This window comes from Lysobacter sp. yr284 (assembly GCF_900107375.1).
Classification (GTDB): Bacteria; Pseudomonadota; Gammaproteobacteria; order Xanthomonadales; family Xanthomonadaceae; genus Lysobacter.
Window position 1 is genome coordinate 1 of sequence record NZ_FNPT01000010.1, and the last position, 54,332, is coordinate 54,332.

Below are 54,332 nucleotides of genomic sequence, written 5' to 3' on the forward strand. Positions count from 1 at the left end.
CGACCTCCCGCCAACGACGCAAGCGCGGTTTCGCGGTCGCGGCTCGCGCCGCTCCTACACTCGCAAACCCGGCATCTTCGCGCGCCGCAGACGCGTCGCCGCAGCTACGGCGCAAGCGCCATGACCGGCTGTAGGAGCGACGCAAGTCGCGACCGCGACCTTCCGCCAACGACGCAAGCGCGGTTCCGCGGTCGCGGCTCGCGCCGCTCCTACAACCGCAAGCCCTGCATCGTCGGAAGCCGCAGCCGCGACGCCGCAGCTCAGCCGCCCTTGGCCTCGCCGCCCTGGCCGTCGGCGTCCTTGAAGCAGGCGCCCAGCAGCGGATTCAAGGTGCCGCCGATCTTCTGCGCCGCCAGCGGATTCGACGATACCGTCGCTGCGCGCAGCTTCTGGTAGGCCGGCGAGGCCATCGCCGCCTGGGCCTGCGTCCACTCCTCGGCGCTGAAGGCCTTGTCGGGGTCGGCGTTGCTGAGCATCGCGGCCTGGTACTTCACGCCCAGCGGGCTGGCGTAGAAGGTTTCGAGATACGCGCGGTCCTGCGCGTCGAGGCTGGCCTCGATCACCTGCTGCGCCGGCGCGGCGACCGCGTCGTAGGCCAGCGCGCGCACGCAGGCGATCTGTGCGGGCTTGGCGTTGCGGTCCTGCTGCGCGCCCTGGCGGATGCCGGCGACGATGCCGGCCGACACGGCGCGGGCGGTGGCGCCAACGCCACCGGCGGACGCGGCGGCGTCGGGCTTGGCGACCGCCGGTTCGAGGGCGGCCGCGGCGAACGGCGCCAGCAGCGCGGACGCGAGCACGGCGAGGATCAGCGACGACGAGGCGGCACGGGGCATGCGGAATCCTGGGCGAAGAGCGGCGGCGATGAGCGCGACGATAACGCAGCCGCCGCGTCCGGTCATGCCCTTCGACGCTACGGCGCCTGCGCCGGCTCGGCCTGGAACGCGCGATGCAGCGCGGCCAGCAACGCCGGCGACGGGGCCAGGGCGGCCTCGCCGATCCGGCTCACCGCCACGCCCGCGGTCCATGAGTTCATCACCGCCGCACCGGCCAGCGCCGGCAGGTCGGCCAGCGACAGCGCGCGCTCGCGCTGCGGCAGGCCCAGGCGATCGAGCTGGCGGCGCACGATCGCCTGGGTGGTGCCGGCCAGCACCTCGGCCTGCGGCCACACCACCGCCTCGCCGTCCCAGAACGCCAGGTTCCAGATCGTGGCTTCGCCGAGCCGGCCGTGGCGGTCGAGGAAGGCCGCATCGTCGTAGCCCTGCACGACTGCGCGGCGCAGGTGGTAGGTCTTGGCGATCTCGCCGACGTGCTTGAGGTGCGGCAGCATCCGTTCGTGCTCCACCGCCGCCAGCGCCAGCGGCCCGGCCGGGCCGTCGGACGGCGGCGCGGTGCGCACCAGCAGCGACGGCAGCGCGCCGTCGTCCGCGGCGGTGAACTCGCCGACCGGCAGGAACGCGGTCGCGGTCAGCGACACATCGGCCGGCGCGCGCCGCAATGCCGCGCGCAGATGCGCCCGCACCGTCTCGTCGGGCAAGGCGCGGCCGTACAACTCCTGCGAGGCCTCGCGCAGGCGGCGCAGGTGCAGGTCCAGTCCGCGCACGCGGCCGTCGCGCACCTGCATCGCGGTGAAGTGGGCGTGGCCGGCGAAGGCCAGCGGCGCCAGCGCCGCGGCCTCGGCGTCGCCGCCGTCGATCTGGGCCGGCGCGCGGCCGCCGAGGTGGGTGGTTTGCAGCGACATGGGCGTACGTCCTGAAGGCGATGCCGGCGACTATCCGAGATTGACCGCGCGCGGGGAAACGAGTAGTTCTCGCCGCAACGTCAAATTCCGTTTGAAGATCGATGCCACGCAACCTGCCGGGCACCCGCGCCCTGCGCACCTTCGAAGCCGCCGCGCGGCATCTGAACTTCACCCGCGCCGCCGAGGAAGTCGGCCTCACCCCGGCGGCGGTGAGCCACCAGATCAAGGACATCGAGCAACAGCTCGGCGTGACCTTGTTCGTGCGCAACAGCCGCAGCATCGCGCTGACCGCGGCCGGCGCCGAACTGCACCGCGCCGCGATCGAAGCGCTGGCGACGCTGCAGCGCGCGCTCGGCCGCGCCCGCCGCCTGGACCGGGACGACCGCAGCCTGCGCCTGTCGCTGAGCGCGCGCGTGGCCAGCAACTGGCTGCTGCCGCGGTTGCCGCGGTTCAAGGCCGCGCACCCGCAGTGGGCGCTGAGCTTCGACATCAGCGACGAGTTGCGCGACTTCGACGCCGACGGCATCGACCTGGCGATCCGCTTCGGCCGCGGCGGCGACGCCGGCCTGCGCAGCGAGCGCCTGTTCGGCCTGAACATCGTCGCGGTCTGCAGCCCGGCCCTGCGCGACGCCGGCGCGCCGCTGCGCGAGCCGCGCGACCTGCTCGCGCGCGGCGCGTGCCTGAGCCACGTGTCCTGGCGCAGCGGATCGATGGTCTGGCCCGACTGGCGCCAGTGGATGGCCGCGGCCGGCCTCGACGATTTCGACGACCGCGCCTGCATGGCCTTCGCCGACGCCAGCCACGTGGTCCAGGCCGCGCTTGACGGCCACGCGGTCGGTCTGGCCGAACTGGAACTGATCGGCGCCGACCTCGCCCAGGGCCGGCTGGTGCGCCTGTTCGACCACATCGTCCTGCCACTGGCGCCGGACTACGCCTACCGCGTGGTGCACCCGCTGTCGCGCGACGACGACGCGCGGGTCGTAGCGCTGCGCGACTGGCTGCTCGAAGAAGCCCGCAATCCGGACCCAACCGCGGGCGCGGCTGCGGCGCGGGACGCAGCGGACTGAACCGCGCGGCTCAGCGCAGGCCGGGATCGGCCGCCGCCGCGCCCGGGCGCGGCACGATCCAGGGCAACGGCACCTGGGCGCGCAGCTTGCGATAGCACGAGCCGACCCTGCCGTTGATGTCGACGCATTCGCCCGAGTCGCGGTAATCCACCTGTTCGGGCCGGATCTCGCCCAGCACGCCCGACAAACGCTGGGCGATCAGGTTCGCCGCCATTTCGATCAATCCGGCGCAGCGCGCCTGGCGCTGCTCGGCGGAGAGATCGTCGGACGTCCAAGGGCACTCGACCTCGATCGCCTCGCCGTTGGCGCGCAGCACGCGCTCGTCGGCCATGGCGAAATCGTAGATCGCGCACTGAGCGCCGCCGGGCAGGCAGGGCGAGGCGGCGGCCTGCTCGCGCACCGCCGGTGCGCTGGCGCAGGCGGTCAGCAACAGGAAGGCTGCAAGGGCGGCGAAGACTTTCATGGGCCGCCTAGGCGCCGGCGACGACGCTGGCCGCGAGTTCTTCGAGCAGAACCCGCTGCAACTGCGGATCGAGCTGGAAGAACCCGCGCGCGCTGAGGATGCGGTGGTTCGGATTGGGACGGTAGCTGTCGGCGACGATGCGGCCTTCGGCGACCTGGAACGCGCCGAGGATGTCCTCCGGCGGCACCGCGTCCTGCGGGGTTTCAGCGCGGCCGTCGACGATCGCGACGATGCCCTCGCCCTGGCGCTGCGCCTCGTCCCGCAAGCCCGGCAGCGACGGTCCGTGGCGCGCGATCACGCCGTGCAGGAACTCCACGAACACGCGGTTGCGGGCGAAGTTGTCCGGCGCGATGCCGGGCTGCTCGGGATCGATGATCTGGCCGACGATCTCCTGCGGCGCGATGCCGCGCGTGGACAGGTCCTGCTGCGGGGTCAAGGTCACGTAGGCCACCGGCCCGTCGGGCTGGTTGACCTTGCATACGAGCATGGGCAGGTCGGATCGCATGGGGTCCTCGAAACCGTCGCACCGCGGGCGCCGCGGCCGCGCCATCGTAGCCGGCCGCGGATCGCGGCGCAGCAATCGCGGCGCCGATGCGCGCCGCCACGCGCGAACGCGGCGGTTGCGCGGCCGCAATGCACCGCGACGCGCACGCGAGGCGAACGGCTGCTTCATGATCGCCGCCGGCGTGGTGGTGCCGGTGTCGTTCGAGTCAGGACGGGACGCGGCCTGACCAAGGCGACACCCAGCGGCCTCGTCGCGCCGCCCTCGACCCGCTTCCGCCGCCGCTGTCCCGACGTGCCGGCAGCCAACGGAAAACTGGGGTCTCGCCCACAAAAAATGCGACCGATCGCACCTAGGATGGGTGGGCTGCGCACGGATCGCCAGCTTGGCGCCCCGGCCGGCCTCGCCACTTTCCAGGAGGTTTTCGATGAAGAAGCAAGGAACGTTCCGTCTGGCCCTCGCCGTGTTCGCCTTCGGCCTGTCTTTCTCATTCAGCAGCATCGCCGCATTCGACTGGTGCGCGGCCTGCGAGAACGATCTCCAGCGTTGCCTGGACGCCAACATCAAGACCGATCAGCAGTGCTACACCACCTACTTCAGCTGCATGCGCCGCGGCGACGGCCAGGGCCATCCCTGCCCGTTGTAATTCCGCCCAGCCCGCCGTCCGCGCGGATCGTCTCCGCGCGGACGGCCGGCGCGCGCCGGTCCGCAATCCCGATCCGCAAGGAGGCTTCGATGAAACCCCATACCCGCATCCGCCTGGCGCTGGCGACGTTCGCCTTCGCCCTGGCCGCCTCGCTCGGCGCCAACGCCGCCACCGACGTGTGCAAGCGTTGCGAGAACAACTACCTGTCCTGCCAGTCCACCGGCACCAGCGAAGCGCAGTGCTACCAGTGGTACCTGGAATGCGCGCGCTACGGCGACGGGCATCGGCCTTGTCCGACGCCACGCTGAGCGGGGTCCCGGCGCGTCACCGCGCGTCGGGACGCGGGCAGCGCTCGCCGACCGGCAGGCCGTCCTTGAGCGCGTAGAGCTCCAGGCATTCGCGCCCGTCGCGTTGTACCGACTGCACAGCGTAATCATCCAGACACAAGCCGAGCGTCGACACCGCCGGCCCGTGCCAGGTCCAATCGACTTCGGCGAAGCGGCAGGCGGACGCCAGCGCCGTCCATGCCCAGAGCCCCAGCATGCACACGCCCGCCGCCGCCAGCAGCTTGGCCGCGGCGATGACGATCCAGTCCAGCGTTGCGGCGTTCGGATTCATGTCGTAGGTAGGTCAGTCGGGTTCCGGCGTGCGGCGGCGGTTTCAATCCGAAGCTTCGAACCAATGCTCGCCGCGCCGCAGTCCGCGCGTCCAGTAACCGCGGCACGCATCGTCTTCGATCTTCTGCGGAATTTCGACGTAACGGCGCGCTGTGTGTTTCACCGGGAACCCGGCGCCCCAGTAGAAATCGACGATCCTGCCGCAGCCGGGCTCGTCGCTGACGCGAACCAGGTAAGCCAGGTCGCGGGCTTCGGGCGGGATCGGGACATCGATCCGCTCGCCCGGCACGGCGCGCGCGAGCGCCCACTTCGCCATCGCCTGATAGCGCGGCAGGTCGCGTTCGAAACGCCAGGTCCGCAGCCCCTGCCCGACTTCCACGCCCAGCGGCAGCGCCGCCAGCAACGCAGCCGGGGCCAGCAAACCGGCGAACCGCAGTCGCTTCCACTGCCGCACCGCGCGGATGAGGCAGGCCAGCAACGCCGCCAGGACCAGCAGCGATACGCCCATGACGAACAACTGCCGCAAGCCGGTCGGGCGCATGGCCATGAGCGCGGCGCCGACCGTTCCGGTCGCGGCCAAGGCGAACGCCGCGATATCCGCCAGCCAGGACCCCAGGCGCTTAACGCTCATCGCCGGGCTCCGCTTCGGCGAGCGCCTGCATGATCTGCGGCAAGGTATGGACTTGCCAGGCGATGGCCCCGGGCTCGTCCCAGGCGCGCGAGTGTTCGCCGGCGTCGAAGGCTGCGTAGATGCGCATCGCGAACTCGGACAGTTCCAGTTCCATCGACAACGACATCAGATCGCCGATAGCGCAATCGGCATCGGCATACGACAACTCGCCGCGCGCGAACTCCTGCGCGATGAAACGCGCGTAGCCATCGCAGAACGCGTCGCGGCTCAAGCCGCCGCGTTCGCAGGCTTGCGCGACGCGTTGCAGCGTCAGGGTATCGCAGCGGGGTTGGCGGACGCTGTCCAGCACCAGCGCGTGGAATTCCTGTTCCAGGACGCCGCCGTGGCCTTGCGAATACAAGGGCGAGGCCGCCGCCAACCGCTGCGCGTTGATGGTTCCGGTGGAATCGTCGCCGCCTTCGGTCCCGGACGGCGCGCGTCGGCGTTCGCGCATCGCCAGCCAGAACGCCAGCGCCCCCACCGCGCCGATCAGTCCCCAAAATGCAAGATCGCCGGCCTGCCAGACCCGCACGCCGCTCAGGACCGCCACGAATCCCGCGCCGCCGACCGCGCCGGCCAGCACGCACGACCACCAGCGCAGCCAACCCAGCCAGCGCAGGGCCAGGAACGTCGGCAATCCGATCGATGCCACCACCAGCCACGTGGCGTAGAACACGAGCAGCGCCACGCCTACATCGTCGGGCGACAACCCGCCTCGGCGCAAAGCGCCACGTGCGACCAGCGAAACCGCCACGGCCGCCGCCGCAGCCATCGTCGCGCCGCCCAGCGCCGCCGCTCCCGTCTTCATTCCCGTGTTCGCGTCGCGCTCCATACGTCCGCCTGCACTGCGTTCCATTCGAACCGACCCCGTACCGCCGTCGCTACGCCTCGTCGTCGGACAGCAGGCGTATCCTCGGCTCGGCGCTGAGTATTTCATGCAGGACCGCGTTCAATCGCGCCAGGGCCGGGGCCGCATCCACGGCCGTGAACCAGCGCTTCCACCAAGGCACCTCCGCCATCGCGACGCACCACCACACGACTTGCTCCGCCGGCGGGGGCGGATCGCCGGGCTGCGCAGTGCCGTAGTCGGCCTCGTTGCCGCAGCCCACCCACAACGCGAAGGGCTCGCGGGCGCACATCAGGCAGCGCCCCCAATCCTCGTCGATGACCGGCTCGACCGGGTAGCCGCGCGACTGCAATTGCGCCTTGAGCCACTGCGCGAGCTGGCGCCCGTACCTGCGCGGGTTAATGTCCTCGTCTTCGCCGGGCTCGATCCGGAACAGGTCGGTGGTGAAGCGGTAGCCGTCCATCCCCTTCCCCGCGACGTTCGCTGTGCGCGGCAGTATGCCCGAGGCCGCGGCGCGAAGCGCCAACGAAAACGGGAAGGGCTTTCGCCCTTCCCGGTATCAACATAGTACTCCGTCCGGGGCTTGCAGCAAGCCCCCGCCGCGAGCGCAGGATCGCCGCCCTCCGCCGCGTTCGGCGCATACGGGAGTAGCGACATGCGAGTTCTGTTGTCCACCTTCGGTTCGCGCGGCGACGCCGAACCGCTGGCCGCCCTGGCCGCCGCGCTGCAGGCGCAAGGCGCGCAGGCGCGGGTCTGCGCCTCGCCCGACTTCGCCCAGCGCCTGGAGCAGGCCGGGGTCGAACTGTTCCCGGTCGGCCCGCCGGTGCGCGACTGGATCCGCGAGGTAATGGCCGATCCCACGCCCGACATCCCCGGCCGCGGCGCGCAGATCATGGCGATGTACCGCGACGCGCTGAGCGTCGCCATCGAAGGCTGCGACGCCGTACTCGCCACCGGCCTGTTCCCGTCCACTACCGCCGCGCAGATGCTGGCCGAACGCCACCGCCTGCCCTACGTCTACGCCGGCTACTGCCCGACCTACCTGCCCTCGGTGCACCACGCGCCGTTCCAGTTCCCGCACAGCCCGCCGCCACCGGCCGGGACCGGCAACCGCGAGCGCTGGGCGATCAACGCGCAGGCGATGCAGGACACCTTCGGCGACACCGCCAACCGCCATCGCGCCGAACTGGGCCTGCCGCCGACGCAGCACCTGCGCGACCGCGTCTTCACCGCCCTGCCCTGGCTCGCCACCGACCCGGTGCTGAGCCCGCGGGCGCCGACCAGCCTGTGCGAGGTCGTGCAGACCGGCAACTGGATCCTGCCCGACGACCGCCCGCTCGCGCCGGACCTGTGCGCGTTTCTCGACGCCGGCGAGCCGCCGGCGTACGTCGGCTTCGGCAGCATGCCGCTGCATGCCTGGGGCGGGAGCGCCGCGCGTATCGCCATCGAGGCCGCGCGCGCGCAGGGCCGCCGCCTCGTCCTCGCCGGCGGCTGGGCCGGCCTGCTCCCGGTGGACGCCGGCGACGACTGCTACGCCGTCGGTGAGGTCAACCAACAAGCGCTGTTCCCGCGCATGGCCGCGATCGTCCACCACGGCGGCGCCGGCACGACCATGGCCGCGACGCGCTCGGGAACGCCGCAGGCGATCGTGCCGCAGATCGCCGATCAGCCGTATTGGGCCGGGCGCGTCGCCGATTTGGGCATCGGCGTGGCGCATGCGGGCGCGGTCGCCAGCGTGGAATCGTTGAGCGCTGCGTTGGCGACAGCGCTGACGCCGCGGACGCGGGTGCGGGCCGAAGTAGTCGCCGGGATGGTGCGGGGGGATGGGGCGGCGGTGGCGGCGAGGCGGCTGATCGATCTGTTCTGCGGCTAAGCGCAAAACACGCAGCGCGCGCCGGAAATCCCGCCGTGCGCTGCGTTTCGATCAGGCAAGTTCGCCGGCTAGATCGACCGACCCGGGCTGTTCTGAACGAACAGCGCCTCGCGCTCTTGATCCCGAGCCATGCGCTGATGATCCAGGGCCTGCGCCTGTTGCACGGTCTCCTGCAACTGCGGCGCCGGCTTCGTGGTGTCGACCATCGCATGAAACCCGGGCGTCGTTCCGCCCACGCACAGACGTTCGCCCGTCACGGCGACGAGGCCGACCTTGTCGGCGCTGTCGATACCGGCCTGCTTGCCCGCCAACATCGCACTCGCGACGACGTCATCGGATACATGCGTGGGCGCTTCGGACCGGATCCTGTCGAACAACAGCCGATCCGCTGGCGAAAGCTCGGCCAGCGGCTGCGACTCTTCCGTCGCCGGAGCCCGCAGCGCGTGTCGATTGACCGGTTCCGGCAGCGGATCGCTCAATCCGGGACGATGATCCGGATGCCCGGGATGTCCCGGCGCCGTGGGCGCCTCGGGACGCGCAGCCGGCATCGGGCGATGCGGCTCAAAATGATCCTGCCGATCGGCCGGCCGCTCGGCCTGCGGCGGCGCCATGCGCAACGTCGCCGGGTCGATGTTGCCGGTCTGCGCGACGCCATGGTCGCGCTGAAAATCGAGCAATGCTCCTTGCATGCCCAAGCGATAAACGCCGTCCTGATCGAGCGGCCGCCCGCCGGACGATCGATAGCCCTCCGCAGCCATCGCCCGCTGCAGGTCGCCAATCCGCTCGCTCGACTGCCCCAGCCGCATCGTGCCGTCGTCCGCGGCGGGCTGGGACTGCACGCCCTGCCGCCACTGCGCCTGTACCGGAAGGCGGCCGCTGGCCAAGTCGTTCACATAGCCTTCGAGCTGCGGCCGATAGCGCGTGTCCATCTCGACATGAACATGTTTGCCGGCGCCCCTTGGCAAGCCCAGCGCGTTCTGGGTTCCCAACGATTGGCCATAGGCGACGAACGAATCCGCATCAACGGCAATCGGACCAAGATGCCGGACCCTGGCAATGACCTCGCCGTCTTTTCGGTCCGATATTTCGACCAGCCCGTTCCTGTCGTCGCGTCTGCTGACATACCCGGCGACCGGAGACGGAACATCCACCGCCCGGGTTGCCGTCGAACTGGAGTCCGGCCTGTCCTCGAGGATGAAGTCCTTGATCAACAACACCTGATCCGGCTTGAGCGAACGGTACTCGTCCGTTCGAAGCATCTCCACCTCTTGAAATGCGCCGTCGATGAACGCATGCGAGCGACGCTCCGGACGCTCGACGCCCCGCAGGCCGCCGTCGACCATGCGCGCGCCGAAGTTCGCCAAGGGGTGATGCGTAACAAGATCGTCGTAAGCCGCTACGGCGGTGTTTCGCTCGCCGGCCTCATCGAAGTTGTACTGCGTGACCTGGTAATGCCTCGGCGCTTCCCTGCCCATGAATCACTCCGTGCGTTCCTTGCACTTGACATAGACCGCCTGGTAGTCGCCATCCTGCTCGACCAGCCTGTCGCCCTCCACGGTAAAGGAGTGTTTCATCATCTCCTTCTGCGTCCCCAAGTGATTCTCTACGGAGACAATGCGCCACGAGTTCTTCTTGGCAGGGTCTGCCTCTACGCTTATCGGCGCGTACGTGGATTCGTAGGATTCGATTGCGTCGGCCTTGACGATGAATCTCCCGTCAGAATCAGGACTCAACGGCAGAAAGCATGGCCGAAACAGGGGATCCAGTCGCCATGTCCCGCGTAGCGCTGCGGGATACGTCACCGCCTTCACCGCTACCGATCGATGTTCGCTCCCGCGAGCGACGGCTGCCGCGCTTCGCTCGGCATCGGCCTTCCCTTCCGACCGAGAAGCGCGCGCCCCCGCCTGCGTCGCAGTACACGACGCCATGCACGCCACAACCAGGAAGGTGGAACAAAACGAAGCAAAACAGTTCATCGCGACATCCGTTGAAACATCGAGCCGCCGGCCGTTCAGAAGACGCGTTCGCACGGCGCCCCGCATGCCCGTCATCGCCGCACTCCAAACCGATGATGCGTTACGGCTCGACGCCGACACACTCGCATCCAACCGTGCCGCAGACGAGCTTATTGCACAAGCCTGTAGCCAGCCAAAGCGCTATGGACTGCACTTTTCAATAAAGAAAATCGAGCGATTGATGTATTTTTGGTGAGTCGACAACGCCATTCGACATCAAGGCATGTCGCACACGAAGAATCCGCCGGGCGGAACATCGCCGCCGCCTGCGGATCAGCGCGATCGCCGAGAACCAGCGACCTCAGGCTTCGCGTCCGCCGCAGCGGACATGGTTCGGTCGATCCATCCCACATACCGGCTCACCCGCACATTGCAGCTCGAATGGCCGTACTGCCCAGGGCGCGTAGTGCGCACATCCCCTTGGACGATCTTCCACGACGCCAACCCGGCCAGACGCCAGCGTCCGAGACCGCGCATCAACACCGGCCCACCGCTGTCGCCATTGCCGGCCATGCCTTCCAACGGCAATGCCGCGGGCGGGCGGTCGAAGGTGTAGCAGAGCCAGCGCGCGTCGGCGCGGTCGATGCGGTTGCGGGCGCGGCGCAGTTCGGTGCGGTGCGATCCGTCGAGATCGTGTCCGCGCGCGCCGGTGCCGGTGGCGCCCTTGCCGAGGATCTCGACCGTCTTGCCGAGTTCGCCCTGCCCTCGGTACAGCGCGACCGGTGCCACATCGACGACCGGCTCGGCCAGCTTCACCAGGGCGACGTCGTCGGACGCGGACAGGAACGCCACGATCTCGTTGCCGTCGCCGTTGGCCAGCGCCCGGTCGACCAACGCTTGCGGCAACCGCTTGAATCCGGGATGCAGCACGACGCGCTCGACCCGCCGGGGCGTGCCGGCGATGACGACCCGATCCACGTGTTCCTGCCACGACACCGCGTGCGCCGCGGTCAGCACCCATTGCGGCGCAATCAGCACGCCGTGGCCTTCGCCGGGCAGATCTGCCAGGGCCGCCAAATGGGTTGCCGCGACGCGATACTCGGCATCGCCGGTGTCGTCGCGGATCGTAATCGCGTCGGCCCTGCAGAACACAACCAGAAGCAACAGGGCGATGGGAACTGAAAGCGACCGCACCATCATGGAGTCTTGGCCCTAGCCTTCGGCGCCTCGCGGCCCAGCAACTCGAATTCGCCCAGATACCCGACCAGGCCAACGCCATCGGCCATCCGCGCTCCGACGAACTTCCGGCCGCCAAGCTCTTCGGCCTGGACAACGATCACCGGTACCCGTTTGTCGCCGTCGCGATGGTAGGCGTACTGGGGAATGAGCAACGGCAGCGGCTTGCTGACCGGCACCGCCCCATGGGCCAGCGCGAATTCCGCCCGGCCCGCCTGGACGTCGGCGGGAGTCGCCGCACGGCCGGTAGTGAAACCGGAGGTGGGCAAGCGAGGCCACATCGCCTGCGCGGATGCGGTCCCGATACCGATGGACAGCGCCAGACCGAGCGCAGCCGCGGCCAATCCCTTAGCTCTCACCGGAATGTTCCTTGCTCTTGGGCAGCCGCGACTGTACTCGAAACCGGGGCTCGATCCGCGCAGCGCTTCCGCTTACTGCCGCAAACGGGTGTCGAATCCGCACAGCGACTCGCTCAAGCATGCGCGCCCACGAGACGCGGGCGAGTGGCGCGGCATCACTTCGCGCACCGATGGCGAAGCAAGATCGGCGACCCCACGCATTCGCGCATCGCCAACCTCCAGTTCCAGACGGCACAAGAATCGCATAGCGCTGGTGACATGGATGCAAGGTCTTCTGGCGAAATGAGATAGAGAACATCCCGAGCCATTGACGGAAAGCGCCGCCTCGCGGACATTGGCGACCGGAGCCTCGGAACTCCCGTACAGCGCACCGCCGTCGACGAAGCGATGGCCGCACCTTCGCCCGCCTGGGAGTTCCGTCTATGTCCCGCAAGTCCTCCGCGTCGTCCGCATTTCGACTGTCCGTCGACGCCTATGAAGCGCTCCACGCGCTTCACGACGAGATGCTGCGCGTCGCCGATACCATCGATTCCGCAGCATCGCTGCCGTTGGGCCCGAGCAAAGCCGAGCAAGCGCGTCGCCGGGCCCTTGCCTCTGTGTTTCGCATCTGGGCCAGTCAAGTGCGAATCGGCCTGGACAACGTCCGGTCTGATTGAGCTACCCGAACGGCGGGCGGGACCGGGTTTTCAGGCCGCAAGCATGTGCGTCGGCGCAAGGCTTTCTGGTTCGCGCGCGAGACAATTTGCACCAGCCGCGAAGCTTTTCGCTTTGCGCGCGAGCTATTACGGTTCGCGCTCCGACCGAATCCGCCCGGCATCGGACTTCACCGGCCCAGCCGCAAGACTCAGCAGCTCGCGCGCAAGCCTTTTTCCTCCAGCCACGCACCAATTTGGTTCAACGCCAACACCGAACGGGTTGCGCACAAGCCGATGAACGTTGCGCGCAAGCCGTCGCGGCTTGCGCGTGGGGCGAAATTCCTCGCCGAATCAGGCCCGGATCGTTTTCGACGAGGCTTTTCGGCCCGAATGCTAGCCATCGCGGCTTGCGCGCAAGCCACATCGCCTTGCGCGCAAGCCTCGCCCGCCTCGGCGTCGCCCCAATTTGGGGCGACGCCGGGACCTTTTGCGTTGCGGTCGGACCTGCCGCGCTTGCGCGCAAGCCCGCATGGGTTGCGCGCGACGCCGTAGCGCTTGCGCGCCGCTCTGCCCGGGCCGGACGCCGGCCTCAATCCGCGTCGCGATCCACCCGCGGCAGCGGCGGCGCGTCGCTCAGGTCCACCGGTGCGGCAGCGCGCACGCCGCGCGAGTTGGGCACGGACTCGGCGACCACCGGCGGCTGGCTGCGCAGGTGCTGGTAGTAGTTGCGGATGCCGCCGGTCACTTGCAACGAATAATCGGTGGTCATGAACCGATCGCCGTCCTGCGTCTCCAGGTGCGCCCCGTCCGCGATCGGCTTGAAGAACTCGTCGAACTTGTCCATCGGGAAGTCGCTGGGCTTGTTCGCGCTGAACACCGCCATCGCCATCGGCCGGCCGCGGTTGACCGGGTCGGCGGCGTTGGCGAAGGTGCCGGCGCGGCCGTGGCAGGACACGCACGAGGAGATCGGGCTGTCGATCGGCCCGTTGACCCGGCCGCCGAGGCCGTGGTGGCGCACGTAGGCGCGGTTGCCGTAGTCCCAGCCGGGTTGTTCGACCAAAAAGCCGTTGATGCGCGACTGGGTCAGCGCGGTGTTGACGAACACGCCGTTGCGCTGGGCGTCGGTGCGCACCGCTTGGTCGTCGCCCCAGATCAGGCCGACCGGGCTCATGCGGTCCCACACGGTCTTGCCCGGCGAGCCGCCGTCGTAGACGAAGGTGCCGAACACCCAGCCGCTGCTGCGCGCCAGGCGCGGGTCCTTCACCGCCACGTCGAGCTGCAGCAGGCGCATTTCCTTGTCCACGCGCGGCTTGTTGTAGTTGGTGTCGGGATAGATGTTGGCGGTCCAGACCTTGCCGTTGGCCAGGTACGGCACTTGTTCGACCGGGGCGTCGGTGAACAGCAATTTGCAGGCCACGGTGTTGGGCGGGAAGGTGGACTTGGCCGGGTCCGGGCGGCCGTCGGCGGTCAGCCAGACCTTGCCCAGGCCGACGCCGCCGCGGTCGTTGTAGAAGCCCACCGCCCAGTTCTGGCCGCGCCCGGTCTGCTTGCTGTGCAGTTCGAACGGGCGCGACATGCGCTCGCGGGTCATGCCGCGGCGGTACTCGCGGCCGCCGCCGAACTGGCTGCCGTCGTCGTGCAGCCACGGCGCGTGGTACCACTTGCGCACCGGGTTGTCCTGGACGCGAAAGTCGACGTCGACATTGCCTTCCAGGCAGTAGTTCAGCACCGCGCGCAGGTATTCGTTGGGGAAGGCCTTGAAGTCGATGGTTTCCCACGGGAACGTCTGTCTGACGTAGTCCTTGGGGAAGTCCTGGCTGAGCTGGAACACCTGCGCCGGCGGCGTGCCCGGCGGCGGCGGGTAGCGCGGGTCGTAGCTGGGGAAGCGCGGCGCGGCGGCGGCGGCGGTGGGTGCCGGCGCGGCGGTGGCGCTGCGTTCCTGCGAGACCGCCGCAGCGGCGACGCAGCCGATCGCGGCCGCAACGGCGGCCGATGTCCATATGGTTTTCATGACTCGCCCCTGTTCGGTTTCCCATCCAAACGCAAAGGACGCGTCTACCGGGACAGCCGACGCCGCGCGTTCGTGCACGCCGGCCCTCAGCCAGGCAGCGGCCGGGGCAGCGTGGCCGGCGCCGGCGCCGTTGCGCGTTGCGGCCTGGGCTCAGCGATTCCCGCGGGCGAGCTCGGCCGACAACTCGCGGGTCATGGCGTCGATTTCCGCCGCGATCTGCTCGGGCGTGCGCCCGTTGTCGTTGCCGACATAGTCGCCCTCGCCGTAGCCCAGTCCGGAGCACAGCGGCAAGCGCCACAGGCGGCACTCGCCGGCCTTGTCGGCGCGCGTGCATTCGGCCATCGCCGCGCGCGCGGCCACGCGCGGGATCGGGTCCAGTCCGCGATAGGTCTTGCGCGCCGCGTCGATCGCGATCGACTGGCACTGGTCCACGAACGAACCGAGCACGACGCAGGTCTGGCCGGTCTGCTCGCGGCAGAAGTTCAGCGCCAGCGTGGCGGCGGCATCGACGTCGAGCGAGTAATTGGACGAATACAGCTGCGTGCGCGCCGGGTCGGTCACGTGCACGCCGTAGTACCGGGGGCGCGGCAACGACGGCATCATGGTGATCTGCGGCATCGGCGTCGGCGCGGCCTGTCGCGGCTGCGCACGCGGCGGCGGGTTGAGCCCATAGCCGGGCGTGGGCACGCAGGTCGGACCGGGCGCCTGGCCGATGGGGCTTAAGCCGTCGGGGCAGCCCTGCTCGGCGGCCGCGTGCGGCGCGGCCAGCGCCGAAGCCAGCAGGAACAGGCCGGCGATGCGGCGTGCGTGCTTCGACATCCGATTGCCCTCGAACGGTCCATGGCGTTGCGCCTGGGCGGATGATAGCGCGCGGCCAGGCCGGCGGACGGCGCGCCGCGGGCCCCGTCCCGGCCGCCGTCGCGCAGCGTCTTCGCAACCGCCCCGCCTTGAGCGAGGATGTCGCCTTCGCGACCGAAGGAACGCCGCCCGCCATGACCCTGCCGCCCGGAACCGTACTGCGCCCGATCCTGCCGCGCGACGACGCGGCGCTGGCGGCGATCGCCCGCCAGGTGCTGGCCGAATTCGGGTCGGGCCTGGCCAGCGATCCGGAGGTCGATGCGATGCAGCGCGCCTACAGCCGGCCGCGCAGCGCCTACTTCGTGGTCGAGCGCGACGGCAGGGTTGGCGGCGGGTGCGGCATCGCGCCGTTGCTCGGCGGCGACGACGGCGTGTGCGAACTGCGCAAGTTCTACCTGCTGCCCGGCGTGCGCGGGATCGGCCTGGGGCAGGCGCTGCTGGACAAGTGCCTGCTGACCGCACGCGGATTCGGCTACGGCCAATGCTATGTCGAGGCGCTGGACCGGATGAGCCAGGCGCATCGCCTGCTCGAAGCCAACAGCTTCCAACTGCTGCAAGCGCCGATGGGGTATGGCGAGTTGCGCGGTAGCCATACCTGGTATTTGCGTTCGCTTTGAATAGGGCGCTGGATTCGACCGGGGGTCTGGGTTCGCCTTGCGTCTGGTCCGCTTCGGGCAGGCCGCTTTTGAGCGGACCGCTTTCGAGCGGGCCGCGGCTTTTGTGGGAGGGCCTTCAGGCCCGACGCTTTGCCGACAGGTTGCGGCGATCCGACCGGAAAACGTCGGGCCTGAAGGCCCTCCCACAAAAGCCGGAAGCTTCGGACTGAAGGCCCTCCCACAAAAGCCCGAAGCTTCGGACTGAAGGCTGTTCCACACAGCCAGGACTTCGGGCTGAAGGCTCTCCCACAGCGCAAGGCTTCAGGGCCGAAGGCCTTCACACAGTAAAGCGGGCTCGGGCCCGCAAAGCCGCACCACCCAGGCCGAGCCAGCGCAAAAATGCTGACGCCGCCCCCGTTCCGGCGGCAGACGCCCGCCCGCCCCGGGCGGCGCCCTCCCCCGCGGTCCTTTAGAATGGCGCCTTTTCCGCCCTCAGGACCGCCCCATGCAACTCGAAAATGCCCGCGCCGCGATCACCGGCGGCGTTTCCGGCCTCGGTTTCGCCGTGGCCCAGCACCTGGTCGCCCGCGGCGGCAAGGTCGCGCTGTTCGACGTCAACGACGACAAGGGCGCGCAGGCGGTGGCCGCGCTCGGCGAGGGCAACGCCCGCTACTTCCGCACCGACGTCACCGACGAGGCCGGGGTGTCGGCCAACCTCAAGGCGGCCCAGGAGTTTCTGGGCGGCCTGAACGCGGCGATCAACTGCGCCGGCATCCTCGGCGCCGGCCGCGTGCTGGGCAAGGACGCGCCGATGGCGCTGTCGCAGTTCCAGACCACGGTCATGGTCAACCTGGTCGGCAGCTTCAACGTGGCCAAGGCCGCCGCCGACCTGATGCAGCACAACGAGGCCGGCGCGGACGGCGAGCGCGGCGTGATCGTCAACACCGCCTCGGTCGCCGCGTACGAAGGCCAGATCGGCCAGGCCGCGTACTCGGCCAGCAAGGGCGGCGTGGTCGGCATGACCCTGCCGATGGCGCGCGAGCTGGCCCGCTTCGGCATCCGCGTGATGACCGTGGCGCCGGGCATCTTCTGGACCCCGATGGTCGACGGCATGCCCGAATCGGTGCAGCAGTCGCTGTCGGCCTCGATCCCGTTCCCCTCGCGCCTGGGCAAGCCGGAGGAGTTCGCCGACCTGGTCGCCTACATCCTCGGCAATACCTATCTCAACGGCGAGACCATCCGCCTGGACGGCGCCACGCGCCTGGCGCCGAAGTAAACCCACACCCCTACCTGTAGGAGCGGCGCGAGCCGCGACCGCGACAACGCAACTACGCCGCAAGCCTCGGCGCGACGGGCCACCCCGCGGTCGCAGCTTGCGCAGCTCCTACAGTCGGAAACGCAACGAACATCTCGACCGGAATCGACGCAATGAAGGCTTACGACGTCAAGAAAGGCAACGTCATCGAACACAACGGCACCGTGTACCAGGTGCGCGACATCGAACGCAGCTCGCCGCAGGGCCGCGGCGGCAACGTGAAGTTCCGCTTCACCATGTATTCGGTCCCGGGCGGCGCCAAGTTCGACCTCAGCGCCGGCGCCGAGGACGAGCTCAAGGAAGTCGAACTGAGCCGCCGCCAGGCGACGTACTCGTACAAGGACGGCGACGCCTTCGTGTTCCTCGACGACGAGGACTACACGCCCTACACCCTGGATGCCGACGTGGTCGGCGACGCCGCCGGCTACATCATCGCCGACCTCGGCGGCTTCTACGTGCAGATCATCGACGACCTGCCGGTCGGCCTGCAGCTGCCGGCGAGCGTGTCGCTGGAAGTGATCGAGACCCCGCCGGAACTCAAGGGCGGCACCGCGACCAAGCGGCCGAAGCCGGCCAAGCTGGAGACCGGGATCGAGATCATGGTGCCGGAGTACATCGGCACCGGCGAGCGCGTGCTGGTCAACACCGCGACCGGCGAGTTCGCCGGACGTGCGGACTGACACCGCGCGCACCGCCGCGGCCGCCCTGCGAGCCGCGGCGTTGCTGAGCGCCGGCGCCGCCATGGCGCTGGCGATGGCGTGCTCGCGCTCCGGCGCGGGCGCTGCGGGCGAGGCCGCGGCCACCGCGGCCGCCGCGCAGTGCGAGATTCCGCAATGGCTGCAGCCGCCGCACCGCGACGGCTTCTGCGCGCTGCCCGCGGACCTGCGCGGATTCGTCCGCGACTACGAAGAATTCAAGGCGTTTTCCGGCGGCGAACCCGCCGATGCCGCGGCGATGGAGTCCCTCGCCCGCGAACACGAGCGGCGCGTGGGCGAGCAGCGCGCGCGCTGGTCGCAGTTGCGCATCCGCTACGCCGGCGACGCCGCCGATCCCGCCGTCTCCCGCTGGATGCAGCGTTACGGCCAAGAGCAGGACCGTTTTTTATGAGCGCCCCCGACTACCATTTCGCCGCCGCCACCGCCGCCGACATCGAGCGGCTGATCCCGGTGCTGCGCGAGTTCTACGAGGTCGAGCACCTGCCGTGGAACGAGCCGGCGCTGCGCCGGGCGCTGGGCGCGCTGGTCGCCGACCCGAACGCCGGGCGCCTGCGCCTGATCGTGCGCGACGATGAGATCGCCGGCTACTTCGTGCTGGGGTTCTGCTTCAGCCTGGAATTCGGCGGGCGCTTCGGCCTGCTCGACGAGTTGTTCGTGCTGCCGGCGCATCGCGGCGGCGGGCTGGCCAAGCGCGCGCTGGGCGAAGTCGAGGCGCTGTGCCGGGCCGAGGGCCTGGACGCGCTGCGGTTGGAGGTCAACGACGACAATGCGCATGCGCGCGGGATCTACGAACGCGCGGGCTATGTGGCGCATCCGCGGCGGCTGATGACCTTGTGGCTGCGCGATTGAGGCGCGGCGATCGGAGCGAAGGGCATCGGGGCTGAAGCCCCTTCCAGCAGAGCGCATCGCGGCGTCTGTGGGAGGGGCTTCAGCCCCGACGCTCTTCGTCCAGGGCGCCATGCCGCATCGGATCGGAAGGCGTCGGGCCTGAAGGCCCTCCCACCGAGCGCATCGCGGCGCCTGTGCCGCCGCCCATGCTCCCGCCGTTCCGGCGAACCCCGGAATCCATTTCTATCTTGCTGTCGCTTTTCCTGAACGCGAAAGGCGAAAACGAAAGCAAAACCGATCGCGGCTTTCGCCGCAACGACGGCGTCGAGGATTTCGCGGCTATCGCCAGCCGCGCAAACTCCGGCCGATATGTCGAGCGCAACGCCAGCCCAGGCAACGCCGTACATCGATAGCAGCGACGGACCTCACACAAAAATCGCGGCAAAACCGCCGCGCCGGCTTGCGATTCCGTGATCGCGCACACCCGCCGTGCGCTGCCACGAACCTGCAATCTGCCGCTTCCAGGCTTTATCGTTTCCCCCGGCGGCGCACCCGCGCCGCGCCCAGCTCTGGAGCAAGGCCTTGGCTTCCCCGACCCGTCGCGATTTCCTCAAGCTCGCCGGCTCCACCGCCGCGCTGGGCCTGCTGCCGCCCAGCATCCGCACCGCCCTGGCCACGCCGGCCGCGCGGGTCACCGGCACCATCCAGGACGTGCAGCACGTGGTGATCCTGATGCAGGAGAACCGTTCCTTCGACCACTACCTGGGCGCGCTGCGCGGCGTGCGCGGCTTCGACGATCCGCGGCCGATCCCGCTGCCGGGCGGCAAGACCGCGTTCGAGCAGCCCAAGTCGGCGGGCGCGCCGAACAACGTGGTGCTGCCGTTCCATCTCGACACCGCCAGCACCGCCGCGCACTGCCTGGCCGACATCGACCCCAGCTGGAAAGGCGCGTACTCGCGCTGGAAGGACTACAACGCCTGGATCTCGGTCAAGGGCCCGATGTGCATGGGCCACTTCACCCGCGAGGACATGCCGTTCTACTACGCGCTGGCCGACGCGTTCACCGTCTGCGACGCGTACTACTGCTCGCACCACGGCCCGACCAATCCCAACCGCATGCACCTGTTCGCCGGCACCAGCGGCATGACCGTCGGCGATTACGGCGCGCAGGCGGTCAACAACGCCGACGACGGCAACTGGACCGGCGACATGGCCCGCGACAAGCCGACCTTCGCCGGGCACAAGTGGAAGACCTATGCCGAGCGCCTGCAGGACAAGGGCATCGCCTGGCGCGTCTACCAGGAGCACGACAACTACGGCGACAACTCGCTCGCCTACTTCGCCGCGTTCCGCAAGCTCGACACCAATTCGCAGCTGTACAAGCGCGGCCGCGCGATCGTGCCCGGCTCCAACGAGGCCAACGCCAAGACCTCGCGCGGCGAGCACCTGATCGCCGAGTTCGCCAAGGACGTGCGCGAAGGCACCCTGCCGGCGGTGTCGTGGATCGTGCCGTCCTACATCATGAGCGAACACCCCGAGGCCACGCCGGCCTACGGCGAGTCGCTGACCGCGCGCCTGCTGGAAGCGCTGGTGGCCAATCCCGAGGTCTGGTCGAAGACCGTGTTCATCATCAACTACGACGAGAACGGCGGCTTCTTCGACCACGCCGCCGCGCCGCTGCCGGCGATCAACGCCGACCTGGGCAAGAGCACGGTCGACACCGCGACCGAGAACTACAACGGCATCCCGGTCGGGCTGGGCGTGCGCGTGCCGATGTTCGTGATCTCGCCGTGGAGCAAGGGCGGCTGGGTCAACTCGCAGGTGTTCGACCACACCTCGGTGCTGCGCTTCCTGGAAGCGCGCTTCGGCGTCGCCGAGCCGAACATCAGCGCGTGGCGCCGCACCGTCGCCGGCGACCTCAGCACCGCGTTCGACTTCGCCACCCCCAACGCGGCCTGGCCGACGCTGCCGGACACCGCGCACAGCATGGACGGCGCCGACGCCAGCTGCCGCCTGGCCACGCCCAAGCCGCCGGCGCAGCAGCGCCTGCCCAAGCAGGAGCGCGGCCAGCGCCCGGCGCGCGCGCTGCCGTACGAGTTGCAGGTCGGCGGCCGCATCGAAGCCTCCAGCGGGCGCTACTGGCTCGACTTCGGCAACAGCGGCGTCGCCGGCGCCTGCTTCAACGTCTATGCCGGCAACCGCAGCGACGGCCCCTGGTACTACACCCTGGATGCCGGCACGGCGCTGTCGGACTACTGGAGCGCCAAGCAAGTCACCAAGGGCGTCTACGACCTGTCGGCGTACGGCCCGAACGGGTTCCTGCGCGCGTTCAAGGGCGATCTCAACAAGGCCCTGGCCGCCGACGGCGCGAACCCGGAAGTAACCGTGCGCCACGACGTCGCCGGCGGACGCCTGCTGATCGAGCTGACCAACACCGGCAAGGCCGCGTGCACGCTGAGCCTGAAGCCCAACCGCTACAGCACCGCCGCCGCGCGCAGCTACGCGCTGGCGCCGGGCGCCAAGCGCAGCGACAGCTGGCCGCTGGCGGGCGCGCGCGGCTGGTACGACTTCAGCCTGACCTCGAACAAGGACGCGGCCTATCTGCGCCGTTTCGCCGGCCATGCGGAGAACGGCGAGGCCAGCGTCAGCGATCCGGCGATCGGCGCCTGATCCGCGCCGGCGCGCGGCCGCCCGCCCGACAGGCCGGCGGCTGCGCGCGCGATGCCTGTCGGCGGTGCGCGCGCCGACGCGGCGCGTGCACCGAGAGCGCATACAGCAAGCGGTGGACGCGCGGCTGCGGACGAGCGGTTGCGACCCGGCGGCACCGCTTTGCTACGGTGTCGCCGAGCCGAAGCCGGAGCCCGCCGATGAGCGATACCGACCATCGCAACAACCGCCGCACCGTCGCCGCCTACGAAGGCTATGCGCGCGGCTACGCCGCCGCGGTGCCGGCGACGCCGTCGGGCCACGCGGCCGAGGACCTGCGGCGGCTGGCCGCCGCGGCCGGGCCGTCCGGCCGCGTGCTGGAGATCGGCTCCGGGCCGGGCTGGGACGCCGATTTCCTGGAGACGCTGGGGCTGCGGGTGCAGCGCACCGATGTCACCGCGGCGTTCGTCGACTTGCAGATCGAGCGCGGCAAAGCCGCCTCGCGCCTGGACGTGCTGCGCGATGAGATCGAAGGCGTCTACGACGGCATCGCGATGCTGTACGTGCTGCAGCACTTCGAACGCGATCAGGTGGATGCGGTCCTGCACAAGCTGGCGCGCGCGCTGGCCGCGAACGGCGCCTTGCTGGTGTCGCACATGCTCGGCGAAGGCGAGGAATGGGAAGGCGACGGCGGCGACTACCGGGTGGTGCGCTGGCCGGCGGCGGCGATGGACCAGCGCCTGGCGCGCGCGGGGTTCGCGGTGGAATTCGAGAGCTTCATCGACAGCGAGCGGCGGCCCTGGCGCAGCGTGCTGGCGCGTCGGCGCGGCTAGGCGCGGATGCGTCGGATGTGCGGTGACGCGGTCGCGGCTTGCGCCCTGCTACAGGGAGCATGCCTTGCGACAGCGGCGACCTGCTGTAACCGGATTCGTTGGATTCGTCGGATGTGCGGTCTCGCGGTCGCGGCTTGCGCCGCTCCCGCCAGGGGCGTGCGCTGCGGCGGCGGCTAGCTGTAGGAGCGGCGCGAGCCGCGACCGCGCTGTATCGCCTGCGGCGCCAGCGCCGATTCCGATGGAACCGTCCGCGCGACGGCCCACGCCACATAGCCGCTGGATGCGTCGCGCGCGACGGCATCGTCCGCCCGCACCCGCACGCGGACGCCGCAGCCCAGGCAGCCCTTGCGCTAGCCGCCGCTCAGCCGCCGCGCGCCAGCCACTTGCGCGCCAGCCGCCGCATCGAGTCGTCGCTGTCCGGATCGGCCAGCACCGCGCCGATCTCGCGCCAGGCCAACGCCAGCGACTCCTCGCCGACCACGAAGTCTTCGCTGTCGCACACGCGCACCACGTAGCGCAGGTCGTAGTGCCAATGGCCGGGCACTTCGCCGCGCTCGGGAATCCAGTGGCGGTCGAGGTCGAACAGATCCGGCTCCACGCTCAGGCCGGCGATGCCGGATTCTTCTTCGGCTTCCTTCAGCGCCACCGCGGCCAGGTCGCGGTCGCCGTCGGCGTGGCCGCCGAGTTGCAGCCAACGGCCGAGCTTGCGGTGGTGGGTCAGCAATACGCGCGCGCCGGCGCGGTCGACCAGCCAGGCGCTGCCGGTGAAGTGGCCGGCCAGGCGCTCGCGCCGGAACGGGTCCGGCCATACGGCAGCGTCGTGCTGCGCCGCACCACGCGGCTCGCCGGCCTCGGCCAGCAATTCCAGGAACGGCGCCGTATGTCCGGCTTCTTCCGGCCAGCGCCGGGCATAGTCGCTGAGTTTGGAACGAAGTTCGGCGATGGCGTCGGGGCGTTGCGCTTGCATGGAGACGGGCTGGCGATTCAGGAATGGGGAGCCGCGATTATCGCCGCCCGGACCATGACCGTGTGCGCTTGCCGCTTATTTACACCCTGAGTTAAGGTGGCCCGCCGCCCCGTACCGGGGCCGGTCACGTCGTCGCCAGAACGACGGGCACAGATCACTTCTTACGAGAGAGAGGGGAGTTCGATGTCGAGAGGCCTGTTCATCACCAAACCGGTGGCACCCGCCGGTCATGTGGACGCCGGTGAGCCCGTAGAGGGCAGCCTCCAAGGCGAGGCGACGCTGAAACGGTCTTTGACCGCGACCCAATTGGTGATGCTGGGCATCGGCGCGGTCATCGGCGCCGGCATCTTCGTCCTCTCCGGCCACGCCGCCGCCGAACACGCCGGCCCGGCGATCGTGCTGAGCTTCGTCGTCGCCGGCTTCGCCTGCGCCCTGGCCGGCCTGTGCTACGCCGAGTTCTCGGCGATGCTGCCGGTGTCGGGCAGCGCCTACTCCTATTCCTATGCCACGCTCGGCGAGTTCGTCGCCTGGTTCATCGGCTGGAACCTCGTGCTGGAGTACCTGTTCGCCGCGTCGACCGTCGCGGTCGGCTGGTCGGGTTACCTCAACAGCCTGCTGACCAGCTTCGGCATGGGCCTGCCGGCCTCGCTGTCGACCGCGCCGCTCAACATGGTCGACGGCGCGTTCGTCTACACCGGCGGCCTGGTCAATCTGCCGGCGGTGGCGATCGTCGCCGCGCTCAGCGGCCTGTGCTACGTCGGCATCACCCAGTCGGCCTTCATCAACACGATCATCGTCGCGATCAAGGTCGTGGTGATCACCTTGTTCGTCGCCTTCGCCGCCAAGTACGTCAACCCGGACAACTGGGTGCCGTTCATTCCGGAAAGCCAGGGCCCCGGCAAGTACGGCATCGACGGCGTGATCCGCGGCGCCTCGGTGGTGTTCTTCGCCTACATCGGCTTCGACGCGGTCTCCACCGCCGCCGGCGAAGCCAAGAACCCGCAGCGCGACATGCCGATCGGCATCCTCGGCTCGCTGGTGATCTGCACCGTCATCTACATCATCGTCTCCGGCGTGCTGACCGGGCTGGTGCCGTACCACATGCTGAGCACGCCCAAGCCGGTCGCGACCGCGCTGGAAGCCTACCCGGCGCTGGGCTGGCTGAAGCTGCTGGTCGAAGTCGGCGCGATCGCCGGCCTCAGCTCGGTGATCCTGGTCATGCTGATGGGCCAGCCGCGCATCTTCTATTCGATGGCCAAGGACGGGCTGCTGCCGCAGTTCTTCGCCAAGGTCCATCCGAAGTTCCAGACCCCGTACGTCGGCACGATCATCGTCGGCGTGTTCGCCTGCATCCTGGCCGGCCTGCTGCCGATCGGCCTGCTCGGCGAGTTGGTGTCGATGGGCACCCTGCTGGCGTTCGCCACGGTCTGCGTCGGCGTGCTGATCCTGCGCAACACCCGCCCCGACCTGCCGCGTCCGTTCCGCGTGCCGCTGGCGGTCGTGGTCTGCCCGCTCGGCGCGGCGGCCTGTCTGTACCTGTTCTGGAAGCCGTTCTCCGAGCATTGGCACCTGATGACCGGCTGGACCGCGATCGGCATGCTGATCTACTTCGGCTACGGCTACCACAACAGCAAGCTGCGCAAGGCGGCGGGCGGCAAGGCCTGAACCCGGCGCATCCATGATTCGAGGCCGGCGGGACATCCCGCCGGCCTTTTTCCTTTTACAGCGGCACGTTTCCATCGCGTCCGGCTCCATCCTCGGATAAGCGTCGCTTGAAGCCGTCATTCCCGCGAACGCGGGGTTGTTTTGCTCCACTTCGGCGGAGCCGAACATCCACAGACTTCAGCGTATTGCCTCGGTGGAGCCTTGGATTCCCGCGTTCGCGGGAACGACGGCCGAAGGATCGCAGCGCGCGGATACACGCAACACCAGGACGAACCACACATGCTGGAACAACTCCGGGCGACCAAACACCCGCACGCCGCCCACACCGAGGCCGAAGGCCTGAGCCTGCACCGCACCCTCGGCCCCTGGGGCCTGACCGCGCTGGGCATCGGCGCGGTGATCGGCGGCGGCATCTTCGTGATCACCGGCAAGGCCGCGGCCGAGCACGCGGGGCCGGCGATCATGCTGTCCTTCGTCCTCGCCGCGATCTGCTGCACCTTCTGCGCCCTGGCCTACGCCGAGTTCGCGGCGATGGTGCCGGTCTCCGGCAGCGCCTACACCTACACCTACGCCACCCTGGGCGAACTGGCGGCGTGGTTCATCGGCTGGATGCTGATCCTGGAGTACGGCGTCTCCGCCTCGGCGGTGGCGGTCAGCTGGACCGGCTATTTCCTCAGTCTGTTGCAACACTTCGACATCACCCTGCCCGCGGCGCTGGTGCAGGCGCCGCTGGACGCCAAGCTGCGCCCGACCGGCGCCATCGCCAACCTGCCGGCGGCGGCGATCGTGCTGCTGCTGACCTGGCTGTGCTACGTCGGCATCCGCAAGTCCTCGGCGATGAACATGGCGATGGTGGTGCTGAAGTCGGGCCTGATCGTGCTGGTGATCGCAGTCGGCTGGAAGTACGTGAACCCCGACCTGTGGCAGCCGTTCATCCCCGAATCGCAGGGCAACGGCAAGTACGGCTGGGAAGGCGTGCTGCGCGGCGCCTCGATGGTGTTCTTCGCCTACATCGGCTTCGAGGCGGTGTCGGTGGCGGCGCAGGAATCGCACAAGCCGCAGAAGGACATGCCGATCGGCATGATGGCCTCGCTGGCGATCTGCACCGTGCTGTACATCGCCATGGCCGCGGTGATGACTGGGCTTGCGCCGTACACCACCCTGGGCACCGACGAGCCGGTGGTGACCGCGATCGCCGCGCACCCGGCGCTGAACTGGCTGCGCATCGTGGTCGAGGTCGGCGCGCTGGTCGGGCTGTCGTCGGTGGTGCTGGTGATGATCATCGGCCAGCCGCGCATCTTCATGATCATGGCCCGCGACGGCCTGCTGCCACCGGTGTTCACCAAGATCCATCCCAAATACCGCACCCCGCACATCAACACCGTGATCACCGGCATCGGCATCGCCCTGCTGGCGGCGCTGTTCCCGCTCGACATCCTCGGCGACATGACCTCGATGGGCACCCTGATCGCGTTCGCCTCGGTCTGCCTGGGCGTGCTGATCCTGCGTCGCACCCAGCCCGACCTGCCGCGGCCGTTCCGGATCCCGTTCGCCTGGCCGATCTGCATCAGCGGCATCCTCAGCTGCCTGGTGCTGCTGTCGACGATGAGCGCGCACAACTGGATGCTGATGGCGGTGTGGACCGGGATAGGTTTTGCGATCTATTTCGCCTACGGCTACAAGTACAGCAAGTTGCGCCAGGCGCGCGGCTGAGCGCGCGGCGGGTAGCCGCCCGGCTGCGAGAAAATCGGCGAAGGCCGGCCCCGGGGTTCCGGGGCCGGCCTTTCGCTTTTGGGGGCGCTTGTGGGAGCGCCTTCAGGCCCGACGCTTTTGTCTCAGACCACAGCGATCCGACCGGCAAGCGTCGGGCCTGAAGGCCCTCCCACAAGAGCGGCCCGCCGCAACCGACGCCCCACCCGCTCTGCCGCCATAACGCTGCGTTATGCCAAAAACGAGGCAACCGCCACATCCCGGCGCTAAACTGGCGGGCATGAACAGCCCCCTGCCCTACGATCCGCAGCGCCTGGCGCATTGCGCCGGCGAGATCATCGTCAACGTGCGCGAGCTGGCCCAGCGCGGCTGGACCCCGGCCACCAGCAGCAACTTCTCGCGCCGCATCGACGCCGGGCACGTAGCCATCACCGTCTCCGGCCGCGACAAGGGCCGGCTGACCGAAGACGACATCATGGTCGTCGACCTCGACGGCGCCCCGGTCGCGACCAGCCACCGCCCGTCCGCCGAGACCCTGCTGCACACCCAGCTGTACAAGCGCTACCCCGAGATCGGCTGCGTCCTGCACACCCATTCGCAGACCCAGACCGTGGCCTCGCGCCTGTACGCCGGCCAGGGCCACGTGCACCTGGAAGGCTACGAGCTGCTCAAGGCCTTCGCCGGCACCACCACCCACGACACCGAGCTGGACCTGCCGGTGTATCCGAACACCCAGGACATGCCGACCCTGGCCGCCCAGGTCGACGCCACTCTGGACCGGCAGACCCTGTGGGGCTACCTGATCGACGGCCACGGCCTGTACGCCTGGGGCCGCGACATGGGCGAGGCCCGACGCCACCTGGAGGCGTTCGAATTCCTGCTGGGCTGCGAACTCGAACTGCGGAGGCTGCGCCGATGAGCCGTTTGCGTATTTTTCCCCAAGACCAGCCCGAGGCGCCGACGCTGAGCACCAGCGACCAGGGCGAGATCGCGCGCGAGCTGGCCAAGATCGGCGTCGGCTTCGAACAATGGCAGGCGTCCAAGCCGGTCACGCCGGGCGATACGCCCGAGGCGATCATGGACGCCTATCGCGCCGACATCGACCGCATCAGCGTCGAGCGCGGGTTCAAGACCGTCGACGTGGTCAGCATCGCCCCGGACAACCCGCAGCGCGAGACCATGCGCGGCAAGTTCCTCGACGAGCACTACCACAAGGAAGACGAGGTGCGTTTCTTCGTCGCCGGCTCGGGCCTGTTCACCCTGCACGTCGAACCCAACGTGTACGAGATCAAGTGCGAACAAGGCGACCTGATCTCGGTGCCCGACAGCACCCTGCACTGGTTCGACATGGGCCCGGAACCCAGCTTCGTCGCGATCCGCTTCTTCACCGAGCCCGACGGCTGGGTCGGCTACTTCACCGGTACTGACATCGCCCAGCAGTTCCCGCGCTTCGAGCGCGGCCAGGCGGGGTGACAGGCGCCGGGAGATGGCGACAGCCGTCTCCCGAGCCGTCCGCCGCGGCCTGAGTTCTTCGCTTTTCGCTATCTCCCAACTCCTATCCGCCATCTCCCAGCCTTATGCCCATCCGCGCCATCCTCACCGACATCGAAGGCACCACCAGCAGCATCTCGTTCGTCAAGGACGTGCTGTTCCCGTACGCGCGCCGCGCCCTGCCGGGCTTCGTCGCCGCGCGCGGACGCGAGCCGAACGTGCGCAAGTGGCTGGACACGGTGGCGATGGAGCACGGCGGCGTGTGCCAGGACTCGGTCATCGTCGAAGTGCTGCAGGGCTGGATCGACGAGGACCGCAAGCACACCGCGCTCAAGGCCCTGCAGGGCATGATCTGGGCCGACGGCTACAAGAGCGCGGACTTCACCTCGCACATGTACCCCGACGCCGCGCCGGCGCTGCGCCAGTGGAAGGACGCCGGCCTGCGCCTGTACGTCTACTCCTCCGGCAGCGTGCCCGCGCAGCGCCTGCTGTTCGGCCACAGCGACGCCGGCGACCTGACCGAGCTGTTCTCCGGCTTCTTCGACACCGAAGTCGGCGGCAAGCGCGAGGCGGCCAGCTACGAGCGCATCCGCGAGAGCATCGGCCTGCCGGGCGATGAGATCGTGTTCCTGTCCGACGTGGTCGAAGAACTCGACGCCGCGCGCGACGCCGGCCTGGGCACGGTGCTGCTGGACCGGCTGCAGGACTACCCGCAACCGCGCGAAGGCGAAGCCACCCACGGCCACCCGCGCGCGACCTCGTTCGACCAGATCGACGTCTGACGCGCCGCCGCGCGGGCCGCCTGTAGGAGCGGCGCGAGCCGCGACCGCGAAAATCCAACTGCGCCGCAAGCGCCATCGCGCGAGGCCGGCACGCCGCTTTCGTCGATCCATGCGCGGGGCATCGTCGATTTCGTCGCCGATGCAGTGGCGCGGTCGCGGCTCGCGCCGCTCCTACAGGTAGCCCATGCAGAAGCGGCGCGAGCCGCGACCGCGAAAATCCAACTGCGCCGCAAGCGCCATCGCGTGCGAGGCCGGCAAGCCGCATTCGCCGATCAATCCGCGGGGCGCCGTCGATTTCGTCGCCGATGCGGTGGCGCGGTCGCGGCTCGCGCCGCTCCTACATTCCGGTCATGCGGGTCTACAGCAGGCGGCTCAGGTTGCGGATGCGCACTTCGTCGCGCTCCACGCCGTGCTCGTGCGCGGCCTGGCGACGGATGCGGTCGAGCAGTTCGGCCGGATCGAAGCCGTCGGGCTCGCTCGGCGCATAGTCCAGCGTCGTCTGGCCCCAGACGATGAAACGCCCGCCGACCAGGATCTCGTAGTCGGCGAAATAGCAGTAATGCGTGTCCATGGCCGCGCCGGCTCAGGTGCCGACGTGGATGTCGTTGCCGCTTTCGGCGCAGCCCAGGTGCTCCAGCGCGATCGACAGCGCCAGGGTGTAGCTCTGCGCCGAATAGCCGTGGACCAGGCGCAGGCGACGGCCGCAACCGGGCGCCAGGCTCGGCTCCAGCGCGTTGGTGTCGTCGTCGTGGACTTCGATGTACGGCACCGTCAGCTGTTCCAGCGCGCCGCGCAGTTCCGCGCTGGCCGGCAGGCAGGCGCCCGGGTCGAGCAGCAGCAGCTCGGCGTTGGCCGCGCGCATGTTGCGCAGGCAGTCGACCAGTTCGCGCTCGCTGCGGCAGCTGCGCAGCGCCAGCGCCTTGCCGGCGCCGGCGGCGCGCTCGACCAGCGCCGCGCGCACTTCGCCGGCCAGCGGCGGGACCATCGAATCGACGGCGGCATCGGTGTGGGGGCCGCGCAGGATCAGGATCGACACGTTCGGACTCGCTGCGCACGCGGGACGGTGCGCCGTGGCCATCACTGTAGGAACGCGGGGCGTAAAGGCGCTATGCGGCGCGGCGAGCGCGGGCGTAAAGCGTGCGTCAATTCTTGTCGCGGGGCTGGCGTATGGGGCGGCGGCGGCCAGCGCCGCCGATACCGATGCACGCCGCCTCCGGCAACTCGACTACGACGTTCGCCGCCGTCGTTGCGGCGAAAGCCGGAATCCGTCGCGCCGTCGCGCTGCGCTGTTCTCGAACCATCGCGCCGTCTGCGCGAATCGAGCAAAGGCAGCGGCAAAAGGGATTGCGGCGTTCGCCGCAACGGCGAACCGGGAGCGCGGGCGCATCGGCGACGCAATCGGAAGGTCGGGAATATGCCGCGACGCAATCGGAAGACCGGGCGTGCCGGCGTACACCGCTTTCAGCCGTGGATCTTCTCGCCGCGCGCCAGCATCTCCACCAGCTTGGCGATCCGCGCCGCGCGCGTTTCGGGCTTCTTCGCGGTATGCACCCGCCACAGCACCGCGTAGCGGTTGCCCGCATCCAGGCCGTCGAAGAACGCGCGCGCCTTCGGCGACGTCGCCAACGCCGCGGCCAGGTCCGCCGGCACTTCGATCTTGCTCGACGAGGCGTACGCCGCGGCCCAGCGCCCGTCGGCGCGGGCCGCGTCGATCTCGCGCTGCCCGCCGGGACGCATGCGCCCGCCCGCGATCAGCGCCTCGCACTTGCCGATGTTGATCTGCGACCACAGGCTGCGCGGCCGCCGCGGCACGAAGCGCTGCAGGAAATAGGTTTCGTCCAGGCTGCGCTTCTGTCCGTCGATCCAACCGTGGCACAGCGCCACGTCCAGCGCCTGCGCGTAGTCGAGAGTGACCACGCCCTTGCCCTTCTTGGCGATCTTCAACCATAGCCCGGTCTTGGCCGGCGGCGTCTCCAGCCAGCGCTCGAACGCGGCCGCGTCGTCGAACGCGATCACCGGCAGGTCGTCGGCCGGGCCGGTCGGCTTGACGCTCATGGCGCGGCCTCGATCAGGCGATACGCGGTGCTCAGGCGTTGCTCGCCCTGCCAGGGATCGAACGTGCGCACTTCGACCGCATGCTCGCCGGCGGACAGGTCGGTCGGCAACGGCGCGTTCCACAGGTGCGGGCTCGGCGTAGCGATGGCGGTGCGGTCGTAGGCGCGCAGCTGCGCGGCCGCGTCGTCGCGCGCGTTTTCGGCCAGCAGCGCCGGGTCGGGCTGCTCCACCCGGCGCATCGGCTTCCACGCGCCGCCGTCGATGCGGTACTCCACGCGGCTGTCGTTGCCGCCCATGAACACGTTGGCGTAGACGCCGCGGATCGGATACGAGCCCTGGCGCAGCGCCTTGGGCGCATACAGCCGCAGGTAGTCGTTGGCGACCGCGGCCGCGTCGAGCGCGCGCCCCGCCGACGGCGCCGGATGCCAGCTCAAGGCGTAGCCGGCATCGGCGCGCACGCGCAGGCGCGCGTAGCCGTTGGGCGTGCCGTCGCTCATGGTCGCGTCGGGCAGGCCCTGCGCGTCCGCGATCCCGGCCCAGAACCCGCCGCAGGCCGCGCCGACGTTGTATTCGTGCAGCGGCGCCGCGCCGCGCCAGCCGCTGTCGCCGGTGTGATAGACGTGGCGCTGGGCATGGCTGTGGCCGCTGAGCACCAGCACGTGCGGGAACTCGCGCAGCAGGCCGAACAGGCGCTCGCGGTCGGCGTGGCGGAAGGTTTCGCGGCCCGGCGCGGCGTCGAACAGCGGGATGTGCATCGCCAGCACCAGCAGCCGGCGCTTGTCGGCGCCGGCCAGGTAGGCTTCCAGGAATTCGAACTGGTCCGCGCGCAGGCCGCCGATGTACTCGGGCGTGGAACCGGGCCGGTAGACCACGTCGTCGAGCACGATGAAGTTCGTCTGCGGCTCTTCCCAGGCGTAGGTGTCGGGGCCGTAGACGTGGCGGTAGCTCAGCAGCGAGTCGTCGTCGTTCTTGGCGTCGAAGTCGAGGTCGTGGTTGCCGGGCGCGTGCAGCCACGGCACGCCCAGGCGCGCGGTGACGGCGTTGATCTGCGGGTACAGCGACAGGTCGTCGTGGGTGATGTCGCCCAGGCTCAGGCCGAGGTCGGCCAGCGGCGCCTTGCCCTTGCGCTGCGCCAGCAGCGGCTCGACGATGGCGCGGCGGTAATAGCCGACATCGACCGCGCTCTTGGTCTGCGGATCGGCGAACACCAGCACGTCGAGCTCGCCGCCGCGGCCGCTGCGCCGCTCGGGGATCAACGCGTAGTCGCGGCAGGCCGGCGCGGCCCGCGGCATGCCGCCGTACTTCAGCGCGGGCGATTCGCCCAGCGTCACGTTGAGCCAGTAGTCCGGCAGGCCGCTGTCGGCGCGCGCGGCCAGGCGATAGCCGGCCGGCTTGATCAGGAACTGGCTGCTGCGCTCGCGCAGCGGCAGGACGTAGCGGCCCTGCGCGTCGGTCAGCACGATGCTGCGGCCGTCGGAGACGCGCTGGCCGGCCAGGCCGGGCTCGCCCGGGTCGCGGCGGCCGTTGCCGTTGCGGTCCTCGAACACCGTGCCGCCGTCGCAGGGCAGCGGCTGGGCCAGCGCCGCCGGCATCGCGACGGACAGGGACAGGGCGAGGATGCAGACGCGCAGGCGCATGGAACGGTCTCCGGAACGAAGCCGGCATTATGCGGCGGGCGTGGACGGGCTGCGGGGGCGCGGCTGGCGCAATCGGGTCGGTGGCTGTCCGCGATCGGGCGTGAGGGCGGCGCGGGGTAGCGTGGTTTCGTCGTTACGGTAGTGGCGCGGTCGCGGCTTGCGCCGCTCCTACAGGGCGCCCATGTAGGAGCGGCGCAAGCCGCGACCGCGCCGCGCCGACTACGACGCAACCCGCACTCGCGCGCCCTACTCGGCCGGCGCGAACCCGCGATGCGGCTTGCCGTGGCGCTGTTGCAGCACCGCCACCGCATCGGCCAGCGACAGGCCGCGCGCGCGCAGCAGCACCTGCAGGTGGAACAGCAGGTCGGCGGCTTCGCCGGCCAGCGCGGCCTCGTCCTGGGCCACCGCCGCCAGCGCGGTCTCCACGCCTTCCTCGCCGACCTTCTGCGCGATCACGCGCACGCCGCGCTCGAACAGGCCGGTGGTGTAGCTGCCGGCCGGGCGTTCGCGCTCGCGGGTTTCGACCAGCGCGTCGAGTTCGGCCAGGAACGCCAGGCCGTCGCCCGGCGCGCTGGGGAAACAGCTGTCGCGGCCGAGGTGGCAGGTCGGCCCGTGCGGCACCGCGCGCACCAGCAAGGTGTCGCGGTCGCAGTCGGTCTCGATCGAGACCAGATCGAGGAAGTGGCCCGAGCTTTCGCCCTTGGTCCACAGCCGCAGCTTGCTGCGGCTGAAGAAGGTGACGTGGCCGCTGGCCAGGGTCGCGTCCAGCGCGGCGCGGTCCATGTAGCCGAGCATCAGCACGCGCAGGTTGGCCGCGTCCTGGACCACGGCCGGGAGCAGGCCGTCCTGCTTGTCCCAGTCCAGCGCGTCGATCTGTTGCCGGCTCAGCGTCGCGTCCATCAATGCAGCTCGCGCACCGGCACGCCCTGCCCGCTCAGCGCGCGCTTGAGCTCGGGAATGCGGATGCTGCCGGAGTGGAACACGCTCGCCGCCAGCGCCGCATCGACGTCGGCCTGCAGGAACACCTCGCCGAAGTGCTCGATCGCGCCGGCGCCGCCGGAGGCCACCAGCGGCACCTCGCAGATCGCCCGCACCGCGCGCAGCTGCTCGATGTCGTAGCCGCTGCGCACGCCGTCGCTGCCCATGCAGTTGAGCACGATCTCGCCCGCGCCCAGGCGCTGCGCCTCGACCACCCAGTCCAGCGTGCGCTTGGGCAACGCCTGGGTGCGCGAAGGGTCGCCGGTGTACTGGCGCACCCGCCACTGGCCGTCGGGATCGCGCAGGCTGTCGATGCCGACCACCACGCACTGCACGCCGAATTCGGCGGCGATCTCGGCGATCAGCTGCGGCCGCTCCAGCGCCGGGGTATTGATCGAGATCTTGTCCGCGCCGGCGTTGAGCACGCCGCGCGCGTCGGCGACCGAGCGGATGCCGCCGGCCACGCAGAACGGGATGTCGATCGCGCGCGAGACCCGCTCGACCCAGCCGCGATCCACGCTGCGCCCCTGCGGGCTGGCGGCGATGTCGTAGAACACCAGCTCGTCGGCCCCTTCGTCGCGGTAGCGCAGCGCCAGCTCGACGATGTCGCCCATGTCGACGTGGTCGCGAAAGCGCACGCCCTTGACCACGCGTCCGTCGCGGACGTCGAGGCAGGGCACGATACGGCGGCTCAGGGGCGTGGAGTTCAGCAACGGCGTACCTGCTTCAAGGCGTCGGTGAGTTGGAAGCGGCCTTCGATCAGCGCCTTGCCCAGCACCGCGCCGGAGCAGCCGATGCTGTCGGCGGCGACGATGTCGGCGATGTCGCGGATGCCGCCGGAGGCCTGCAACTGCACGTCCGGCGCGATCTCGCGGATGTGCTTGTACAGGTCCAGGTTCGGCCCGGCCATGGTGCCGTCGCGGGAGACGTCGGTGCACAGCAGGTGGCGCAGCCCGGCCTGGGCGTAGCGCTCCAGCAGCGGCTCCAGACGCACGCCGCTGTCCTGGGTCCAGCCGGCCACCGGCAGTTCCCATTCGCCGCGCTCGTTCTGGCGCACGTCCAGCGCGATGGTGATGCGCTCGGCGCCGAAGCGCTTGAGCCAGGCGATCACCAGGTCCGGGTCCTTGACCGCGAGCGAACCGACCACGACCCGGTCGGCGCCGGCGTCGAGGATGGCCTCCACGTCGGCCTCGCTGCGCACGCCGCCGCCGGTCTGCACGCGCATCCAGCTGGAGGTGGTGATCGCGCGCAGCAGCGGCGCCAGGGTGTAGCCGCCGTAGCGCGCGGCGTCGAGGTCGATCAGGTGCAGCCACTTGGCGCCGGCTTCGGCGTAGCGCGTGGCCAGCGCCAGCGGTTCGGTCTCGTAGCGGGTTTCCTGGGCGTAATCGCCCTGGTGCAGGCGCACGACGCGCCCGTCGCGAACGTCGATCGCGGGGTAGAGGGTGCTGTTGCCCATGTTCATGCCTCCAGCGCCAGGAAGTTGGCGAGCAGGCGCGAGCCGACCGCGGCCGAGCGCTCCGGGTGGAACTGGGCGCCGAAGCAGCGTCCGCGCCCGGCCACCGCGGTGAAGCGGCGGCCGTAACTGGCGCTGGCCAGGGTGTCGGCGGTGACGGGGGCGGCGTAGCTGTGCACGAAATAGGCCTGGTCGCGCTCGCCTATGCCGGCCAGCAAACGCGCGCTGGCGTCGGATTCATGCGTCTGAAGGAGATTCCATCCCATATGAGGCACTCGTACTCCTGGTCCGGGGGGCAGCTTGGTGATACGGCCCGGAAGGAGCCCGAGGCATTCGACCTCGCCCTCCTCCGAGGACTCGTACAACAGCTGCATGCCCAGGCAGATCCCGAGCAGCGGCTGCTGCAAGCGGCGGATCGTGGCGACCAGATCGAGTTCGCGCAGACGCGCCATCGCGGGGGCGGCGGCGCCCACGCCCGGCAGGATCACGCGATCGGCTGAGGCGATCGTTGCAGGGTCCGCGGTCAATACCGACCGCGCACCCAGCCGCTCCAATGCATAACGCACCGAGCCGATGTTCCCCCCACCCGAATCGATGACAGCTACAACCGTCATCACAGAACTCCTTTGGTACTCGGGAGTTCGCGCCCTTGACGGGCGATGGCCTGGCGCAGCGCGCGCGCGACGGCCTTGAAACAAGCCTCTATCTTGTGGTGATCGTTATCACCTTCCACGTTCAGGTTGAGATTCAGGCCGGCGGTTTCGCACAGCGACCGGAAGAAATGCGCCAGCAGCTCGGTCGGGAAATCGCCGACCCGGTCGCGGGCGAAGCGGCCGGCGAAGACGAAGTACGGGCGGCCGGAGAAATCCAGCGCCGCGCGCGCCAGGGTCTCGTCCATCGGCAGCACGAACTCGTGCGGCGGCGCGGCGGAGTCCTCGCCCTGCCCCGCGCGCGGCTCGAAACCGTAGCGGCCGATGCCGCGCTTGTCGCCGAGCGCTTCGCGCAGCGCCTGGCCCAGCGCCAGCGCGCTGTCCTCGATGGTGTGGTGCTCGTCGATGTGCAGGTCGCCCTCGCAGCGCAGCTCCAGGGCGAAGCCGCCGTGCTTGCCGAGCTGTTCGAGCATGTGGTCGAAGAAGCCCAGGCCGGTGGCGACCTTGGGCTCGGCCGCGCGGTCGAGGTCGACGCTGACCTGGATCCGGGTTTCCTTGGTGTTGCGCGTCACCTGCGCGGTGCGCGGGCGGTCGGCCAGGACGTGGGCGATGCCGGCCCAGTCCCACTCGCCGCCGAACTGCGCGGTGCGCAGCTGGAACGCGCGGATGCCGAGGTTGGCGGCGAAGCCGTTGTCGGTCTCGCGGTCGCCGACCATGGCCGAGCGTTCCCAGTCGATGCCGCGGTCCTTCAGCAACGGCAGGGCCAGGCCGATGCCGGGCTTGCGCGTGGGCAGGTTCTCGGCGGCGAAGCTGGTGTCGATCAGCACCTCGCGGAACACGATGCCCTGGCTCTCGAACACCTGCATCATCAGCTCGTGCGGGCCGTCGAAGGCCCAGCGCGGGAACGCCTCGGTGCCCAGGCCGTCCTGGTTGGTGACCATGACGAATTCGTAGCCGGCGTCGCGCAGCTTCAGCAGCGCCGGGATCACCCCGCGCACGAAGCGCAGCTTGGCGTAGCTGTCGATCTGGAAGTCGGCCGGTTCCTCGATCAGGGTGCCGTCGCGGTCGACGAACACGATCGGCTTGAGCGCGCTCATGCCGCCGCTCCGGCCGCGATCGCCGCCGGCGCCGCCGCGCGCAGCGCGCGGCCGAGCACCTCGATCACCGCCGCGTTCTGCTCCGGCGTGCCCAGGCTGATGCGCAGCGCATCGCCCAGCCCCGGCGCGTGGCGGAAGTCGCGCACCACCACGCCGGCGTCGAGCAGAGCCTCGAGCGCGGCCTGGGCGTCGTCGAAACGCACCAGCAGGAAATTGGCCTGCGAGGGATAGACCCGGCGCACGCCGGGCAGGCCCTGCAGCGCCTGCAACAAGGTGTCGCGTTCGCACATGGCGGTGGCCACGCGCGCCTTGGTGGTATTGCCAGGCACTTCGCCGAGCGCGCGCAGGGCCAGGTTCACGCACGGCGTGGGCAGCGGATACGGCGCCTGGCAACGCTGCAGCGCGGCGATCACCTCGGCGTCGGCGATGGTGCTGCCGATGCGCGCGGCGGCCAGGGCATGGGCCTTGGACAGGGTACGCAGCACCGCGACGTTGCGCCGCCGCGCCAGCAGGCCCACCGCCGATTCGCCGTCGGCGAATTCGATGTAGGCCTCGTCGACCACGACGATGGCGCGGCCGCGCAGGCGCTGCGCCAGCGCGTCGATCGAGGCCCGCGGCAGCAAGGTGCCGGAGGGGTTGCCCGGCGAGCACACGAACACCAGCTTGGCCGCCTCGCGCTCGGCGGCCTCGGCGAGCGCGTCGAAATCGCAGGCGAAGCCCTCGGCGCTGTCGCGCAGCGGCACCTCGACCACGCGCGCGCCGTGCAGGCGCGCGCTGACCGCGTACATGCCGAAGGTCGGCGGCGCGACGACGATGGCGTCGGCGCCGGGCCGGCAGAACGCGCGCACCAGCAGGTCGATGCCTTCGTCGCTGCCGCGCCCGGCCAGCAACTGCTCCGGCGCGCAGGCGTACAGCCGCGCCAGCGCCTCGCGCAGCGCCGGCGGCTGCGGATCGGGATAGCGGCGCACCGCGCCGTCGCCGTCGGCGACGCTCGGCCAGGCCGCTTCGTTGGCGTTGAGCCAGACCCGGCCGCTGCGCTTGTCGCTGCGCGCCGACTTGTAGCCGGCGAAATCGCGCAGGTCTTCGCGCAGCAGGTCGAGGGGATTGTCGTCGCGGGTCGGGGACATGGTCGGGCTGATGATCCGTTGTACGTGGTTCTGCAATCGTCCGGCGCGGGGCCGGACGGACTCGCTCAGGCGCGCTGCGCCGCCGGGGCCACGGACAGCGCCGCCAGCCGCAGCGCCACCGCGGCATGGTGCGCGTCCAGGCCTTCGGCCTGCGCCAGCACCAGCGCGCAGGGGCCGATCTCCTGCAGCCCGCGCGGCTGCACTTCCTGCACCGTGATGGCGACCTGGAAGCTGGCGACGTTGAGGCCGCCGGCGTAGCGCGCCGCGCCGCTGGTCGGCAGGACGTGGTTGGTGCCGCTGCAATAGTCGCCCAGCGCTTCGGGCGCCCAGTCGCCGAGGAACACCGAACCGGCCGCCTCGACCTGCGCCAGCCACGCGCGCGCGTCGCGCAGGGCCAGGATCAGGTGCTCGGGCGCGTAGCGGTTGCTGACCTGCATCGCGGTGGCGATGGAGTCGACCTGGATCGAGCGCGACTTGGCCAGCGCCGCGCGCGCGGTGTCGGCGCGCGACAGCCGCGCCAGCTGGCGTTCCAGTTCGACATCGACCGCATCCAGCAGGGCCGCGTCGTCGCTGAGCAGGATCACCTGCGAATCGGCGCCGTGCTCGGCCTGCGACAGCAGGTCGGCGGCGACGAAGTCGGCGCGCGCGCCGGCGTCGGCGATCACCAGCACTTCCGACGGCCCGGCCGGCATGTCGATGGCGGCGCCGCCTTCCAGCAGCGCGACCTGGCGCTTGGCCTCGGTGACGTAGGCGTTGCCCGGCCCGAACAGCTTGTCGCACTTGCCGATGCTGTCGCTGCCGAAGGCCATCGCCGCGATCGCCTGGGCGCCGCCGACCTTGTAGACCTTGCCGATGCCGCAGCGCCGCGCCGCGCACAGCACCGCCGGGTCGGCGCTGCCGTCCTTGCGCGGCGGCGTGCACAGCACCACTTCGCGGCAGCCGGCCAGCCGCGCCGGCACGCCGAGCATCAGCGCGGTCGAGGGCAGCGGCGCGGAACCGGCCGGCACGTACAGGCCGACCCGCGGGATCGGCCGCAGCACGCGCTCGCAGCGCACACCCTCGGCGGTGTCCAGGGCGTAGGCCGGGGTCATGCCGGCGGCGTGGAAGCGTTCGATCCGGCGCGCGGCCTCGTCGATGGCGGCGCGCAGTTGCGGGCTCAGCGCGGCGTCGGCGGCTTCGAATTCGGCCTGGTCCACGGCGAAGGCGTCCAGCGCGACGCCGTCGAAGCGCTCGCCGAAGCGGCGCAGCGCGGCGTCGCCGTCGGCGCGCACCTCGGCCAGGATCGCGGCGACCGCGTCGGCGGTGGCCTGGCGGGTTTCCTGGGCCGGACGGCGCAGCGCCTGCGCGCGCGCGTCGGCGCTCAGCGCCTGCCACTGGTAGCGCTGCATCGCGGCGGCGGTCGCGGGGCGGTTCATGCCAGCATTCCTTCCACCGGCAGCACCATCAGCCCGCGCGCGCCGGCGCGCTTGAGTTCCTCCAGCCGCTGCCAGGTCACCGCGCCGTGGCACAGCGCCTGCAGGGCGACGTCGTCGCCGTCGTCCAGGCGCATCACCGTGGGTTGTTCGGCGTCGGGCAGCAGCGGCAGCAATTCGCCGAGCAGGCCGCGCGGCGCCTGGAACATCAGCAGCTTGCTGTTGCGCACGCGCAGCGCGCCGTCGAGCCGGCGCAGCAGCAGGTCGGCCAGTTCGCCGCGGACGTCGTCGAAGCGCTCGACCGGCCCGGCCAGCACCGCCTCGCTCTCGACCAGGGTCTGCACCGCCTTGAGCTGGTTGGCGGCGAGCGTGGCGCCGCTGGAGACCAAATCGCAGATCGCCTCGGCCTGGCCCAGGCGCGGCGCGATCTCCACCGAACCCGACAGCAGCACCACCTGCGCGTCCACGCCCTGCTGCGCCAGCCACTGGGTCAGCAGCGCCGGATAGCTGGTGGCGATGCGCTTGCCGATCAAATCCTGCGGGCCTTGCCACTGCCACGCATCGGGCACGGCGATGGCCAGGCGGCAACCGCCGAAGCCGAGCGCGCGCCATTCGCGGAACGCCGCCGCGCGGCCGTTGCCGCGGCGGTCGCCGTCCTGTTCCAGCAGCACGTTGCGGCCGACCACGCCGAGGTCGCAGACGCCGTCGGCGATCAGCCCGGGAATGTCGTCGTCGCGCACCAGCAGCAGGTCCACCGGCAGGGTCTCGCCGTAGCAGAACAGGCGGTCGCGGCTCTCGCGCCAGCTCAGGCCGCAGGCGGCGAGCAACTGGCGGGCCGGGTCGGCGAGGCGGCCGGACTTCTGGATCGCGATGCGCAGGCGGTCGCGCACGGCGGCACTGGCGGGAGGGCTCATGGACTCGGTCTCGGGGGAAGGCGTGGGCGGTGCGGGCCGGCGGGCGCCGGCGGCGGCGGACAGAAGCGGCCGTCAGCGATGTCGCAGGCCGCGGCGCTGCAGGGCCGCGGCGTAACCGCCGGCGCCGCGTTCGAGCACGCGCGCGACCCGGCCGATGGTGGTCACGCTGACCTGGGTGCGCTCGTGGATCTCGCGGTACGGCACGCCCTCGTCGAGCAGCGGCACCACCCGCCAGCGGTCGCTCATCGCTTCCAGTTCGGCGGGCGTGCACAGGTCTTCGAGGAAGGCGCGCACCTGCTCCGGGGCGCGCAGCGCGGACAGCGCGGCGGCCAGTTCGCCGAGGGCGTCTTCGGTGGCTTCGACGGTGGCGACGGCGCGGCGCTTCATGGGCGGGTTCGGATCCGGGGTCGCGGTTGCGGTTGCGGGGACGTGGTGCGGGAAGCCAGATGCCGGAGGGCTGCGGCCCGGCCGGCGCGCCGGGCCGCCGCGGAGGCCGACCCAGTGCATTAATGTGATAACGCGTTAATACATTAATCCGACCACCGGGCGCGCGTCAAGCCGTCCGGCCGGTCGCGGTAATTGCGTTAAGACCTCAGGCACGCCTCGCGCGCCGTCCTGCCGGCGCCCGCTTCCCCTCTGCCCGGCGCACCGATCAGTGCCGGCCCCCGGTCAAGGACGCCCCGGCCCAGCACGATGAACACGCCCCCTGCCCGATCCGCGCGCCGTCCGCGGCCATCCCAGGCGCCGCCGCGCCGGCCGTCCGCGTGGCCACCGCTGCCGTGGTTGCTGCTGCTGGCATTGCTGCTGGCGGGCTGGAGCCCGCTCGCCGCCGCGCAGCGCCCGCTCGAACTCGGCCGCCACGACGGCGAGACGGCGCTGGCGCCGTTCACCGCCTACCGCCACGACCCCGACGGCCGCCTCGACCTGGCCGGCGCCGAACGCGCGCTGGCCGCCGGCGGCTTCCGGCCGCTGCCGGGCGGCAACAGCTCGTTCGGCTTCCAGCGCGGCGCCTACTGGTTCCACATCGCCGCGCGCAACGCCGACGCCGACACTCCGCGCTGGCTGCTGGTGCAAGGCTTCGCCCTGAGCGACCGCCTCGACGTCTACACCGTCGCCCGCGCCAGCGACGGCGCCCGCGTCCGCCACCAGGCCGGCGGCGACAGCCTGCCGTTCGCCGCGCGCGCGATCCGCTACCGCCATCCGAACTTCTGGATCGACCTGCCGGCCGGCCAGCGCGTGGACCTGTTCGTGCGCGTGCAAAGCCAAAGCTCGATGCAGGTGCCGCTGACCCTGTACTCGCCCAGCGCCTTCACCGGACTGGCGCGCGACGCGCAACTGGGCATCGGCCTGTACTACGGCATCCTGCTGGCGCTGTTCTTCTACAACCTGGTGCTGTGGCTGAGCCTGCGCGATTCGAGCTACTTCTGGTATCTGTTCCACATCTGCGCGTTCGGCCTGGTGCTGCTGACCCTCAACGGCCTGGGCTTCGAATACCTGTGGCCGCGCTCGCCGTGGCTGGCCGACCACTCGGTGCCGCTGTCGATCTGCCTGGCCCAGGTGGGCATGCAGCAGTTCGCGCGCACCTTCCTCGGCCTGGCGCAACGCTGGCGCTTCGGCGACCGGGTCGGCCTGGGCATGATCGGGTTCTTCGTGCTGCTGGGATTGATCGCGACCCAGGCGCCCTATCGCATCGTCACCCCGATCGCCTCGGCCGCGGTGTTCGTCTCCATCGCCTGGATCGCGGTGGAGACGGTGGTGGTGCTGCGCCGCGGCTACAAGCCGGCGCGGCTGTTCCTGCTGGCGTGGTCGGCGTTCCTGCTCGGCACCGGCATGTTCGCGGCGATCGCCTTCGACCTGCTGCCGAAGGTGTTCATCACCGAGTACGGCGTGCAGATCGGCTCGGCCCTGGAAATGCTGCTGCTGTCGGTGGCGCTGGGCTACCGCTACGCCTCGCTGCGCAACGAGAACGAACGGATCGTGCGCGAGGCCAAGGAGCAGCTCGAACACAAGGTCGAGCAGCGCACCGGCGAGCTGCGCACCGCGCTGGCGCAGCTGGAGAAAGCCCACGACCGCCTGCGCGAGACCGCCCAGCGCGACGGCCTGACCGGCCTGCACAACCGCAGCCACTTCCGCGAAGCGTTCGAATCGTTGCTGCACCGCGCGCGCCGCCAGCGCCGGCCGCTGGCGCTGATGATGATCGACCTGGACCACTTCAAGCAGATCAACGACCACCACGGCCACTTGGTCGGCGACGAATGCCTGCGCTGGGCCGCCGGCCTGATCTCGCAGACCCTGGCCCCGCACCACGCGCTGCTGGCGCGCTTCGGCGGCGAGGAATTCGTCGCCGTGCTGCCCGACCACGACCTCGCCGCCGGCTCGCGCGTGGCCGAGGCGCTGCGCCTGCGCCTGCGCGCGCAGCCCTGCCCCAGCCGCAGCCACGACATCCCGGTCACCGCCAGCATCGGCGTGCACGAGATCGCGCCGGATTCCGACCTCGGCGTCGAGGCGGCGCTGCAGTTCGCCGATCAGGCCTTGTATCTGGCCAAGGCCGGCGGGCGCGATTGCGTGCGAATGTGGGGCGCGGCGGCGTGAGCGCGGCGCGCGACGCTCAGGCCGGCGGCGCGTACATCACGTCGGAGCGCAGCGCGTACTTCACGCCCTGCTCGACCGCCGCGCCTTCGTGCCAGGTGTCGTGCACGAACAGCAGCGCGTCGCCGGCGCGCGGTTCGACCCGGAAGCCGCGGAACGCGGTGTCGCCGCCGGCGAAACCGTCGTTGAGATAGACCAGCAAGGTCAGCTTGCTCAGGCGGCCGTCTTCGCTCCAGGGGCCGTCCTTGTGCATGCGGAAACGCTGGCCCGGGCCGTATTTGTAGAACCGCAGCGCGCGCGGCAGGCCGGCCGCGGCCTCGCCGTCGAGCGCGGGCAGGCCGGCTTCGCGCAGGCGTCGCCACAAGGCGTCGATCCATTGCGGCGACTCGAGCACCACGCGTTCGTTGTTGCGCACGTGGGCCATCGATTTCTGGCCGCCGTCGGCGGTGCGCACGCCGGCGGGTTCGAAGCCGCGTGCTTCGGCCAGGGCGATCAGCTCCGCGCATTCGGCCGGCGTCAGCAGGCCGTTCACGCAGAAGGCGGTTTCGCTGAGGTGGACGAGGCGCATGGCGGCGATCCCTGGCCACGAGAGAGGACGGTGCCGCGATTCTAGCCCCTGCAGGAGCGGCGCGAGCCGCGACCGCGACAACAGGGCTGCGGCGCAAGTTTCGGCGTAGTCGCGTTGCCGCGGTCGCGGCTTGCGCCGCTCCTACAGGGAAGCAATCGGCCCCTCCCGGGATCGGGAGGGGCCGTGGCGGATCAGTCCTGCATTTCCGCGCGCACCGCCGACAGCACGGTGCCGTCGCGCACCAGTTGCACCGCAGTGGCGACTTCGCCGTCGAGCGCGCGGTCGTGGTCGAGGAAGGCGATCGATTCGCGCAGCTTGGCGTGGGCGATCGCCACCGCGCGGCCCGGACGGAACTCCTGCGCCGCGGACAACTCGGCGCGCAGGCCCTCGACTTCGGCCAGGAACTCGGCGTGCTCGGCGGCGCCGGCGACCGGGCCGCCGGCGACCTTGGCCGCGAAGGTCGCAGCGTCGGCGCGGTCGGCCAGATCGCGCGCGGCGTTGATCATGTCGCGGCGCAGGTCCAGCGCCTGGGCGGCGGTGTACAGCTCCAGCGCCAGCACCTTGCCCAGGTCGTCGGCCATCGCCAGCACGTGGCGCGCCTCGTTGGCGCCCATCGAGACATGGTCCTCGGCGTTGGCGCTGGTCGGGATCGAATACACGGAGGCCGGGTGGGCGCGGCTGGCGAGGTCGTTGACGATGGCCGCGGCGGTGTACTGCACGATCATGTGGCCCGATTCGGTCGCGTCCTCGTTGCCGATCAGGAAGCCCGGCAGGCCGTCGTTGGTGGCCGGGTCGACCAGCTTGTTGAGGCGGCGCTCGGAGATGCTCGCCAGCACCGGGATCGCGGCCTTGACGTAGCTCATCGCCAGCGCCAGCGGCATGCCGTGGAAATGGCCGGCGGAGATCACCTGCTGCTCGACGTGCTCGGCCTGGGCGTCGGGGAACACGATCGGGTTGTCGGTCAGCGAGTTGAGCTCGATCTCCAGCACCCGCGCGGCCTGGGCGATGGCGTCGCGGACCGCGCCGTGCACCTGCGGAATGCAGCGCAGCGAATAGCTGTCCTGCGGCTGGTGCTTCTTGCCGCCGCGGAACGGACGGAAGCGGTTATAGAACTTCTCGCGGCCGTGGCGCTGGCCGAACGGCACCCAATCCCAGCCGATGTCGAAGCTCAGCTGCTGCGCGGCCTGCGTATCCCAGCTCTGCGGCAGCCACGGGCGGAAGCGCGGCACCAGGTGATAAGGAATGTCGGCCAAGGTCGAGCCGTCGAGCAACTTGCGCAGGTTCTCGGCGACCTTGACCTGGCCCGGATGCGGACGCAGCGCGTGCACTTCCGGCGCGAACGCGCCCAGGCGGCCGGCGAAGGCGTCGATGGTCATGGCCGCGGCGAGGTCGGCGGTGTCGAGCAGCTCTTCGAGCTTGCTCAACGCCAGCACGCCGCAGGCCAGCATCTGCGCGGTGCCGTTGTTGAGCGCCAGGCCTTCCTTGTACGACAGCTGCACCGGCGCGAGCCCGGCGCGCTCCAGCGCCTGCGCGCCCGGCATGCGTTCGCCGTCGAAGAAGGCTTCGCCGCCGCCGAGCAGGACGATGGCCAGGTGCGACAGCGGCGCCAGGTCGCCGCTGGCACCGACCGAGCCCAGCTGCGGCACCACCGGCACGATCCCGGCGTTGAGCAGGTCGGTCAGCGCCTGCAGGGTCTGCACGCGGATGCCCGAGTGGCCGCGCATCAGGGTGTTGATGCGGATGCACAGCATCGCGCGCACGATCTCCGGCGCGAACGCCTCGCCCACGCACACCGCGTGGGTGACGATGAGGTTGCGCTGCAGTTCTTCATGCAGGGTCTCCTGCGAACGCTTCGCGCCCGGCAACTGGTCGCGCAGGTGGTGCGCGCCGAGCAGGCGGTCGGCGTTGCTGCCGAAACCGGTGGACACGCCATAGATGGGCTCTTCGCGGCGCACTTGCTCGGCCAGGAAGTCGGCCGCGCGGGCCACCGCCGGGAGCTGCTCGGCAGACAGTTCGACCTGCGCGCCGTAGGCCACGGCGACGAGCTGTGACCGCGTCAGCGAGCGGCCGTCGAGTCGGATCTTGTTCAAAGCTGGGGTTCTCCGCATCGCACCCTGGCGATCATCTGCGCGCTGCCGGCGGATCGGCGGCGCGCATACTCGGGAGTCGGTGCGTCAGACAAAAGGAAACCGCGGTCCGCACGGACCGCGGCGTGGGTGTCGGCTTGCGCCGATGCTGCAGCCGGCGCCGGGCGATGCCGGCGCGGCGAATGCCGGCGATGCGGCGCGCGCGGCGCCGCCCCGCCATGCGCGCGCGCCGTCGGCCGCGCGCGCGATGCGCGCCCGCAGCCGACGCGACGGGCGCGCGCGAGGATCACTTCATGACCCGCGACTGTTCCAGCTCGACCCGCAGCGTGCGCGCCAGCTCGCCGCGCGCGACCTCGAACTGGTCCTCGCGACGCAGGTCCTTGACCGTGGCGGTGCCCTTGGCGATCTCGTTCTCGCCCAGCACCACCACGAAGCGGATGCCGGCGCGGTCGGCGTACTTGAACTGCTTGCCGAGCTTGGACGGCTCCATCACCACTTCGGTGTTGAGCCCGGCCGCGCGCAGCTCGCTGGCCAGCGCCAGGCATTGCGGCAGCTGCGCATCGTCCATCTGGGTGACCAGCACCTGCACGCTGCTGTCGGCGGTGCTGACCAGCTTGGCCTCCTGCAGCTGCCAGAACAGCCGGGTCAGGCCGATGGAAATGCCGACGCCGGGCAGCTTGGACTTGGTGTAGTGGCTGGCGAGGTCTTCGTAGCGACCGCCCGAGCAGATCGAGCCGAGCTGCGGGTAGTCGTCGAGCGTGGTCTCGTAGACCGTGCCGGTGTAGTAGTCCAGGCCGCGGGCGATGGAGAAGTTCAGCGCGTAGTTGGCTTCCGGCACGCCCAGCGCGCGGATCAGCTCCAGCACCTCGCGCAGTTCGGCCACGCCCTGGCGCAGCGAGTCGTTGCCCTCGCCCAGCGCGGCCAGCCTGGCCAGCGCGTCGGCGTGCGAGGTCGAACGGGTTTCGACGAACGCCAGGATCGTCGCCACCGCCTGCGCCGACAGGCCGAAGCCTTCGCCGGTCAGGGTGTCGCGCACGTAGTCGGCGCCGCGCTTGTCGAGCTTGTCGACCTCGCGCAGCACCAGCGCCTGCAGCTCGCCGTCGGCCACGCCCTGGGCTTCGAAGAAGCCGCGCAGCAGCTTGCGGTTGTTGAGCTGGATGGTGAAGGCGCCGATGTCGAGTTCGGAGAACACCGCGTGGATGCAGGCCGGCAGCTCGGCGTCGTAGCGCACGCTGAGGCTGTCCTTGCCGATCACGTCGATGTCGCACTGGTAGAACTCGCGGTAGCGGCCGCGCTGCTGGCGCTCGCCGCGATAGACGCGCTGCATCTGGTAGCGGCGGAACGGGAACGCCAGTTCGGCCTCGTGCTCGGCCACGTAGCGCGCCAGCGGCACGGTCAGGTCGAAGCGCAGCGCCAACTCGGGCACCGTGCGGCCGTCCTGCGCGCTCTTCTCGCGCGAACCGGTCGACTCGACGAAGTACACCTGGCGCTCGGTCTCGCCGCCGGACTTGGTCAGCAGCACCTCGGTCAGCTCCATCACCGGCGTTTCCACCGGCAGGAAGCCGAAGCGTTCGAAATTGCGGCGGATCGTGTCGAGCATGCGCTGGAACGCGATCTGGTCACGGGGCAGCAGCTCCATGACCCCGGGCGGGGTGCGAGGCTTGATCAAGTCAGACTCCGAATTACTGCAATGGCGCAAGAAGGGCGGCCGGATCGGCGCCGGCGCGCGCTGCACGAGCGCGCGCCGCGGGCCCCGCCGGCATGGCGCTTAGTTTAGCGATTGCGGGCCGTCCGGTCGGTAGCGGCCGGCCGTCGCCGCGCATTCGCGCCGGGCGCGGGCGGCGGCCGGGCTTTGCCGATGCGGCGCTCAGCCCGCTGCGACGCGGTTTTGCGGCCATCCGGGACCGCCAGCGCAACCGGAATGAAATTTTTCTGTCGTCCCCTCTTGCACGCCCCGGTGAGCGCCGCTAGAATTTGCGGCTCACGAAGTCGGGGTGTAGCTCAGTCTGGTAGAGCGCTACGTTCGGGACGTAGAGGTCGCAGGTTCGAATCCTGTCTCCCCGACCAATTTTTCGTGATGCTTTCGATGAAGCCGGCCTAGCGCCGGCTTTTTCATGTCTGCGAAAAGTCCGCCAAACGACTTCAGCCCTTGCCGCGGCTGCCCGCCTGATTCCGGTCATGCCACTCGACCACCTCTCCGGCCTTCCAGGTGGCCGGCTTCCGGGTGATGCGCACTGGGAAGTCTGGCTTACACGCGATCGTCGCTAGGAAATGCTCGGGCGAGATGCCCCACCGCTCGGCGCACTCCGCTGCAGTCAGCGCGAGCTCTTGCCATGGGATCTTGTCGGATATAGCCATGACGGGACCCGCATGCCGGGTTGTCGCAAACGCGGAGACTTTGACTTTGGCCGACATCGGCGGACTACTCCGTTCTCCCTGGAACCTTAAGGAGGGAACGACATGAGGTTTGAGATCTATCGTAAGGGGGGCGATGCGCTTGGAAATACTCCCGGGACAAAAGACCAGTACACGTGGCGGCTTCTGGCCGACAACGACGAACTCCTCGCCACAGGCGAGGGCTACGCGAACAAAACCGATTGCTACCACGCCATCAACCTGGTTAAGAGCGCCACTACCCAAACGCTCATCGTGGACTTTTCCTAACGCCACGCACTCGGAAAGCCGGGGCGGGAGGAAGGCCATTAGCGATTCCGCCCCACCTGGCGCCGCGGCTTCAGGCCGAGCTCGGCCTGCGGCTGCTGCATGGTCTGTCGGCCCGGCAGGCCGTTGAAGTAATCGCGATTGTTGAACACCGCCTGGCTCGGGTTCCCCCGCATCGCGGTGCGCGTCATGTCGGCGGGCAGGACTGCGCCGGCCGTGCGCGGCACGAACCCCTCGTGCCCGTTCCGGCCGACGAGGCAGGCGCGATCCGCGCATCGTCTGCCTGCCGCCGAAGAGGACGCCGTCCATGGCATCGAATGCGACAAAGATGCCGTCCGTGGCATTGCGCTCCGTCGGCGCCGTCCGTGGCCTCATGTTCCCTGCGACGCCGTCCGTGGCGCCGGATCCGGATAAGACGCCGTCCCTGGCGCCAGACTCCCTGTGCGCCGTCCCTGGCATCGCGCTCCCTGAACGCCGTCCATGGCGCCACCCGCGACAAGACGCCGTCCGTGGCATCGGTTCCCTGTGCGCCGTCCCTGGCATCGCGCTCCCTGGACGCCTTCCGTGGCGTCGCCTGCGACACGACACCGTCCGTGGCGCCAGGCTCCGTGCGCGCCGTCCATGGCATCGCGCTCCCCGGGACGCCGTCCATGGCGCCGCCTGCGATAAGACGCCGTCCTTGGCGTTACGCTCCGTAAGAAACGCCGTCCGTGGCGTCTGGCTCCATCCGGCGAATGCGCGAGTCCATGCGCTAGGTTCGCCGAAGCGATGGCCGCAGCCCGCAGCCTCGCCTCACAATCGCGCCGCACCCGCGCGGATGACGCGCTCGACCCGATGCAGCCGCACGCCGGCCTGCGCGCATGCCGGCACATCGCACGCCGGCGCCGGCGCCAAACCGGCGGCGGCCAGCAAGACCGGCCAGTCGCGCGGCGGCGCGTCGTCGCGCACCGCGAACAGCAGCTCGCCGTCGGCGGCGAGCCAGCCGGCGGCGGTGGCCAGCACCGGGCGCGGATCGGCGCCGCCGTCGAGCGCGGTGTCGGCCAGGATCAGGTCGAAGCGTCCGCGCAACGCAGCGGCGTCGGCGACGATGCCGCGCGGATCGAACACCACGCTGCGCAGGTACGGCCGGCCGGCGCCGAAACGCGCGGCGACCAGCGCGGCGCGGAACGGCGACGCGTCGGCGTAGACGAATTCCACCGGTTCGCCGGCGGCATCGAGCGCGGGCAAGGCGCGCTCGACGCCTTCGCCGTGGCCGTCGCCGAGTTCGAGCACGCGCAACGGCCGGCCGGCGCGGCTGCGCAGCGCGTCGGCCAGCGCCAGGGCCAGCAACTGCCGATGCTCGACGTCGCGGCGCGCGCGCGCGTCGAGCGCGGCGAAGGCCGCCGCGGCATCGGCCGGCGATGCGTCCTCGCCCTGGATGCGCACGACACCGGCCGGCGCAGCGCCCCCCCAGGCCTGGCCGGACGGCAACGCCACCCGCATCGCGACGAGATCCTGCTCCAGTTGCGCCATGGCCACGCCGCCCGCATCGCGAAAACCGAAGGTCCCGGTCGAACCGCCCGTCCACGCCATGCGCGCCGCGCCGCGGCCGCCGGCGAGATCGGCCTGCATCGCCGCGGCGCCGCCGGCCTCGCGCCGGGCGCTGGCGCGGCGCCCGCCGTCGCCGGCCGATGCGCGCATCCCGGGCGACACCGCCGACGCGGCGCCGATGGCCGGCGCCAGCAGCGCCGGCACCGCCACCAGCGACGGCCGCCGCCGCGGCCGCGCGGCGGCGGCGAAGGACAGTGGCGGCACGGCCGAGTCGAAGCGCGCCTCCCCGCGCGCTCGCGACGCCGGCCGTGCCGCGCGAAACTGTTCGATCGATTCGGCCATCACCGGCGCCGGCCCCGGTTCCTCGAAGCGCTGCACGCCCGCATCCAGCAGGTAGCCGAGCGAATCGGTCCAACGCACCGCCGCGGCGATCTGCGCCGCCAACACCTGCGCCTCGCGGCCGCGCGCGTACGGCTGCGCCTCCAGGTTGGACACCACCGCGAACGCCAGCGGTGCGAACTCCACCGCCGCCAGCGCGCGCGCGAACTGCGCGGCGGCCTCGCGCATGTGCCGCGAATGGAAGGCGCCGCTCGCGCGCAGCGGCATCACCCGCGCGCCGCGCCGGCGCAAACGCGCCGCGGCCCGCGCCATCGCCGGCGCCGCGCCGGCGATGGTCTGCTGCTCCGGCGCGTCGTAGCCGGCGATGTCGATGGCCTCGGCCGGATGGCCGTCGGCGCCGATCGCCGCCAGTTCGTCGCGCAAGCGCTGCGCGCTCCAGCCGATCACCGCCGCCATGCGGCCGCCGCCGGCCGCGGCCATCAGCCGGCCGCGCTCGGCGGCCAGGCTCAGCCCGGTCTGGAAATCGAAGGCGCCGGCGGCGTGCAGCGCGTTGCACTCGCCCAGCCCGTGCCCGGCTGCGAAGGCCGGCGCGGCGCCGTGCGCATCGATCCATTCGCGATAAGCCAGCGCGTTGACCGCGAACAGGGCCGGCTGGACGTAGGGCGTGTGTTCGAGCCACTCGCATTCCACCGCCTCGGCCAGCGAGTACCCCAGCGCCTCCTCGGCCTGGCGCAGCGCCGGCCGGTGGCGGGCGAACAACGCGCGGCCCAGGCCCTTGCGTAGCGCCGCCTGCCCGGGGAAGACCACAGCGAGTGCTTGCGTGAACGCGTGCATGGAACGGTCCGGAGGGGCATGCGGCTGGCGAATCGGCGAATCGCGCGCGACGGCCGCTCATGGGGCGGCCGGGGTCTCCAGACAGTTCGCAGGACGGCGGCCGAACCCGTCATGCCTTCGCCGGTCGGGTTGGCGGGCTTTCGTTCAGGGCGTTCAGGGTGCCCGCCCTGCCTGTACCGGCCGGGGGTGCGCCGGCCGCAGGCCGGGCCCGCCGCCACCGCGCCCGGCCCGGCGGGCGCGCCCGCCCGAGGCCGCGCCCCGCCTCGGTCCGGCCCGCATTCGCGCTGGAAATCTTGCTGGAAAAGGTCCGGATCGCATCGATTGGTTGGCACGCGCATGCGTTGTATTCTGCTGATTCGGTACCTCCCACCAGGACAACATGGACCTACAGCCTGAGGAGACGGGCGATGTCACCCGCCTGCTCGCCGCCTGGCGCGCGGGCGACGCTGCCGCGCCGGACGCCCTGCTGAATCTGGTCTACCGGCAGCTGCGCACCATCGCCGCCGGCCGCCTGTCGCGCCTGAGCGTGCCGGTGCTGGACCCGACCGAACTGGTCAACGAGGCGATGCTGCGCCTGCTCGGCGGCAACGGCCTGGACGCGCAGAACCGCCAGCACTTCTTCAGCATCGCCGCGACCGCGATCCGTTATGTGCTGGTCGACACGATTCGTCGCCAGCACGCCGACAAGCGCGGCGGCGGCGCGGTCGACGTGACCCTGTCCGGCTCCGAGCACCTGTCGGCCGCCGGCGACCGCTGGCTCGATGTCGAGGACGCGCTGCGCGCGCTGGAACAGCAAGACCCGCGCAAGTGCCGGATCGTCGAACTGATCTTCCTCATGGGCCTGAACCAGCAGGAGACGGCCGAGATCCTCGGCATCTCGCTGACCACCGTCGAGCGCGATCTGCGCTTCGCCAAGGCCTGGTTGCGCGAACACCTGTCATGACCCCGGCGCAGTTCGGCCGGGTCGAGGAGCTGTTCCACCAGGCGCTGGAACGGCCCGCCGCCGAACGCGCGCGGTTCCTGCGCGAGAACGAGCACGACCCCGACATCGTCGCCGCGGCCGAGCGCCTGCTCGCCTGCGACGACGACGCCGCGCCCGACCCGGTCAGCGAACGCCTCACCGAAGTCGCGCGCGAAGTCCCGCTGCGCAGCATCGGCCCGTACCGGCTGCTGCGCGAGCTGGGCTCCGGCGGCATGGGCGCGGTGTTCCTGGCCGAGCGCGACGTCGCCGGCCGCGTCCAGCAGGTCGCCGTCAAGCTGCTGCACGGCATCGGCACCGCCCACAACAAGCGCCGCATGGAACGCGAGCGGGCGATGCTGGCCGGCCTCAACCATCCCAACATCGCCCGCCACATCGACGGCGGCGAGAGCGCGGAAGGCCAGCCCTACCTGGTGATGGACTACGTCGAGGGCCCGCTGCTGCCGCAATACGTGGCACAGGCCAAGCCGTCGCTGCCGCAGCGGCTGAAGCTGTACCTGAGCCTGTGCGACGCGGTCCAGCACGCGCACCAGCGCCTGGTCCTGCACCGCGACATCAAGCCCTCGAACGTGGCGGTGCGCGCCGACGGCGCGCCGGTGCTGCTGGACTTCGGCGTCGGCGCGCTGCTGGAGGAAGGCGACAACCCCACCCATCCGCCGACCCGCGCCTTCACCCCCGGCTACAGCGCGCCGGAGCAGTACCGCGGACAGACCGAGACCATGGCCACCGACGTGTTCGGCCTGGGCGCGCTGCTGTTCGACCTGCTCACCGGGCAGCGGCTGTCGACGCTGTACCGCGGCGACGCGACCGTGCCGGCGCCCAGCGCCAGCGTCGCCGATCCGGCGCTGCGCCACCTGCTGCGCGGCGATCTCGACCGGATCGTGCGCAAGGCCACCGCGACCGACCCGGAGCAGCGCTACCGCACCGTCGCGGCGCTGATGGACGACGTCTCGCGCTACCTGCAGGGCCGGCCGATTTCCGCCGCGCCCGACCGCCTGTGGTACCGGCTCAACAAGTTCGTCCGCCGCAACCGCGTCGCGGTCGCCGTCAGCGCGATGCTGGCGGTCGCCGGCAGCCTGGCGGTGTGGCAGCTCAACAACGAACGCCAGCGCGCGCTGGCGGCCGAGCGCGCGGCCGAGACCGAAGCGGCCAACGCCAAGGCCTCGCGCGATTTCCTCGCCTCGGTGCTGGCCGAGACCTCGCCCGAAGCGGTGCGCGGCCAGCCGATCACCATCGCCACCCTGCTCACCAACGCCGCCGCGCGGCTGCAGACCGACCGCAGCCAGAGCGAGCGCACGCGCCTGGTCGCATGGCTGACCATCGCCGAGGTCTACGCCGACATCAACGACCCGCAGCCGGGGCTGGCAGCGATCGACGCGGCCATCGCGCTGTCGCCGCGCAAGCCGCAGCCGCAGGACCTGGAGCTGCGCGCGCGCGCGCTGCACGTGCGCGGCAACCTGCTGTTGCAACTCGAACGCCTGCCCGAAGCGCGCGCCGCGCTCGACCAGGCGATCGCGCTGCGCGAGCGCCAGGGCGCGCCGGCGCCGACGCTGGCGCGGCTGTACAGCGACTACGGCAGCGCCGTGCTGCACACCTCCGACTTCGCCGCCGCGCAGCGCTACCAACAGCGCGCGCTGGAGCGCCTGGACGCGTCCGGCCAGCACGAGCCGGAACTGCGCATGGAGATCGAGCTGGGCCTGGCGCGCAGCCTGTACTACCAGAACAAGATCGAAGACGCGGCCCGCCACCTGGGCATGGCCGAGGCCATCGAGCGCGAGCGGCCCGCGCGCGACGGCCTGGCGGCCTACCAGCTGCGCCGGATCGCGATGATGGTGCGCTACTCGCAGCACCGCTATCCGCAGGCGTTGGCCAACGCCGAGCAGGCGCTGCGGCTGGCCTACCGCGTCTACGGCGAGAACAGCCGGCTAACCGCCGACATGGAGCTGTACACCGCGCTGCTGCTGGACGATGTCGGACGCTCGCGCGCGGCGCTGGCGCACTACCAACGCTCGCAGGCCATCGCCCGCGCGCTGAAGCTCGACGATGCCGTGCTCGCCCGCGACGACGTGCGCATGGCGGCGGCCTACGCCAACCTGGGCGACCATCCGCGCGCGCAGGCGCTGACCGATTCGGCGCTGGCGCGGATGCCGGACACCCCGGCCTACACGATGTACCGGATCATCGCCTACTACACCCGCGGCCTCTCGCTCAGCGCGCAGGGCCGCTATCCGCAGGGCCGCGCCGATTTCCAGCGTTCGCTGGAACTGGCGCGCGGCTACAAGGAAGACGTGTTCTACGGCCCGGCCTTCGTCCAGCTGCGCCATGCCCAGGGCCTGGTCGAGGCGCACCGCTTCGAAGACGCCGCGGCCGCGCTCAAGGACGCCGAACCGGTGCTG

General features: G+C 70.6%; 56 protein-coding genes and 1 tRNA gene (1 of these 57 running past the window's edge). 24 read left to right on the forward strand and 33 right to left on the reverse strand.

Translation table 11 applies throughout. From position 1 onward, the window contains the following. Positions 1-260 precede the first annotated feature (260 nt). Together BLV01_RS15295 and BLV01_RS15300 are read right to left on the reverse strand one after the other, a co-directional pair. Positions 261-833, reverse strand: a complete 573-nt coding sequence (locus BLV01_RS15295; RefSeq protein ID WP_091801349.1) for a hypothetical protein — start codon at positions 831-833, stop codon at positions 261-263. Between the two features lie 77 nt (positions 834-910). Then, the gene (locus BLV01_RS15300) at positions 911-1,738 is read right to left on the reverse strand and encodes an aminotransferase class IV family protein (protein WP_091801352.1); all 828 of its coding nucleotides are present in this window, start codon (positions 1,736-1,738) and stop codon (positions 911-913) included. Between the two features lie 101 nt (positions 1,739-1,839). On the opposite strand from BLV01_RS15300, the gene BLV01_RS15305 reads away from it, so the two are divergent. Beyond that, on the forward strand, positions 1,840-2,805 hold the full coding sequence (locus BLV01_RS15305; protein WP_091801355.1) for a LysR substrate-binding domain-containing protein: 966 nt from the start codon (positions 1,840-1,842) through the stop codon (positions 2,803-2,805). Between the two features lie 10 nt (positions 2,806-2,815). Here the strand turns inward: BLV01_RS15305 and BLV01_RS15310 are convergent, their stop codons facing one another. Both BLV01_RS15310 and BLV01_RS15315 read right to left on the reverse strand, forming a co-directional pair. Next, entirely contained in the window at positions 2,816-3,268 is a 453-nt protein-coding gene (locus BLV01_RS15310; protein ID WP_091801358.1) for a hypothetical protein, read from the reverse strand. 7 nt (positions 3,269-3,275) lie between these two features. Further along, on the reverse strand, positions 3,276-3,755 hold the full coding sequence (locus BLV01_RS15315) for a hypothetical protein (protein ID WP_139178722.1): 480 nt from the start codon (positions 3,753-3,755) through the stop codon (positions 3,276-3,278). A gap of 442 nt (positions 3,756-4,197) precedes the next feature. Between BLV01_RS15315 and BLV01_RS15320 the strand changes: the two genes are divergently transcribed. Further along, positions 4,198-4,416 carry a hypothetical protein gene (locus tag BLV01_RS15320; protein WP_091801364.1) on the forward strand — a complete coding sequence of 73 codons (219 nt, stop codon included), beginning with the start codon at positions 4,198-4,200 and terminating at the stop codon, positions 4,414-4,416. Between the two features lie 89 nt (positions 4,417-4,505). Then, positions 4,506-4,724 (forward strand): hypothetical protein, encoded by a 219-nt coding sequence (locus tag BLV01_RS15325; protein ID WP_078998001.1) that lies wholly within the window; start codon positions 4,506-4,508, stop codon positions 4,722-4,724. A gap of 16 nt (positions 4,725-4,740) precedes the next feature. Here the strand turns inward: BLV01_RS15325 and BLV01_RS15330 are convergent, their stop codons facing one another. The 4 genes from BLV01_RS15330 to BLV01_RS15345 are packed head-to-tail and all read right to left on the reverse strand — an operon-like array spanning position 4,741 to position 7,013. Next, complete coding sequence (locus tag BLV01_RS15330; protein WP_091801367.1) at positions 4,741-5,034, reverse strand: hypothetical protein; 294 nt, start codon at positions 5,032-5,034, stop codon at positions 4,741-4,743. Positions 5,035-5,076: 42 nt separating this feature from the next. Next, the gene (locus tag BLV01_RS15335; protein WP_139178724.1) at positions 5,077-5,664 is read right to left on the reverse strand and encodes a hypothetical protein; all 588 of its coding nucleotides are present in this window, start codon (positions 5,662-5,664) and stop codon (positions 5,077-5,079) included. Beyond that, a complete protein-coding gene (locus BLV01_RS15340; protein WP_139178726.1) occupies positions 5,654-6,535 on the reverse strand; it encodes a hypothetical protein in 882 nt (293 codons plus the stop codon). Before BLV01_RS15340 ends, BLV01_RS15335 begins: the two co-directional genes overlap by 11 nt. A 49-nt stretch (positions 6,536-6,584) precedes the next feature. Beyond that, on the reverse strand, positions 6,585-7,013 hold the full coding sequence (locus BLV01_RS15345; protein WP_091801376.1) for a hypothetical protein: 429 nt from the start codon (positions 7,011-7,013) through the stop codon (positions 6,585-6,587). A 192-nt stretch (positions 7,014-7,205) separates the two neighbouring features. Between BLV01_RS15345 and BLV01_RS15350 the strand changes: the two genes are divergently transcribed. Then, positions 7,206-8,423 carry a glycosyltransferase gene (locus BLV01_RS15350; protein ID WP_091801380.1) on the forward strand — a complete coding sequence of 406 codons (1,218 nt, stop codon included), beginning with the start codon at positions 7,206-7,208 and terminating at the stop codon, positions 8,421-8,423. Positions 8,424-8,491: 68 nt separating this feature from the next. Here the strand turns inward: BLV01_RS15350 and BLV01_RS15355 are convergent, their stop codons facing one another. Next, on the reverse strand, positions 8,492-9,898 hold the full coding sequence (locus tag BLV01_RS15355) for a peptidoglycan-binding domain-containing protein (protein WP_091801388.1): 1,407 nt from the start codon (positions 9,896-9,898) through the stop codon (positions 8,492-8,494). A 565-nt stretch (positions 9,899-10,463) separates the two neighbouring features. Between BLV01_RS15355 and BLV01_RS26640 the strand changes: the two genes are divergently transcribed. Next, complete coding sequence (locus BLV01_RS26640; protein ID WP_217633523.1) at positions 10,464-10,634, forward strand: hypothetical protein; 171 nt, start codon at positions 10,464-10,466, stop codon at positions 10,632-10,634. 77 nt (positions 10,635-10,711) lie between these two features. On the opposite strand, the gene BLV01_RS15365 is transcribed toward BLV01_RS26640, so the two are convergent. Together BLV01_RS15365 and BLV01_RS15370 are read right to left on the reverse strand one after the other, a co-directional pair. Beyond that, the gene (locus BLV01_RS15365) at positions 10,712-11,578 is read right to left on the reverse strand and encodes a S1 family peptidase (RefSeq protein ID WP_254782657.1); all 867 of its coding nucleotides are present in this window, start codon (positions 11,576-11,578) and stop codon (positions 10,712-10,714) included. Further along, positions 11,575-11,973, reverse strand: a complete 399-nt coding sequence (locus BLV01_RS15370; protein WP_139178728.1) for a hypothetical protein — start codon at positions 11,971-11,973, stop codon at positions 11,575-11,577. Before BLV01_RS15370 ends, BLV01_RS15365 begins: the two co-directional genes overlap by 4 nt. A gap of 422 nt (positions 11,974-12,395) precedes the next feature. Here BLV01_RS15370 and BLV01_RS25525 point away from each other — a divergent pair, with 422 nt between their 5' ends. Then, positions 12,396-12,629, forward strand: coding sequence for a hypothetical protein (locus BLV01_RS25525; RefSeq protein WP_139178730.1), 234 nt, complete (start codon positions 12,396-12,398; stop codon positions 12,627-12,629). A gap of 568 nt (positions 12,630-13,197) precedes the next feature. Here BLV01_RS25525 and BLV01_RS15375 read toward each other — a convergent pair. Both BLV01_RS15375 and BLV01_RS15380 read right to left on the reverse strand, forming a co-directional pair. Continuing rightward, on the reverse strand, positions 13,198-14,619 hold the full coding sequence (locus BLV01_RS15375; protein WP_091801400.1) for a hypothetical protein: 1,422 nt from the start codon (positions 14,617-14,619) through the stop codon (positions 13,198-13,200). 150 nt (positions 14,620-14,769) lie between these two features. Beyond that, on the reverse strand, positions 14,770-15,438 hold the full coding sequence (locus tag BLV01_RS15380; protein ID WP_091801403.1) for a DUF4189 domain-containing protein: 669 nt from the start codon (positions 15,436-15,438) through the stop codon (positions 14,770-14,772). A gap of 173 nt (positions 15,439-15,611) precedes the next feature. Here BLV01_RS15380 and BLV01_RS15385 point away from each other — a divergent pair, with 173 nt between their 5' ends. The 8 genes from BLV01_RS15385 to BLV01_RS15410 all read left to right on the forward strand — a co-directional run bounded on the left by BLV01_RS15385 (position 15,612) and on the right by BLV01_RS15410 (position 22,411). Further along, on the forward strand, positions 15,612-16,094 hold the full coding sequence (locus BLV01_RS15385; RefSeq protein ID WP_091801756.1) for a GNAT family N-acetyltransferase: 483 nt from the start codon (positions 15,612-15,614) through the stop codon (positions 16,092-16,094). A gap of 484 nt (positions 16,095-16,578) precedes the next feature. Then, positions 16,579-17,349 carry an SDR family NAD(P)-dependent oxidoreductase gene (locus BLV01_RS15390; RefSeq protein ID WP_091801413.1) on the forward strand — a complete coding sequence of 257 codons (771 nt, stop codon included), beginning with the start codon at positions 16,579-16,581 and terminating at the stop codon, positions 17,347-17,349. A gap of 152 nt (positions 17,350-17,501) precedes the next feature. Continuing rightward, on the forward strand, positions 17,502-18,068 hold the full coding sequence (gene yeiP, locus BLV01_RS15395; protein ID WP_091801418.1) for an elongation factor P-like protein EfpL: 567 nt from the start codon (positions 17,502-17,504) through the stop codon (positions 18,066-18,068). Beyond that, positions 18,058-18,495 (forward strand): hypothetical protein, encoded by a 438-nt coding sequence (locus BLV01_RS26315; protein ID WP_175485977.1) that lies wholly within the window; start codon positions 18,058-18,060, stop codon positions 18,493-18,495. The genes yeiP and BLV01_RS26315 overlap by 11 nt, the downstream gene beginning before the upstream one ends. Beyond that, a complete protein-coding gene (locus BLV01_RS26320; protein WP_175485979.1) occupies positions 18,492-18,953 on the forward strand; it encodes a GNAT family N-acetyltransferase in 462 nt (153 codons plus the stop codon). The genes BLV01_RS26315 and BLV01_RS26320 overlap by 4 nt, the downstream gene beginning before the upstream one ends. 185 nt (positions 18,954-19,138) lie before the next feature. Then, positions 19,139-19,345 carry a hypothetical protein gene (locus tag BLV01_RS25530; protein ID WP_139178732.1) on the forward strand — a complete coding sequence of 69 codons (207 nt, stop codon included), beginning with the start codon at positions 19,139-19,141 and terminating at the stop codon, positions 19,343-19,345. Between the two features lie 169 nt (positions 19,346-19,514). Beyond that, positions 19,515-21,602, forward strand: a complete 2,088-nt coding sequence (locus tag BLV01_RS15405) for a phosphocholine-specific phospholipase C (protein ID WP_091801424.1) — start codon at positions 19,515-19,517, stop codon at positions 21,600-21,602. Positions 21,603-21,799: 197 nt separating this feature from the next. Further along, a complete protein-coding gene (locus BLV01_RS15410; RefSeq protein WP_091801427.1) occupies positions 21,800-22,411 on the forward strand; it encodes a class I SAM-dependent methyltransferase in 612 nt (203 codons plus the stop codon). Positions 22,412-22,772: 361 nt separating this feature from the next. On the opposite strand, the gene BLV01_RS15415 is transcribed toward BLV01_RS15410, so the two are convergent. Then, complete coding sequence (locus BLV01_RS15415; protein WP_091801433.1) at positions 22,773-23,378, reverse strand: NUDIX hydrolase; 606 nt, start codon at positions 23,376-23,378, stop codon at positions 22,773-22,775. A gap of 183 nt (positions 23,379-23,561) precedes the next feature. Between BLV01_RS15415 and BLV01_RS15420 the strand changes: the two genes are divergently transcribed. The 5 genes from BLV01_RS15420 to mtnC all read left to right on the forward strand — a co-directional run bounded on the left by BLV01_RS15420 (position 23,562) and on the right by mtnC (position 29,026). Beyond that, a complete protein-coding gene (locus BLV01_RS15420; protein WP_091801436.1) occupies positions 23,562-25,043 on the forward strand; it encodes an amino acid permease in 1,482 nt (493 codons plus the stop codon). Positions 25,044-25,322: 279 nt separating this feature from the next. After that, positions 25,323-26,756, forward strand: a complete 1,434-nt coding sequence (locus BLV01_RS15425; RefSeq protein WP_091801439.1) for an amino acid permease — start codon at positions 25,323-25,325, stop codon at positions 26,754-26,756. Between the two features lie 277 nt (positions 26,757-27,033). Continuing rightward, positions 27,034-27,672 (forward strand): methylthioribulose 1-phosphate dehydratase, encoded by a 639-nt coding sequence (locus BLV01_RS15430; RefSeq protein WP_091801440.1) that lies wholly within the window; start codon positions 27,034-27,036, stop codon positions 27,670-27,672. After that, a complete protein-coding gene (locus BLV01_RS15435; RefSeq protein ID WP_091801443.1) occupies positions 27,669-28,226 on the forward strand; it encodes a 1,2-dihydroxy-3-keto-5-methylthiopentene dioxygenase in 558 nt (185 codons plus the stop codon). Before BLV01_RS15430 ends, BLV01_RS15435 begins: the two co-directional genes overlap by 4 nt. Before the next feature lie 104 nt (positions 28,227-28,330). Further along, positions 28,331-29,026, forward strand: a complete 696-nt coding sequence (mtnC, locus tag BLV01_RS15440) for an acireductone synthase (protein ID WP_091801446.1) — start codon at positions 28,331-28,333, stop codon at positions 29,024-29,026. A gap of 358 nt (positions 29,027-29,384) precedes the next feature. On the opposite strand, the gene BLV01_RS15445 is transcribed toward mtnC, so the two are convergent. The 13 genes from BLV01_RS15445 to BLV01_RS15505 all read right to left on the reverse strand — a co-directional run bounded on the left by BLV01_RS15445 (position 29,385) and on the right by BLV01_RS15505 (position 40,736). Beyond that, positions 29,385-29,597 carry a hypothetical protein gene (locus BLV01_RS15445; RefSeq protein WP_175485981.1) on the reverse strand — a complete coding sequence of 71 codons (213 nt, stop codon included), beginning with the start codon at positions 29,595-29,597 and terminating at the stop codon, positions 29,385-29,387. Between the two features lie 12 nt (positions 29,598-29,609). Beyond that, entirely contained in the window at positions 29,610-30,062 is a 453-nt protein-coding gene (locus BLV01_RS15450) for a type II 3-dehydroquinate dehydratase (RefSeq protein WP_175485983.1), read from the reverse strand. A 425-nt stretch (positions 30,063-30,487) separates the two neighbouring features. Further along, entirely contained in the window at positions 30,488-31,081 is a 594-nt protein-coding gene (locus BLV01_RS15455; RefSeq protein WP_091801453.1) for a YdeI/OmpD-associated family protein, read from the reverse strand. Further along, positions 31,078-32,718 carry a calcineurin-like phosphoesterase C-terminal domain-containing protein gene (locus BLV01_RS15460; RefSeq protein WP_091801455.1) on the reverse strand — a complete coding sequence of 547 codons (1,641 nt, stop codon included), beginning with the start codon at positions 32,716-32,718 and terminating at the stop codon, positions 31,078-31,080. Before BLV01_RS15460 ends, BLV01_RS15455 begins: the two co-directional genes overlap by 4 nt. A gap of 246 nt (positions 32,719-32,964) precedes the next feature. After that, positions 32,965-33,618 (reverse strand): bifunctional phosphoribosyl-AMP cyclohydrolase/phosphoribosyl-ATP diphosphatase HisIE, encoded by a 654-nt coding sequence (hisIE, locus tag BLV01_RS15465; RefSeq protein WP_091801458.1) that lies wholly within the window; start codon positions 33,616-33,618, stop codon positions 32,965-32,967. Beyond that, complete coding sequence (hisF, locus tag BLV01_RS15470; RefSeq protein WP_091801758.1) at positions 33,618-34,391, reverse strand: imidazole glycerol phosphate synthase subunit HisF; 774 nt, start codon at positions 34,389-34,391, stop codon at positions 33,618-33,620. Before hisF ends, hisIE begins: the two co-directional genes overlap by 1 nt. Positions 34,392-34,402: 11 nt before the next feature. Then, positions 34,403-35,152 carry a 1-(5-phosphoribosyl)-5-[(5-phosphoribosylamino)methylideneamino]imidazole-4-carboxamide isomerase gene (gene hisA, locus BLV01_RS15475; RefSeq protein ID WP_091801461.1) on the reverse strand — a complete coding sequence of 250 codons (750 nt, stop codon included), beginning with the start codon at positions 35,150-35,152 and terminating at the stop codon, positions 34,403-34,405. Positions 35,153-35,154: 2 nt separating this feature from the next. Further along, positions 35,155-35,763: an imidazole glycerol phosphate synthase subunit HisH gene (hisH, locus tag BLV01_RS15480; protein WP_091801463.1), complete on the reverse strand. Its 609-nt coding sequence runs from the start codon at positions 35,761-35,763 to the stop codon at positions 35,155-35,157. After that, positions 35,763-36,896, reverse strand: a complete 1,134-nt coding sequence (gene hisB, locus BLV01_RS15485; RefSeq protein WP_091801466.1) for a bifunctional histidinol-phosphatase/imidazoleglycerol-phosphate dehydratase HisB — start codon at positions 36,894-36,896, stop codon at positions 35,763-35,765. The genes hisH and hisB overlap by 1 nt, the downstream gene beginning before the upstream one ends. Next, positions 36,893-38,023, reverse strand: coding sequence for a histidinol-phosphate transaminase (gene hisC, locus BLV01_RS15490; protein WP_091801469.1), 1,131 nt, complete (start codon positions 38,021-38,023; stop codon positions 36,893-36,895). The genes hisB and hisC overlap by 4 nt, the downstream gene beginning before the upstream one ends. 65 nt (positions 38,024-38,088) lie before the next feature. Continuing rightward, positions 38,089-39,411: a histidinol dehydrogenase gene (gene hisD / locus BLV01_RS15495; protein ID WP_091801761.1), complete on the reverse strand. Its 1,323-nt coding sequence runs from the start codon at positions 39,409-39,411 to the stop codon at positions 38,089-38,091. A gap of 23 nt (positions 39,412-39,434) precedes the next feature. Further along, on the reverse strand, positions 39,435-40,349 hold the full coding sequence (hisG, locus tag BLV01_RS15500; RefSeq protein WP_091801473.1) for an ATP phosphoribosyltransferase: 915 nt from the start codon (positions 40,347-40,349) through the stop codon (positions 39,435-39,437). Positions 40,350-40,421: 72 nt separating this feature from the next. After that, the gene (locus tag BLV01_RS15505; RefSeq protein ID WP_091801476.1) at positions 40,422-40,736 is read right to left on the reverse strand and encodes a YerC/YecD family TrpR-related protein; all 315 of its coding nucleotides are present in this window, start codon (positions 40,734-40,736) and stop codon (positions 40,422-40,424) included. Positions 40,737-41,132: 396 nt separating this feature from the next. Here BLV01_RS15505 and BLV01_RS15510 point away from each other — a divergent pair, with 396 nt between their 5' ends. Then, on the forward strand, positions 41,133-42,941 hold the full coding sequence (locus tag BLV01_RS15510; RefSeq protein ID WP_175485985.1) for a sensor domain-containing diguanylate cyclase: 1,809 nt from the start codon (positions 41,133-41,135) through the stop codon (positions 42,939-42,941). A gap of 16 nt (positions 42,942-42,957) precedes the next feature. Here the strand turns inward: BLV01_RS15510 and BLV01_RS15515 are convergent, their stop codons facing one another. From BLV01_RS15515 to hisS, 3 genes are all read right to left on the reverse strand, one after another. Continuing rightward, positions 42,958-43,506: a prolyl hydroxylase family protein gene (locus BLV01_RS15515; protein ID WP_091801483.1), complete on the reverse strand. Its 549-nt coding sequence runs from the start codon at positions 43,504-43,506 to the stop codon at positions 42,958-42,960. Positions 43,507-43,697: 191 nt separating this feature from the next. After that, a complete protein-coding gene (locus tag BLV01_RS15520) occupies positions 43,698-45,614 on the reverse strand; it encodes an HAL/PAL/TAL family ammonia-lyase (RefSeq protein ID WP_091801486.1) in 1,917 nt (638 codons plus the stop codon). Between the two features lie 265 nt (positions 45,615-45,879). Next, positions 45,880-47,262 carry a histidine--tRNA ligase gene (gene hisS / locus BLV01_RS15525; RefSeq protein ID WP_091801489.1) on the reverse strand — a complete coding sequence of 461 codons (1,383 nt, stop codon included), beginning with the start codon at positions 47,260-47,262 and terminating at the stop codon, positions 45,880-45,882. 321 nt (positions 47,263-47,583) lie between these two features. On the opposite strand from hisS, the gene BLV01_RS15530 reads away from it, so the two are divergent. After that, a tRNA-Pro gene (locus BLV01_RS15530) sits at positions 47,584-47,660 on the forward strand. A 75-nt stretch (positions 47,661-47,735) separates the two neighbouring features. On the opposite strand, the gene BLV01_RS25535 is transcribed toward BLV01_RS15530, so the two are convergent. Beyond that, on the reverse strand, positions 47,736-48,008 hold the full coding sequence (locus tag BLV01_RS25535; RefSeq protein WP_139178734.1) for a hypothetical protein: 273 nt from the start codon (positions 48,006-48,008) through the stop codon (positions 47,736-47,738). A 45-nt stretch (positions 48,009-48,053) separates the two neighbouring features. On the opposite strand from BLV01_RS25535, the gene BLV01_RS15535 reads away from it, so the two are divergent. After that, the gene (locus BLV01_RS15535) at positions 48,054-48,257 is read left to right on the forward strand and encodes a YegP family protein (RefSeq protein ID WP_091801492.1); all 204 of its coding nucleotides are present in this window, start codon (positions 48,054-48,056) and stop codon (positions 48,255-48,257) included. A 38-nt stretch (positions 48,258-48,295) separates the two neighbouring features. On the opposite strand, the gene BLV01_RS15540 is transcribed toward BLV01_RS15535, so the two are convergent. Both BLV01_RS15540 and BLV01_RS15545 read right to left on the reverse strand, forming a co-directional pair. Then, the gene (locus BLV01_RS15540; protein ID WP_091801495.1) at positions 48,296-48,481 is read right to left on the reverse strand and encodes a hypothetical protein; all 186 of its coding nucleotides are present in this window, start codon (positions 48,479-48,481) and stop codon (positions 48,296-48,298) included. A 565-nt stretch (positions 48,482-49,046) separates the two neighbouring features. Next, on the reverse strand, positions 49,047-50,957 hold the full coding sequence (locus BLV01_RS15545; RefSeq protein WP_091801499.1) for an acyltransferase domain-containing protein: 1,911 nt from the start codon (positions 50,955-50,957) through the stop codon (positions 49,047-49,049). A gap of 379 nt (positions 50,958-51,336) precedes the next feature. Between BLV01_RS15545 and BLV01_RS15550 the strand changes: the two genes are divergently transcribed. Both BLV01_RS15550 and BLV01_RS15555 read left to right on the forward strand, forming a co-directional pair. Further along, positions 51,337-51,900 carry an ECF-type sigma factor gene (locus tag BLV01_RS15550; RefSeq protein ID WP_091801502.1) on the forward strand — a complete coding sequence of 188 codons (564 nt, stop codon included), beginning with the start codon at positions 51,337-51,339 and terminating at the stop codon, positions 51,898-51,900. Further along, on the forward strand, positions 51,897-54,332 hold the 5' portion of the coding sequence (locus BLV01_RS15555) for a protein kinase domain-containing protein (protein WP_091801505.1). It continues 429 nt past the right edge of the window; the window shows 2,436 of its 2,865 coding nt (coding positions 1-2,436); its start codon is at positions 51,897-51,899; the stop codon falls past the right edge of the window. The genes BLV01_RS15550 and BLV01_RS15555 overlap by 4 nt, the downstream gene beginning before the upstream one ends.

Bases quoted from the DNA above. Each gene is read 5' to 3' on its own strand.
- BLV01_RS15295 (WP_091801349.1), bottom strand. From the start codon at position 833: ATGCCCCGTGCCGCCTCGTCGTCGCTGATCCTCGCCGTGCTCGCGTCC.
- BLV01_RS15300 (WP_091801352.1), bottom strand. From the start codon at position 1,738: ATGTCGCTGCAAACCACCCACCTCGGCGGCCGCGCGCCGGCCCAGATC.
- BLV01_RS15305 (WP_091801355.1), top strand. From the start codon at position 1,840: ATGCCACGCAACCTGCCGGGCACCCGCGCCCTGCGCACCTTCGAAGCC.
- BLV01_RS15310 (WP_091801358.1), bottom strand. From the start codon at position 3,268: ATGAAAGTCTTCGCCGCCCTTGCAGCCTTCCTGTTGCTGACCGCCTGC.
- BLV01_RS15315 (WP_139178722.1), bottom strand. From the start codon at position 3,755: ATGCTCGTATGCAAGGTCAACCAGCCCGACGGGCCGGTGGCCTACGTG.
- BLV01_RS15320 (WP_091801364.1), top strand. From the start codon at position 4,198: ATGAAGAAGCAAGGAACGTTCCGTCTGGCCCTCGCCGTGTTCGCCTTC.
- BLV01_RS15325 (WP_078998001.1), top strand. From the start codon at position 4,506: ATGAAACCCCATACCCGCATCCGCCTGGCGCTGGCGACGTTCGCCTTC.
- BLV01_RS15330 (WP_091801367.1), bottom strand. From the start codon at position 5,034: ATGAATCCGAACGCCGCAACGCTGGACTGGATCGTCATCGCCGCGGCC.
- BLV01_RS15335 (WP_139178724.1), bottom strand. From the start codon at position 5,664: ATGAGCGTTAAGCGCCTGGGGTCCTGGCTGGCGGATATCGCGGCGTTC.
- BLV01_RS15340 (WP_139178726.1), bottom strand. From the start codon at position 6,535: ATGGAGCGCGACGCGAACACGGGAATGAAGACGGGAGCGGCGGCGCTG.
- BLV01_RS15345 (WP_091801376.1), bottom strand. From the start codon at position 7,013: ATGGACGGCTACCGCTTCACCACCGACCTGTTCCGGATCGAGCCCGGC.
- BLV01_RS15350 (WP_091801380.1), top strand. From the start codon at position 7,206: ATGCGAGTTCTGTTGTCCACCTTCGGTTCGCGCGGCGACGCCGAACCG.
- BLV01_RS15355 (WP_091801388.1), bottom strand. From the start codon at position 9,898: ATGGGCAGGGAAGCGCCGAGGCATTACCAGGTCACGCAGTACAACTTC.
- BLV01_RS26640 (WP_217633523.1), top strand. From the start codon at position 10,464: ATGCCCGTCATCGCCGCACTCCAAACCGATGATGCGTTACGGCTCGAC.
- BLV01_RS15365 (WP_254782657.1), bottom strand. From the start codon at position 11,578: ATGATGGTGCGGTCGCTTTCAGTTCCCATCGCCCTGTTGCTTCTGGTT.
- BLV01_RS25525 (WP_139178730.1), top strand. From the start codon at position 12,396: ATGTCCCGCAAGTCCTCCGCGTCGTCCGCATTTCGACTGTCCGTCGAC.
- BLV01_RS15375 (WP_091801400.1), bottom strand. From the start codon at position 14,619: ATGAAAACCATATGGACATCGGCCGCCGTTGCGGCCGCGATCGGCTGC.
- BLV01_RS15380 (WP_091801403.1), bottom strand. From the start codon at position 15,438: ATGTCGAAGCACGCACGCCGCATCGCCGGCCTGTTCCTGCTGGCTTCG.
- BLV01_RS15385 (WP_091801756.1), top strand. From the start codon at position 15,612: ATGACCCTGCCGCCCGGAACCGTACTGCGCCCGATCCTGCCGCGCGAC.
- BLV01_RS15390 (WP_091801413.1), top strand. From the start codon at position 16,579: ATGCAACTCGAAAATGCCCGCGCCGCGATCACCGGCGGCGTTTCCGGC.
- yeiP (WP_091801418.1), top strand. From the start codon at position 17,502: ATGAAGGCTTACGACGTCAAGAAAGGCAACGTCATCGAACACAACGGC.
- BLV01_RS26320 (WP_175485979.1), top strand. From the start codon at position 18,492: ATGAGCGCCCCCGACTACCATTTCGCCGCCGCCACCGCCGCCGACATC.
- BLV01_RS25530 (WP_139178732.1), top strand. From the start codon at position 19,139: ATGCTCCCGCCGTTCCGGCGAACCCCGGAATCCATTTCTATCTTGCTG.
- BLV01_RS15410 (WP_091801427.1), top strand. From the start codon at position 21,800: ATGAGCGATACCGACCATCGCAACAACCGCCGCACCGTCGCCGCCTAC.
- BLV01_RS15415 (WP_091801433.1), bottom strand. From the start codon at position 23,378: ATGCAAGCGCAACGCCCCGACGCCATCGCCGAACTTCGTTCCAAACTC.
- BLV01_RS15420 (WP_091801436.1), top strand. From the start codon at position 23,562: ATGTCGAGAGGCCTGTTCATCACCAAACCGGTGGCACCCGCCGGTCAT.
- BLV01_RS15425 (WP_091801439.1), top strand. From the start codon at position 25,323: ATGCTGGAACAACTCCGGGCGACCAAACACCCGCACGCCGCCCACACC.
- BLV01_RS15430 (WP_091801440.1), top strand. From the start codon at position 27,034: ATGAACAGCCCCCTGCCCTACGATCCGCAGCGCCTGGCGCATTGCGCC.
- BLV01_RS15435 (WP_091801443.1), top strand. From the start codon at position 27,669: ATGAGCCGTTTGCGTATTTTTCCCCAAGACCAGCCCGAGGCGCCGACG.
- mtnC (WP_091801446.1), top strand. From the start codon at position 28,331: ATGCCCATCCGCGCCATCCTCACCGACATCGAAGGCACCACCAGCAGC.
- BLV01_RS15445 (WP_175485981.1), bottom strand. From the start codon at position 29,597: ATGGACACGCATTACTGCTATTTCGCCGACTACGAGATCCTGGTCGGC.
- BLV01_RS15455 (WP_091801453.1), bottom strand. From the start codon at position 31,081: ATGAGCGTCAAGCCGACCGGCCCGGCCGACGACCTGCCGGTGATCGCG.
- BLV01_RS15460 (WP_091801455.1), bottom strand. From the start codon at position 32,718: ATGCGCCTGCGCGTCTGCATCCTCGCCCTGTCCCTGTCCGTCGCGATG.
- hisIE (WP_091801458.1), bottom strand. From the start codon at position 33,618: ATGGACGCGACGCTGAGCCGGCAACAGATCGACGCGCTGGACTGGGAC.
- hisA (WP_091801461.1), bottom strand. From the start codon at position 35,152: ATGGGCAACAGCACCCTCTACCCCGCGATCGACGTTCGCGACGGGCGC.
- hisH (WP_091801463.1), bottom strand. From the start codon at position 35,763: ATGACGGTTGTAGCTGTCATCGATTCGGGTGGGGGGAACATCGGCTCG.
- hisB (WP_091801466.1), bottom strand. From the start codon at position 36,896: ATGAGCGCGCTCAAGCCGATCGTGTTCGTCGACCGCGACGGCACCCTG.
- hisC (WP_091801469.1), bottom strand. From the start codon at position 38,023: ATGTCCCCGACCCGCGACGACAATCCCCTCGACCTGCTGCGCGAAGAC.
- hisD (WP_091801761.1), bottom strand. From the start codon at position 39,411: ATGCAGCGCTACCAGTGGCAGGCGCTGAGCGCCGACGCGCGCGCGCAG.
- hisG (WP_091801473.1), bottom strand. From the start codon at position 40,349: ATGAGCCCTCCCGCCAGTGCCGCCGTGCGCGACCGCCTGCGCATCGCG.
- BLV01_RS15505 (WP_091801476.1), bottom strand. From the start codon at position 40,736: ATGAAGCGCCGCGCCGTCGCCACCGTCGAAGCCACCGAAGACGCCCTC.
- BLV01_RS15515 (WP_091801483.1), bottom strand. From the start codon at position 43,506: ATGCGCCTCGTCCACCTCAGCGAAACCGCCTTCTGCGTGAACGGCCTG.
- BLV01_RS15520 (WP_091801486.1), bottom strand. From the start codon at position 45,614: ATGCGGAGAACCCCAGCTTTGAACAAGATCCGACTCGACGGCCGCTCG.
- BLV01_RS25535 (WP_139178734.1), bottom strand. From the start codon at position 48,008: ATGTCGGCCAAAGTCAAAGTCTCCGCGTTTGCGACAACCCGGCATGCG.
- BLV01_RS15535 (WP_091801492.1), top strand. From the start codon at position 48,054: ATGAGGTTTGAGATCTATCGTAAGGGGGGCGATGCGCTTGGAAATACT.
- BLV01_RS15545 (WP_091801499.1), bottom strand. From the start codon at position 50,957: ATGCACGCGTTCACGCAAGCACTCGCTGTGGTCTTCCCCGGGCAGGCG.
- BLV01_RS15550 (WP_091801502.1), top strand. From the start codon at position 51,337: ATGGACCTACAGCCTGAGGAGACGGGCGATGTCACCCGCCTGCTCGCC.